This window comes from Methylobacterium bullatum, from assembly GCF_014845095.1.
Taxonomy (GTDB): domain Bacteria; phylum Pseudomonadota; class Alphaproteobacteria; order Rhizobiales; family Beijerinckiaceae; genus Methylobacterium; species Methylobacterium bullatum.
The window spans coordinates 1-43,578 of sequence record NZ_NKUG01000022.1 but is presented as its reverse complement, the minus strand read 5'-3'; the positions used below and the strand labels follow the sequence as shown (position 1 = coordinate 43,578).

The window sequence follows — 43,578 nt, the reverse complement described above, 5'->3', positions numbered from 1 at the left end:
TGTCCGTCGTCAGATGATTTGGGACATTCAGCGGTGTTCAGGAGCGGAGGCTCTGGTCCATCTGGGGTGAGAGGTTAGGCAGCCTGCGCGTGATGGCGCAAGCGGCGATCCATGAGGGTCTGGCGCTTGATGCGTTCCCGCTCGGCCAGGATCCCTTCGCCGCGTCCGAAGTAGACGTCGGCGGGCGTGAGGTTGCTCAGGCTCTCATGGGCTCGGGCATGGTTGTAGTGTTCGACGAAGTCGGCAACCTGCGTCTCCAACTCGCCGGGCAAGTAGGCGTGTTCGAGCAGGATGCGGTTCTTGAGCGTCTGATGCCAACGCTCGATCTTGCCCTGCGTTTGCGGATGGCATGGCGCACCGCGGATGTGGGTCATGCCCCGGCTGCCGAGCCAGTCAGCCAGGTCGCTGGCGACGTAGCTCGGCCCGTTGTCGGAGAGCAGGCGTGGCCGCGGCATCACCCGCGCCTGATCAAGGCCCGCCGCGTTCAACGCCAGATCGAGTGTAGCGGTGACGTCGCTGGCCTGCATCGTCGTGCACAGCTTCCAGGCGACGATGTAGCGTGAGAAGTCGTCTAGGACCGTCGACAGGTAGTACCAGCCCCAGCCAACGACCTTCAGGTAGGTGAAGTCCGTCTGCCAAAGCTGGTTGGGCGCGGTGGTCTTATCGCGGAACTCGTCGGCGGCCTTGATGACGATATAGGCCGGGCTGGTGATCAGGTCCTGAGACTTGAGCAACCGGTAGACGGTCGCTTCCGAGACGAAGTAGCGCCGCTCGTCGGTAAAGCGCACTGCCAGCTCACGCGGACTGAGTTCAGGCTGCTCCAGAGCCAAGGCAACGATCTGCTCGCGGATCTCCGCAGGTAGGCGGTTCCAGACCCGGCTTGGCTGCGAAGGATGGTCATTCAAGGCCTCGGGGCCGCCGCGCTGGTAGGCGTCGTACCAGCGGTAGAACGTCGAGCGGGTGATGCCGAGCTTGTCCAGGGTGGCACGCACCGGCAGGTGGGATTGCTCGACGAGCCGGATGATCTCCAGCTTCTCGGGGGCCGGGTACCTCATGCCTCGTCGCCCCCAGCCCCGCTCATGCTTTTTTTAAGCAGACGGTTCTCCAGGACGAGATCAGCTACGACCTCCTTCAGCGCCCCCGTCTCGCGACGGAGGTCCCGCACCTCATCCGTGGTGGCCGCGCGAGCCGTGTCGCCGGACAGGCGCTTCTTGCCAGCCTCCAGGAACTCCTTGGACCAGCCGTAGTACATCGAGGCGGCGATCCCCTCACGTCGGCAAAGCTCGGCGATGCTGTCCTCGCCACGCAAGCCTTCCAGCACCACGCGGATCTTCTCCTCGGACGAGAACTGCCGACGTGTGGCCCGACGGATGTCCTTGATCACCGCTTCTGCCGGCTTCTTGGCCGGTCCGGATGTCTGCTTCATCTTCGCTCCTCAGGGGCTACGATGAACCAGCCATCCTCCGTTCGTGAAGACCCTCAATCTGTCCCACAGGTGCTGACGTCGGACAATCGACAACTTCCGGGAAGGCATGGACGTGATCCTGAAGCCGCTCGAGGGCGTCCTCACCGGCATAGGCGGCTATTCCGGAACGGCCCTCCTCGGCGACGGCCGCGTCCTCCTGGTCCTCGACCTCAAGGAGCTCCTGTGATGCCGATCCGAATCGCGCGCAACGTCGTCCATCTCGAGGGCCATTGCACGGTGGAGGAAGCGCTCACGCTTCTGGAAGCCCTCCGCAAGCCGCGCCAGCCCAAGATCGTGCTCACCGCATGCCTGGGGATGCACACCGCCCTCCTCCAGGTCCTCGCCGCCGCGCCGCGCGTCACCATCGCGCCGCCCGCCGATCCGACGCTGGCCGGCATCGTCATGCCGTTCCTGCAGGCCTCCCGGGCGGCGTCCTGAAAACCACCCGCGCCCCGCGCGGGCATAGCCTTCACCGATCGGATCGCGGCGCCCCGGCGCCACGATCCGATCCCCCAACGCAAGCATTACACCGAGGAGACTAGGATGGCCGCGACGATCATGATTGTCGACGACTCGCCGACCATGCTGCTGAGCATCGAAGGTATTCTGACCAAGGCCGGCCTCACTGTGGTCAAGGCACCGAGCGGCGAGAAGGCCCTGGATACGTTGAAGTCGGGCACCAAGCCGAACCTGCTCATCACCGACCTCAACATGGGCGAGATGAACGGCATCGACCTGATCCGCAAGGTTCGCAAGCTGCCCGGATTCGCCTTCCTGCCGATCCTGATGTTGACCACCGAGTCGCAGCAGGACAAGCGCAACGAGGCGAAATCCGCGGGTGCCACGGGCTGGATCGTCAAGCCGGTGGATTCCGACGGATTGCTCGGCGTGATCCGCCAGCTCGTTCCCGGAGCGTGACCATGTCGCTTGCGGGTCGAACGCTTTCTCCCAGATGGATCGGCCCGCTCTGCGCAGGGCTCGCTGCCTTGTGCCTCTCCGCCATCGCCGCCGCGGCCTTCGGGCCGGTGCCCGGCGTAGCCCTGATCGCGGTGGCCGGCTTCGTCATGACCTGGAGTTCGACCGCGCTGATGCGCCTGTCGCTGGGTTCGCAACGGACCCCACCCGCGAAGGACGCCCCGGATGCCGGGGCGGCGCCGGAGGCCGACGCGCTGCCGGAACCCGAACCGGTGGTGTCGGAGCCCCGAATCGACCTGACGGGGGCCCTGGCGGACCATTTCACGGCCTATGACCGCCTCTTCGAGCGCGCGTCGCAGGACACCGCGTCGGTGACCGAGGAGACGGAGGCCGCCGCCTTCGACATCATGTCGAGCCTGAAGGCCGTGGACGGCGCGATGACCGATCTTCTGACCTTCCTCGACGTGTCGGGTTCCAACGTCCGGGTGATGGAGATCGTGGATCAGACCGATCAGCAGTTGATCGAGAACCGCCGCCTCATCACCGTATTCCTGGCGCAACGCGACTCCGATATCGAAGAATCCCAGCGGCGTCTCGAAATCCTCGACGACACCACCGAGGAGCTGACCCGCGCCATCGACGGGGTTCAGACGATCGCCCGTCAGACCAACCTGCTCGCCCTGAACGCGACGATCGAGGCGGCCCGCGCGGGCGAAGCCGGTCGCGGCTTCGCGGTAGTGGCCGCCGAGGTCAAGCAACTGTCCCACGCCTCGGCAGCCACCGCGACCCGGATCAGCCAGGGCCTCGCCAGTCTCCGCGAATCGATCCGGGACAACTTCGCCACACTGGTCAGCCAGCGCATCGAAGGGGAGCGGGGCGAGCTCACGAAGATCTCGACGGCCATCTCGGGCCTGACGGAGAACATGGAACGCCTGGTCTCTCACCAGAGGGACACGTTGGTGAAGGTCCAGGAAGAGAGCGCCCGCATCGCCGAACCCGTCGTGCAGCTCATCGGATCGATCCAGTTTCAAGACGTCACGCGACAGCGGCTGCAGCACCTCGAGGGAATCTTCGCGGCGGCCCGCAAGAATCTCGATGCGATGGATCTTTCCAATCCCCGCCCCGAGACATGGCCAGATGCTGTCGCCTTCGCCGAACTGGCCCTGGCGGAAGGCCCGTCTCCGCCCCGGTCGAGATTGAAACGCGGGAACGACATCGAGTTGTTCTGATCGGGTCCGGCAAAACCGGACGCCGGTTTTGTGTAACAAAACCTGCGTCATTTCAACGACCTAAGCGAGGTGAAGCGTTGGCTTGCCAATGCCGCCCCGCTTAGAATCCCGCCGCCCGGTCGCACGGGCAGACGGCGATGAGGTCCACTCATCGCCGTCTCATATCAGCGGATACATGCGGTGAGAGTATCGATCCATGGCCTCGATCCTACTGACCGACGACGTCGCCGTTGTCCGGATGACGATCCGGCGCTTTCTCGAACGGGGCGGTCACACGGTCAGGGACTGTGACTCCGCTGACGCGGCGGAACAGATCCTGTCCAGCCAGTCGTTCGACATCCTCGTCACCGACCTGTGGATGCCCGGCCGGGACGGCCTGACGCTGATCGCCTGGGTGAAAGCCCAGCACCGCGGCATGCCCATCATCGCGGTCACCGGGGGGGCTCCGCGGACGCCGCAGGTCTTCTCCATGGAAGAGGCTGCTCGGGCCGGCGCCGACCGCGTGCTCATGAAACCCGTCGGCATGCAGGAACTCCTGTCCGCCGTCACCGATCTCATCGGATCGCGCATCTGAACAGGTCAGCATTGGCGATGCCAACGCTTCACCTCACTTGGGCCTTTGAAGTGTAACGGGTTTTCAGACACGAAACCCGTGACCACTTTTGCTGAACCTGCTTAGGAAAGCGGAACGCATGCACAGTATCGGACAGATCATCCTCGACAATCGCGGGGCGGTCCTGGATGCATGGCTCGAACGCCTTCCCGGCGGCGCGGCCGGGGCGCGGCCGGCCACGTTCCAGTTGCTCAAGATCGAGCTGGGGATGCTGGTCGACAAGCTCGTCGCCTATTTTAACGCGGGCGACCACGATCTCGGCGGCCCCCTCTTCAAACCCGTCGAAGACCAGGCCGCCACGATCAGCGCCGCGTGTGCCCGCGACGGGCTGACCCCCCTGGAGACCGCGACCCTCATCATGTCGCTGAAGACCATCACGCGGGACCTTCTCGATCGGGAGGTCGGCGGCGACCGGGACGGGATGCGGATCGGGGTGGATGCGGTGGTCGACAGGCTGGCACTCGTCACCTTCGCGGCTTTCGTCGAAACGCGGGAGGACATCATCCAGCGTCAGGGCCGGGCGCTCCTGGACATGGCGACCCCGGCCCTTCCGATCTGGCGTCACATCATCCTGATGCCTTTGGTGGGAATCATTGACACCCAGAGGGCCAGACAGGTGATGGAGTGGCTGCTGGAGGCCCTCGCCCGGGAGGAAGCGCATATCGCGATCCTCGACGTCACGGGGGTGCCGTTGATCGACAGCCGCGTCGCCCTGCACCTGACCAAGACCGTCGAGGCGGCCCGCCTGCTCGGCTCCCAGGTGATCGTCACCGGCATCAGCCCGGACGCGGCGCAGACCCTGGTCAAGCTCGATGTCGATCTGTCCAGCATGATCACCAGGGGCACCCTGCAGGTGGGCCTGGCAGAAGCCTTCCGGCTCCTCGCCCAGCGGAACCAGGGCATGAGCGGGAGCCCCTTCTGATGCGCGTTCCCATTCTCCGGCTCGGTCGGGTCCTTCTGACCTCGCTGCCATCCGATCTCACGGATCAGCAGGTGATGGACCTCCAGATCGACGCCCTGGCGCTGATCCAGGCGGGCAAGGCCGACGGGCTCGTCATCGACATCACCGCGGCGGACGTCGTCGATTCGTACATGGCCCGAATGCTTTCCGAAACGGCGAAGATGGTGACGATCATGGGCGGCATCGCCGTCCTGGCCGGCATGCGGCCCGCCGTGGCTCTGACCCTAGTCGAGATGGGCCAGAACATGATCCACATGGAGACTGCCTTCGATCTCGAGGGCGGGGTCGCGAAAGTCGCCCGGCTGGTAGCGTCCCGCGGAGGTCGCCATGACGAAGTCCCCACGGTCTGACCCGCTCGATGCGGTGACGCGGGACGAAACTGTCTGCGTCATTCCGATCCGGGTCCAGGAAGACATCCTCCGCGCCCGGCAATCGAGCCGCGGCGCGGCTGCGGCGATCGGCTTCGGCACCGTCGACCAGACCCGCCTCGCCACCGTCGTCTCCGAACTGGCGCGCAACATCCTGACCTATGCCGGCACCGGCGAATGCCGCGTGGTGAGCCGCCTGACCCCCGTGGAGCGGAGCATTGTGATCGAGATGGAGGATAGCGGGCCGGGAATCGACGACATCGCCGATGCGATGATGCCCGGATACTCCACGGGAGGGGGACTCGGCCTCGGCCTCCCCGCCGTGCACAAGCTGATGGACCACATGTCGGTGGAGACGCGGCCGGGACGCACCCTGATCCAAGCCTCGATGGCGAGGCGCCGATGAAACCGGAGCCGGACAGGCTCGACGTCAGGGTGACGTCCGAGATGGATGTGGTCGAGGCGCGGCAGAAGGCGCGTCTCCTCGCCCTGCGTCACGGGTTCGGGACCGTGCGGGCGCACGGGATCGCGACTGCGGTCTCCGAGCTCGGCATGAACCTCGTGCTCCACACCGCGCGGGGCGGTCTGATCCACCTCACAGCACAGGGCGAGGCGGGAGCGGCCGTGGTCGAGGTGGTGGCCGAGGACGAGGGGCCGGGCATCCCCGATATCGCCCTCGCCATGCAGGACGGATACTCGACCCGCGGCGGACTGGGCTGCGGGCTGCCCGGGACCCGTCGCCTGATGGACGAGTTCGCGATCACCTCCGAGGTCGGGCGCGGGACGCGCATCGTCTGCGCGATGCGGCGGCCATGAGGCGGCTGTCATGAGGGAATGGCCGAGGATCGCGGCCGCCTCACGGGTCTATCCCGGGGAGACCGTCTGCGGCGATCAGGTCTCCTGGTGGCGCGAGGGGCCGGCGACCCTGGCCTGTATCGCCGATGGGCTCGGCCACGGACCGGACGCCCATCGTGCCGCCCAGACCCTGCTCGCCCTGCTGGAGGGCCAGCCGGAGATCGACCTGGCGCAGCGGCTCGTGACCGGCGACCGGGCCATGCGCCACACCCGCGGCGCCGCCGCGGCCCTCGTCCGGATCGATCCCGGCACGAGGATCGTCACGGTGGCCGCGGTGGGAAACATCCAGGGGGCTCTGTTCGGCGCGCGCACGCGCCGCTTCGACGGAACCCCGGGGATCGTGGGGGCGGGGCTGCGTCACCTCAAACCCCTCGACCTGCCCTTCGCGTGCGACGATCTCCTGATCCTGTGGACCGACGGACTCCGGCCCGTGGATCTCGGGACCGACCCGACGGTGCCGCACGAAGATCCGGAGCGGCTCGCCGCGCAGCTCATGGCCAGTCTCGGACGCCAGAGCGACGATTGCGCCGTCCTGTGCATCACCTTCGGCGAATGAAACGGCATGAAGGCGCTGCTCCAGCGATACACCACGGGCATGGCCAGCCATGTGGCGACCTGCGCCGAGGCATCGCTCCTCGACATCGAAGAGCTCGGTCGCCACGCGATCATGGAGGATTTCGCCCTCGACGAGATCGCCGGTCTGCACGAGGGCGCGGCCCTCGCCCTGGCCGACCAGGGGGTGCCGATCAACGAGCCGGAGATCATCCGGCGCATGTCGGCCTGCCTCAGCGCGCTGATGATCTCGTCGACCATCGCCTATCGCACCAAGATCGACCTGCTCGAGCGGCAGCGGCAGCAGGAGCGGGACAGGACCGAGCGGGACCGCCAGCGCCTCGAAACCCTCGGGCAGCTCATGGCCTCGGTGGCGCACGAGCTCAACAACCTGCTCCAGCCCGTCTGCGGCATGACCGAGATCATGCTCCTCGACCTCGCGAAGAAGCCGCCCGAACGGGCCGATATCGAGATCGTGGAATCCTGCGCCAAGCAGGCGGTCACCGTCATCCAGGGCATCCTCAGCTATGTCCGGCGCGAGACGATCGCGCCGCAGAGCCTGGCGTTCGGTGCCGCCGTGACGACGGCCTGCGACTTCCTACAGCCCGCCCTGCGTCAGCCGCTCGACGTGACGATCCGCGATCATGAATCCCGGGTTCTCGCTTTGCCGGGAGAATTGACCCAGATCCTGCTCAACCTCGTTCAAAATTCGCTGCAGGCCGGAGCGACGCGGATCTCGGTCGAAGTGGATCGCATCTACCGTGACCTGCCGGACGCCTCGGGTGTGCTCGGCGGACAGAGGCCGTGGATGCGGCTCGCGGTCATGGACAACGGCCACGGCATGTCGGCGGACGTGGTCGCACACGCGGCCGATCCGTACTTCACCACGAAAGCGAGCGGTAAAGGCACCGGCCTCGGGCTCGCGATCGTCAAGGGGATCATTCTGGATTGGTCGGCCACGATGCAGATCACTTCGGAACCGGGGCACGGCACGACCGTCTCGATCGAACTCCCGATCTCATCCGGCAGATCTTTTCCCGCAGCCGTGTGAAGCCGCAGGGCAATCGGGTGAGTTTTTCCATTGTGTGACGATGGCTCGGAGGAAGTCGTCGTCCCATGCGGCGACCCTGCGTCTGAGGCGGAGAGAATCCTTGCCTGGCGCGGTTGGCGTGTGAACCGCTCCGGCTTTCCCGGAAGCTCTGCCTCGTGAGAGGATGGAGCCATAACGAAGCGATCCCCGCCCTATTCTCTCGAAGTCCGCGAACGTGCCGTGCGGATGGTTTTCGACCACCAGGGCGAGCATGGCTCGCAATGGCTGGCGATGCAGTCGATCGCGGCCAAGATCGGCGGCTCGGGCGAGGCGTTGCGCAACTGGGCCGAGGGTCTGAACCGAACCAAGATATTGCTGCGGCTGCAGTTTTGTGATTCACGTCCGCGGCTTTCAGCATGGAGGCGATGATGGCGGACCTGTTCTGGCTTTCGGATGAGCCGTGGGCGGTGATCGGGCCGTTCATGCCGGTCAACCAACCCGGCCCCGAGCGCAAGGACGACCGGAAGATCATCTCGGGCATGCTGCATGTGCTCATCTCAGGCTGCCGCTGGCAGGATTGCCCGGCGGAGTACGGTCCGCGCACCACGGTCTACAAATCGCTTCAACCGGTGGTCTCGGCGTGGCTTCTGGCGGGCCTTGCTGGCCGCCATGGCCAAGGCTCGGTGGTTGGGCGAAGCGGCAGCCATCGACAGCACTTACGTCAAAGCGCATCGCTCCGCCCACGGCGGTAAAGGGGGGGGCAAAGCGCAGGCCATCGGCCCGTCGCGTGGGGGCCAGACGACCAAGATCCACGCCCTCACCGATGTCCTCGGACGCCCCGGCGTCCGAGGACATCCGGCAACGCCAGCGACGTCCGTACAGCCCCGGACGCGCTGGCCGAAGCCCCAGGCCGTATCCGCCGCCTGACCGCCGACAAGGGCTACGACGCAGACTGGCTGCGCGCCGATCTGCGGGAGAAGGGCATCACCCCCATCATTCCACGCAAATGCAAGATCCGCCACGACAAGCGCCGCTATCGCGAGCGCTGGCGCGTCGAGGCCACCTTCTGCCACCTCAAAGACTTCCGTCGTATCGCCACCCGATACGACAAGATGGCCCGCAACTATGCCTCCGCCGTCGCACTCGCCGCTGTCATCGCCTTCTGGTGCTGATTGAGTCCAGACCCTAGTATTTCGCCTTCGACACACCGAGCACGCGTGCCATGCCAGCGATCGGGCAGTCGGCCTGATTCGCGTTCATGAACCGGAAGACCCCGACGGCAGACCCCCGGTCTCCCGAGTAGACCAAGCCGTCGCGCGAGAGAGAATATTGTCTCGCAAGCCTTCGGTTCGCGCTCCAGCTTGAATTGTCGGTTCTCGCGCCGTGGCCGGACGAGTTCATCGCACTCGTCCGCTGTCAGGCTGGGGTCGGCAGACGGTGGCTTTGCATCACGCTGTCCTCCGCTGCGCTCAGCCTCGGCAACCCAGTTGCGGATGGCTCGAACTCGCGAGCCAGATCGTTCGGATCATGGCCGGCGCGGACCAACTCGACCATCTGTCGGCGAAACTCGGCGGGGTATGGAGGGCGGCCCTTGGGCCTTGGACAATCACCTCACGCGAAAGCGTTTTTGGTGTTCACAAAAACGGGGCAATCCCACGTCTCCTTTCCGCGAAGTACACGTGAGGGATTGGTTAACCCACTCCCGCTCATGATCCACTCGTCCCTGCAGGGTGGAGGTGGGAATGGATGTGATCTACCGCGGCCTCGAAACGTCTCTTCTCGGCTTGACCCTCGTCCTCGGCATCGCAGCCCTGGCCCTTCCCTCCCTGACGCCCCGGATCCTCGGCGCCCCGGAACTTGCCGTGACCCTGCCGCTGCTCAGTGTCACCGCTGCGCATTGAAGCCACACCACGGGATTTCGGGCGCGCCGTCGGCGGCGGCAGAGAGGCTTCTCGACGCGCAATCACGATCGTGACGGTGTGATGTCACACAAGCAGTGTGGCAAACCCAACTATTCGCGTGTGGCGCTTCATTGCGCCGCAACCGTTTCGCCCCCCCGCGATTTACAGACCAAGCGCTGCGGTAAGTGCAATGGCTTGGGTCTGGATGGTGCTTCGTAAAACGGAGCGCGGGCAGGGTTGCGATGACGAAACGGTTCAGGCTTTTCAGTGCGATGGGCATTGCGCTCGTCGTCGGCGTGTCCTCCTTTTCCGCTGAGGCAATGCCTGGCACTGAGGGATCCTCGACCGGCACTCCTCACCGGGATGCGGAGCTTGGCAAGGTAGCCCTGACGGTCGAGGCCGAGGACGATACTCTCGCTTGCACCAAATCGCGCAAGCGCTTGTTCGTCGATGGCGAGGGCTGGATCGTCCGCCGTGTCACCACTTGCCGCTGAGGCAATGCCTCCGCTTTCGGATGACGGCATGTGGGCGTCGACTTCGATGCCTTGCAGCTACTTAGGGACTGCCGCACCTTACCCCTCGCCCCTACTATCAGACTTCACCTTGGCACGATCATTCTCGTCGTGCCGGTCTATCGAGGTCCGTCTCGATACGACGAGGTTCGTATGTCGGCCACGCTGAGATGGATGATGCCGGGATGCACCCTGGCGCTTGCCCTCGTGGTGACACCAGTAGCTCATGCACAGGACGTGACAGCTTCGGGCTACGGCCATCCCGATACGTTCCGACCGCGGTTCGATGAGAGCTACGCCGGGCCTTATGTCGTCGCAGCCTCTCGTACTGGGTTGTTGCCGCCAATACCCCGCCCAACCGAGCTTGTCCCGAGCGCTTGGGGATATGGAACATACGATGTTCCCACCGCCACCGGCATCCGCCCCGCACCCGTCGGAACGCCCACCCTATACGTGATCGAAACGCCCACCGAGGCGAGACGCAAGGCCCGAAGCCAAGGTCCGAGGATACTGTCTCGGGGAAGACGGAATCCGGTTTCGACATCCATAAATCTGCCGATGCAGGACGGAGCGAGGATTGTGACGGTGGCTATCGGGCGACACGCCTCGCGCTGAGAGCGCGGTGTCAGTATTGCGCGCGCATGATCGATTCGGAGACGAGCTTGATGGGTTTTCCGCGCCCCATCATGATCGCCGCTCGTGATTGCTCCGGATCGGATTCGAACCGTGTCCGCAGCCATGAAACGAGGAACTTCAGGTATTCCGAGCCGATGAGCCTTGCCGTTCCAGGGTGCCGCCACCAGCGATCGGCGTCGAAGCCTTCCGCGATCACGGGGTGGGGCAGAACCCGGTCCTTGCCCATCAACGCGTGGTCGAGCTCCACCAAGGTCCGGGGCATGTGGTAGTTCGAGGTGACCACCGCGACGGTATTGAACCGGTGCTGGCGCATCCAGCGACGGGTTTCGATGGCGTTGCCGATCGTGTTGCGCGCCCGGTAATCGAGATCGACGCAGCACTCGATCCAGTGGCGCTGGGTCGGATTCAGGCGGGCGATCTCGTCGCGGCTCGTTCGCTCGTTGACGCCGGTGATCAGCAGGCGCCGGCCATAACCGCCGGCGAGAAGATCGATTGCGTCGCCGATACGCTGTGCGCCGCCCGTTAGGACCACGATCCCGTCCGCCCGGCCGTCGAGCGTGCGCTCGTCACGGGCGATGGATTCGGCGAAGATCAGGAACCCGGCAACCAGCGCCAGGGTGGCGATGGCACCGAGGCCGAGGGTGACATAGCCGATACGCTGCAGTGTTGGAGACATCACCCTTGCGATCCGTGCGGGAGGCGCCGACAATTCCGCCCGACCGCGTGGCCAGACCCAACCGAACGCCTCCAGCGGGCGAGTGGTGCCGAGTCCTGACATCCGCGTGGCCATTCTCCGAAGGTAGTGCCGAATGCGGCATCCGCGAGGCGATACTTCTGCCCCTAAGGGTTTACGAATAGTTAACGCGATTCCGGGAACTCGGAACCCTGTGCGATGTCATGCAGCAAGGGGGCGAAGAGCCCTGTCCCGCAGTCGAAAACCCAGCTTCAGCGCAGGAATCGTCTGACCGTGAGCCGCGAAACGATACCGGTCACCACGGAGGCGATCACGCCGATGAGCAGGACGGCGGCGTAGCCACGCCAACCGATATGGAAGGCGCCGAACAGCGCCTCGATCTCGTCTCCGGCCGGCCCCGATCGCCAGAGCCGGGCGAGCAGTCCCGCTAGCGCGAAGACCGCAAGTGCCAGGCACGAGCCGATGACGCCTCCGCGTAGGCCGAGGCCGAAGAAGCGGCGTTGGAATGCGCGGGCAATGAAATCGTCGTTCGCGCCGACGAAGTGCAGCACCTCCACCACTTCCCGATTGCCGGCCATGGCGCCGCGCGTGGCGAACACGACCGCGAGCCCGGTGGCGATCAGGACGAGGGCGACGATGCCGACGCCGACACCGACGAAGGTGTTGGCCATGGTCGAGAGCCGCTGAAGCCATAGGGCATGGTCGTCGAGGCTCGCCACCCCCGGCAGGGCTTCGCCGAGCGCGCCCCGGAGTCCTTTCAGATCCGGCGCGGGGGAATCCGCGAGTTTCAGGGTCACGAGCCGCGGAACCGGCAGGTCGGAAAGATCGAGGCCGCTGCCGAGCCAGGGCTCGAGCAGGCGTTCGGCTTCCGCCTTCGAAAAGATCCGCGTCGTGGCGATTCCGGGCGTCGCCTTTGCCAGCGCATCGGCCTTGGCCACATCGGCATCGATATCGCGACCGGCGCTTGGCCTCACCTGAATCGTCACCTCCTGCGCAACGCTGCCCTGCCACTGATCGGCGCTGGAGGCGACGATCTCGGCCGCCCCGGCGCAAAGAGCCGCCAGGAAAGTCAGGATCGCGATGACGGCCGCGAGCGCCCGGCTCGCGGCCGAGTCGGTGGGGACGAGGGGAGCGTTGCGTCGCAGGGTCGCCGGAAGGGCTTCCTGGTCGGTAGCGATGGGCATCGAGGGATGCGGCGGTGGGCTTGCCTGACGACCCATCAGTGTTCGATCTGCAGCCGGCCCTGACCCAGGACGAGCCGGGGGGCGTCGACGAGGTCCATCAGGGCGAAGTCGTGGGTGGCGATCAGGACGGAGGTTCCGAGCCGATTGAGTTCGATGAATAGCCGCAGCAGCCGCCGGCCGAGACCGGGATCGACGTTGCCGGTTGGTTCATCGGCGAGGAGAAGGTCCGGCCGCGCGATGAGCGCCCGGGCGATCGCCGCGCGCTGCTTTTCGCCGCCCGACAGAAGCGGCGGGAGGACGTGCATGCGCTCGCCGAGACCGACCCAACGCAGGAGTTCGACCACCTCGGCACGGTAGCTCGTCTCCGACCTGCCCTGGACGCGCAGCGGCAGGGCGACGTTCTCGTAAGTGGTGAGGTGGTCGAGCAGCCGGAAATCCTGGAATACGATGCCCATCCGCCGGCGCAAACCGGTGAGCGCCTCGTTGGAGATGTCGCTGACTTCCTCTCCGAACACCGAGACCAGCCCGCGCGTCGGCCGGACCGAGAGAAGGATCAGGCGCAGCAGGGTGGTCTTTCCCGCGCCGGAGGGACCGGTGAGAAACTGGAACGAACGCGGGGCGATCTGGAAGCTCACGTCGCTCAGCACTTCCGGCCCGAGGCCGTAGCGCATGCCGACATTTTCGAACTGGACCACGGGCTCCTCGACGCCCGACAGGAGGCTGTCAGCGGTCACGCGAGATGCCCGGATCCGTTGATGCCTGATTCTGCTGACAAGCCTGCGCTCCCATTCTGCCGCTTCACGGAGGATTAACCGCTCTTGGCGATGATGGTGTGAGTCTTTTTCACCGAACCGGCAACCGCCGATCGAGAATTCGAGGCGTCGATTCGCCATGCTGATCGTATGCCCGGCCTGCGCAAGCGAATACGACATCGCCACCGACAGGGTCGGCGTCGAAGGCCGCTCGGTGCGCTGCGCCGCCTGTCGCGAGACTTGGTTCATCTCACCCGATGAGGTCGCTGCTGCTCTCGCCGAGGAGATGGCCGAGATTCAGGCGGCGATGGGCTCGGTGGAGGGGCGCGGGGAAGCGCAGGCCGATCTCGATGCATGGGAAGCGGCACTGGCCGAGGAGGCCCAGGCCGCAGCGGTGGATCCGATGCCGGAGGAGAAGCCGGTCCGCAAGCCCCGCGGGCGCACGCCCCCTCCGAAACGATGGGGCGCTATGTCGCCGGTCGCCGCCTTCGGGCTCGCTTTGCTGGCGGGCATACCCTTGGCGCTACTTGCCCGCAGCACCGTGGTGCGGGCCATGCCCCAGAGCGCTGCACTTTATGCCGGGATCGGCATGCCCGTGAACCTGCGCGGCATCGAGATCCGCGATCTTTCGGCCTTCCAGACCCAGGGCGAGGGCGCCGCGTCCCAACTCGTCGTCGAGGGCGACGTGGTCGGCGTGGCGGGCAACCCCGTCCCGGTGCCGCCGATCGAAGTCGAGGTGCGCGATGCGCAGGACCAGACCATCTACCGCTGGACCGTGGCGCCGCCGCGCTCCAGCCTCGAGGATCGCGAGACGGCCCGGTTCAGGGCAAGCTTGTCGGCGCCGCCGGCGCAGGGGCGCACGATCAAGGTCGGGTTCGCACCGGAGCGCGGTGTGCCGGAGACGGATCTCGGTCATTGACACCGGACGTTGCCTCTCGCGCAGGGCAAAAAACGGTGCCACCCGCGCCCGCTCGTGGTAGAGAGATCGTATGACCAGCCCGACCCGACGCGTGCGCGTCCTCTTCGACGAAACCGCCATCGCGAACCGCAACGAGGAACTGGCCGCGGCCATCGTCGCGGCCAAGCCCGAGAACCTCCTCGTCGTGGCGGTTCTCAAGGGAAGCTTCATGTTCGCAGCCGACCTGCTGAGGGCGCTGCACCGGTCCGGCCTGTCACCGCAGGTGGAGTTCGTCCACCTGTCGAGCTATCGCAGCGGCACGGTTTCCTCGGGACAGGTAGAGATCCTGCGCGACGTCGAGAGTGAGGTTCGCGGCCGCGACGTCCTCCTGGTGGACGATATCCTGGAATCCGGACGCACCGTCGTCTTCGCCAAGGACCTGCTCATGGCGCGTGGCGCCAAGCGGGTCCTGACTGCCGTCCTGCTCGAGAAGCCGGGCAAGCGGGCGGTGACCATCGATGCCGATTTCGTCGGATTCACCTGCCCCGATGTGTTCGTGGTCGGCTACGGGATGGATGTCGCCCACGAATATCGTCAGCTCCCCTTCGTCGGCTTGGTCGACCACGTGAGCAGCGAGCCGGACCTGTTCGGCGGCACCTGAGCCCGTCCTGCAGGCACGCGAAGCTGACGATCAGGCACAGCCGTGGCTTTAGGGCGACAATTGCGCGCGGTCGGGTTACGCAGGACATTTGCATATCATTTGATGCAAAGCGGCCCTTGACATCGAAGCTGAGTAAAAGCGCAGTCTGGACGATCCAGCAGAGACAAAGAGTTGATGGCACGAATCCTCCTCGTTGACGATGAAGAGCCCGTGCGTGGCTTCCTGAAACGGGGCCTGGAAATCGACGGGCATTCCGTCGTGACGGCGTCGGATGGGAGCGACGGGCTCGATCGGCTGATGGAGGCCGATGGCGGGTTCGATCTGTTGCTCACCGATATCCGTATGCCGCTGATGGACGGGATCGCCCTCGCTCTCGCGGCCAAGCGCGATTTTCCCGACCTGACCATCCTCCTGATGACGGGGTTCGCAGACCAGCGCGAGCGGGCCCGTGGCCTCGACGCCATCGTCACCGATGTGCTGACGAAGCCCTTCTCCCTGGCCGACCTGCGCTCGACGGTGAAACGCGCGCTCGCCGCCTGAACGGGCCGCACGTCCGCGAAATTTCGATGAAGCTTGGCCGCCGGTCATTGCGTTGCCGAAGGGAGTGATTCCTCCTTTTCTCGCGACGAGTGCCCCATGACGTTATCGACGACGACCCGCGCCGCCCTGGCCGCGCTGCTTCTCTCCGGCACGATCGCCACCGGGGCCGCTGCGGCTGAAGCCCAGCCGGGTCCCGCCGCCGGCACACTCACCAAGGTCGCCAGCTTCGAGCATCAGGTCACCGGCGTCACCGTCTCCAAGGATGGTCGCGTGTTCGTCAACTTCCCACGCTGGACCGAAGACAGCGCCGTCTCCGTCGCCGAGGTAAAAGACGGCCGGATCACACCTTTTCCCGACGCCGAGTGGAACGCCTGGCGCAATGCGCGCAAGGACGATGTCTCGGCTGGGGACCATTGGATCTGCGTCCAGAGTGTGGTGGCGAGCCCTGACGGTAATCTCTGGGTGCTCGATCCGGCCGCGCCCGGCATGGCGGCGGTGGTGAAGAACGGGCCGAAGCTCGTGGAGATCGACCTCAAGACCAACAGGCCCGCCCGCACCATCGCCTTCGACGAGGCCGTGGCCCCTCAGGGTTCCTACCTCAACGACGTGCGCTTTTCGCCGGATGGAAAGACCGCCTACATCACCGATTCGGGCGCGAGTGGTGCCCTCGTCGTGGTCGATCTCGCCAGCGGCAAGGCCCGCCGCCTCCTCGACGGAGATCCGACGACCCAGCCCGACAAGACGGTGACCGTGACCTACGAGGGCAGGCCCCTTCGGCGGCCCGATGGACGCGGCGTGGAATTCGCCGCCGACGGCATCGCCCTCTCGCCCGATGGCGACACCCTGTACTGGCAGGCGATCAAGGGGCGGACCCTCTACAGCCTGCCGACCTCCTCGCTCACCGGCTGGATGACGTCGTCGCTCGTGCCGGAAGCACTCAGCGACAGGAGCCTGTCGGGCAAGGTGGAGACGGTGGGCGACAACGGCCCTGCGGACGGCCTCATCATCTCGCGCAAGGATGGGCGGATGTACGTCACCTCGCCCCAGGATGACTCGATCAAGGTCCGCGACCTGTCCGCCAAGGGTTCTGCCCTCACGACCCTGATCCAGGACAAGCGCCTGCGCTGGCCCGACACTTTCGCCGAGGGACCGGACGGCACCCTCTACGTGACGACCTCTCGCATCCAGGATTCGGCCTTCTACAAGCCCGATGCACCGGCGGCCCTGCCCACAGACCTGTGGAGCATCAAGCCCCCGGCGAGCGATGCCACCGGATCGACGACGATCCCATCCGCCCGCTGAGACCGAAGGCCCGGTCGGTCGGCGAGACCGGCCGGGCATTCCCGCCCTCCCCTGCGAGCTTTCCCATGCGCCGACGCGACATCCTCTGCGGCCTCGCCGCATCCGGTCTCTGGAGCGGTCACGCCTCGGCGGCTCCGATCCTCCGGTCAGACGATCCCCGGTTCGCCGAACTGGTCGATCCGTCCGCCCGGCCGATGCCCCTCTACCGCGAGGGTCGGTGGTGCGAAGGCTTGTGCTGGGCGCCGCATCTCGGGGGCCTCATCGTCAGCGACGTGCGGTCGAACCGCATGCTGGTGATCAGGGAAAACGGCGAGGTGAAGCCGTTTCGCGATCCCTCCAACAACGCCAACGGCAACATCCTCGATGCGAAGGGGCGCCTCGTCACTTGCGAGCACCGGACCCGTCGCGTCGTCCGCCGCGAACCCGTCGGGACGATGACCGTGCTGGCGGATTCCTACGACGGCAAGCCCCTGAACTCACCCAACGACGCGGCGCTCGCGCCCGACGGAGCGATCTGGTTCACCGATCCCGTCTTCGGCATCACCGTGCCGGATGAAGGCATTCAGGCGGTGCCGGCCCAATCCGCGAGGCGGGTCTACCGGATCGATCCGGCCGGTGAAGTCCAGGGCATGACAGATGCCGTCGGCCAGCCCAACGGCATCGCCTTCGCGCCGGACGGCCACACGCTCTACGTCACGGAGACCAGCGCCGCCCTCGACAATGCGGAGGGCGCGCGCGCCATCCTCGCCTTCCCGGTGAAGGACCGGCGCCTTGGTGAGCCACGGGTGGTCGCCGCGCTCGATGCCGGCGCCCCGGACGGTCTCGCTATCGACGAAGCCGGACGGATCTATGCGGCCTGTGCCGACGGTGTGCGCATCTACCTACCCGACGGGACGCTGCTCGGCCGGATCGCCACGGCGACGCCGGCCTCCAACGTCGAGTTCGGTGGGGCGGACGGGCATCGCCTCTTCATCTCGGCCGGCTCCGTGGTGGCCGCCATCGATCTCAAGGTCCGGGGCGCGGCGAAAGCCAGCTGACCAACGTCATTTCTTCAGGATTGCAGCATCAATGACTTTCGCACGACGTGACATGCTGGCGGCCGGCCTCGCCGGATTTGCCTGCCTGAGCAGCCAGGCCTCTGCAGCTGAGGGAGGCTCTCCCCCTACGGCATCCGGCAAGACGGTCGCCAGCGATCCAGGGGTGCCGGGACTCGAACTCGCCATGGCGGCGGATGCACCCTCGAACCCCACTGGCCTCACTCTGTCGCGGAGCGGCCGCATCTTCGTGATGATGCCGCGCTTCAACGCCAAGGTGCCCTTCACCCTCGGCGAAGTCATGCCGGATGGGAGCGTGACGCCCTATCCCGACGAGACCACCAACCAGCCCGATGCAAAGCACGCCCAGACCCGCCTGCTGCATGTCCCCAATGGGGTGATGGACCGGGACGACACGCTCTGGGTTCTCGATGCCGGGCTGCCGGACGGCGCGGGGCCGCCCATTCCGGGAGGGGCCAAGCTCGTTCAGTTCGATCTGGCGACCAACCGGATCGTTAGAATGGTCCCGCTGGAGGCCGGCGTCACCGCGACCTCCTCGCTCAACGACCTGCGGGTCGATATCCGCGACGGCCGGGCGGTGGCCTTCATCACCGACCAGGGCCAGGACGGGCACGGCGCGATCCTGGCGGTGGATCTCGCCAGCGGCCGCGTCGTCCGGCGCCTCGCCGAGCATGCCAGCACCGAATCCCAGAAGGGCATCGTCAAGATCGTCGAGAACCGCCAGATCCTGCAGCGCAAGGCGGAGGGACCGCCGCGCCCGGTGCAGGGTGGCGCCAACGGCATCGCCCTGAGCCCGGACGGCCGCCGCCTCTACTACGCGCCACTCATGGGCCGGCGGCTCTATGCGGTGGAGACCGCCTCGCTCCTCGACCCGGCGGTGTCCGATGCCGAGGTCGCCGCCGCCGTCGAGGATCTTGGCGAGAAGGGCATGACCGGCGGCCTCATCGCGGATTCCAAGGACCGCGTGTATCTCGCCCTGCAGGAGCACAATGCGGTCGGCCGGCGCGAAACGGACGGCACCGTCACCATCCTCGCCACCGATCCCCGGCTGATCTGGGCCGACACGTTCTGGATCACCCCCGACCGCTGGCTCTACATCACCGCCGCGCAGGTCAATCGGAGCCCGGACTACAACAACGGCCGCGACATGCGGCAGCCGCCCTACGCCATCCTCCGGATGCGTATCGACGCCGACCCGGCCTGATACGGCGCCCCCGCCCGGTCGTATGATCAGGCGAGCATGTGAGTGAGGAGGGCACGCAGCTGCGCCGGCTTGATCGGTTTGTGCATCAATTCGGCGCCGATCATCGCCACGTCCGCCTCGATCCCGGGCGAATGGTCGGCGGTGGTCACGATGACCGGCAGGGCCGAATGGGCCACGCCGCGCAGGTAGCTCGCGACATCGAGGCCGCAGGCGCCGTGATCGAGGTGATAATCCAGGATCAGTACGTCCGGCAGGGGCTGCCCGGCGGCGACGCGCTCCGCCACACCCGCAAGGTCGCGATGGACACTGACCTCCGCGTCCCAGTTCTGCAGCAGACGCCTCAGCGCATCGGCGGTGGCCGGGTCGTTCTCGACAATGAGGACGCGTGCCCCGGTCAACCGCGTGGCGATGGGCGCGGGGCCGGCCATGGTCTCGGTCGGGGAGGCGCCGATGGGGACGGACAGGCTGACCCGGGTGCCGTGGCGGAGCCGCGAATCGAGGACGAGGGCATGGTCGAGGGCCGTGGCCATGCGCTGGACGATGGAGAGTCCGAGGCCAAGTCCCGGCTCGCCCTCGTCACCCGCCCCGCCGCCCCGGTAGAATTCCTCGAAGACGAGATGGCGCTCGCTCTCCGCGATGCCGCAGCCGGTATCGATCACCTCGATGCGGCACAGCCGACCACGCCGGCGCGCGGCGATCAGTACGCCGCCCCGGCCAGTATATCGGATCGCGTTGGAAACGAGGTTCTGCAGGATGCGCCGAAGGAGGACCGGGTCGCTGTCCACCCGAATCTCCGGGTAGCGGACCGCGAGACGCAGGCCCTTGCGCTCGGCCATCGGCATGAAGCTCGCCGCGATCCCGTCGAGCAGATCGCCGAGAGCCACCGGCCGGATGACCGGGCGGACGATGCCGGCATCGAGCTTGGAGATGTCGAGAAGAGTCTTGATCAGGTCCTCGATGGTCTGCAGCCCCCGTTCGACCTGCGCCGACATCGCCAGGGCTTCCGAGCCGAGTGGCATGTCCGATAGGGCGGAGGCCGAGAGGCGCGCTGCGTTCAGCGGCTGCAGCAGGTCGTGCCCGGCGGCGGCGAGGAAACGGGTCTTCGAGCGGTTGGCGGTCTCGGCCTCCTCCTTGGCCGCGACCAACGCGGCGTTGGAGCGCTCCAGGCTGTGCATCAGGCCAGTGAGTTCCTCGGTGCGGGAGCGGACGCGGCCCTCAAGCATGATCGCGGTCTGGAACAGCGAATAGGCGCCCCCCTGCTGGTCCATGGTGCGCTCCACATGCGCCATGAGCGCCGCGTTGATACGCTCCAGCTTGGCGATACGGCGGCTGGCCTCTTCGTCGCCGACGCTGGGAGAGCCGGCTGTCATGAAGCGGCCAGCCGGCCGATGGCGATGCCGGTAAAGGTCTGGTTGAGGTGCATCGCCCGGTACTGCTCGCCATAGGTCTCGAACCCCACCACGTCATAGCGGCGATAGAGGTCGCAGATGCCCTGGCGGACCTGCCGGCTCTCCGCATCGAGACGGCGCAGGATGCAATCGAAGCCGATGATGAGATCGATCCCCCCGAGTGCCGCTTCGAGACGGGTCAGTTCGCTCCGGGTGGTCTCCACGATGTCGCGCGGCTGGGCCAGTGTGAGGACGACGCCCTCGTCGATGGCGCAGAAGAAGCTCAGGGAGCCATCGGCGTTCATGCGCCGGATCGAGCGGCAGAAGTACTCGCCCCCGACCTTCACCGCGAGGGGATAGGCGGCGAAACTCATCGGCGTCAGCGCCTCCGGGTCGAGCCCCACCGCCATGGCGTATTCGCGGGCGGCAGGCTCGGCATTCAACTCGTGGACGATGCGCTGCTCGTCGTCGGAGGCCGTGACCACGAACTTCGTGGTCGTCGGCTCGAAATGATCGCTCTTGAAGATCTGGAACGGATAATCCGTCTCCACCAGGACCACCACCGCCGCCCGGCGATGGATCGAGCCTTGGTGGAGCAGCACCGTCTCGCGGAAATTCAGGTCGTCGCCGGCGGATCCGCCGACCAGGGGGATGCCATCGAGCGCCCATGCGATGGCCGAGACCACCGTCTCCTCCGCATTGGCGAGGCCATCGATGAAGGACAGGGCGAAGCGCCGGTTCGGTGCGGCATCGGGGGATTCCGTCTCCAGGATCCGCCGCAGGGCACGGACGGACGAGGCGGTGCGCGCCACGTCGAGATGGTCGATGGCATCGAGGATCGCGGAGACGACGCGAAAACCCTTTTCGGGGAAAGCGACTACCACGAGGCCGCGCTCCAGCCCGCCCGCCGGGCAGATGCCGCCCGACATGGTGCATCCGGTGATGGGTGTGCCGGGGAAAGCGCCTGCCAGGGCGGTGTTCAGGTCATCGACGACGTAATCGGGGGAGAAGAAGGCCAGCAGATGCGAGAGACGGGATGGACCGATGCCGGCGGCGACGTCCGCCACCGCCTCGGCCGCCGTCGCGGCGACCGTCCAGGCGGTCCTGATCCCGCACAGATGCCCACGCATCCGCGTGCCTTCCTTCACCGTCCCGTCCCCTCGGCGTCATGCGTCGGCTTTGCGCCTCGACGTCATGTCGGAGGAGTATGTCGGTGCGTCAGGCCGGGCGCAATGGCGGCGCTCGCAAGCGCCGCCTTTTGGGCTCAATCCACCGTCTTGAGGTCTTTCACCGACACGTCGCCCTGGCGGGACGAGAAGGTCGGCGCGGAGCCGTTGCTCTGGGAGACGCCGCTGATCTGGTGATCGCCGGTATCGTAGGTCGTGCGCTTGCCGTCCGTGTCGATGACGAGCCGGCGCGAGTCGGGGAAGAAGGCGTAGCGCATCCCGTTCTGGCCACCGCTGGTGGAAGGCTGGCCCAGCTCCTGGGGCCACCAGGCCTCGCCGCCGGACATGGGCTTCATCGGCTCCATGGGCTTCATGGGTTCCATAGGCTTCATCGGTTCCATCGTCGTCGTCCTCGAACGTGGTGAGTCAGACACGGCTACGCCCGAGAGCGGACAAGGTTGCATGGACCGGGCGCCTGCCCCCGGCGGCGGCATGACGGACCCGGCTTCTACTTGCCGATATTGAATTTCCGCACCGCAAGGGTCATATCGCGCACCGTTCGATCCCCGGAGGCAAACCCTTGAGCGATACCCTGGAACGGCACGAATTCGGTGCCGAGGTCGGCCGGCTGTTGGACCTCGTGGTTCACGCCCTCTATTCCGACCGCGAAATCTTTCTGCGCGAATTGGTGGCCAACGCCGCCGATGCCATGGACCGGCGCCGCTTCGAGGCGCTGACGCAATCGGTCTCTGCCCCGCCGGCCGACGCGAAGGTCACGATCACCCCCGACAAGACCGCACGCACGCTGACGATCTCCGATCCCGGCATCGGCATGACCAAGGCCGAACTGGCGCAGAACCTCGGCACCATCGCCCGCTCCGGCACCCGCGCCTTCAGCCAGTCGCTCGGAGACGCGAAGGCCGAGGACAAACCCAGCCTGATCGGCCAGTTCGGCGTCGGCTTCTACTCCGCCTTCATGGTGGCGGACCGTGTCACCGTCACCTCGCGCCGCGCCGGCTCCGATGAATCCTGGACCTGGGCTTCGGACGGACAGGGCAGCTACACCCTGGAACAGGCGACCCGCGACGAGCCGGGCACCGACATCGTCCTCCATCTCAAGGAGGACGCCGACGAGTATCTGGAGAGCTACCGGCTCGACCACGTCGTGCGCAAATGGGCCGACCACATTACCGTGCCGGTGGCCATCGTCGCCGAGGGCAAGACCGAGACCGCGAACCAGGGCACGGCCCTGTGGCGCAAGTCGAAATCCGAGGTCACCCCGGAGCAGTACACCGAGTTCTACCGCCATGTCGGCATGAACTTCGACGAGCCCTGGGCGACCCTGCATTGGCGCGCGGAAGGGGCGCTCGAATTCTCGGCCCTGCTGTTCATTCCTGGCATGAAGCCGTTCCAGGCGGTGGAGGGCGAACGCGCGAGCAAGGTCCGGCTCCACGTCCGGCGCATGTTCATCACCGATGAGGCCGAGTTGCTGCCGACCTGGCTGCGCTTCGTCCAGGGCGTCGTCGACACCGAGGACCTGCCCCTCAACGTGTCTCGCGAGATGCTGCAGGCGACGCCGGTTCTCACCAAGATCCGCCGCGCGGTCACCGGCCGTGTCCTCTCCGAACTCGGCAACCGCGCCAAGGATGCGGAGGGCTACCAGTCCTTCTGGGAGAATTTCGGCCCCGTCCTCAAAGAGGGCATCTACGAGGATTACGAGCGCCGGGGCGAGATCGCTCCGCTCCTACGCTTCCGCTCCTCGGCGGTGGAAGGCTGGACCTCCCTGCCCGATTACGTCTCGCGCATGAAGGACGGCCAGGAGGCGATCTATTACCTCGTGGCCGACGATGCCGACGCCCTGGCCTCCTCGCCGCAGCTCGAGGGTTTCCGCGCCCGCGGCGTCGAGGTGCTGTTGCTCTCCGACCATGTCGACGCGTTCTGGCCGGAGCAGCTCGGCCGGTTCGAGGAGAAGCCCCTGCGTTCGGTGACACAGGGCGGCCTCGACCTCTCGAAAATCGCCGCCACCGAGGAAACCGGCGAGGCACCCGCCTCCGTCGAGTCCCTCGTCACCGCCCTCAAGGCGGCACTGGCCACGGATGTGGCCGACGTGCGCGCCACCGACCGGCTGGTGGAGAGTGCCGTGGTGCTCTCGGCCTCGGGCAGCGGGCCCGACCTGCAGATGCAGCGCCTGTTGCGCCGGGCCGGGCGAGGAGCCGGCGGATTGCCGATCCTCGAGATCAATCCGCGCCACCCGCTGATCGCTTCCCTCGCGGCGAAGGCCGAGGCCGGGGAGGACGTGACGGAGCCCGCCGGCACCCTCGTCGACCTCGCCCGCATTCAGGACGGCGACACTCCACGCGACCCCGTCGCCTTCGCCCGCAAGGTCGCCGCGGCCCTGGCCTCCGGCGGCTGACCCCGCGACGTTCGACGGGAGCGCATTCTTTGTGCGCTCTCGACTTGTGATGTCGACCGAACTCGTGTTAACGAGCCTCCGTCTCATCGAGGCGCCCCGCGGAGAGGTGGCAGAGCGGTTGATTGTACCGCACTCGAAATGCGGCATGGGTGCAAGCCCATCGGGGGTTCGAATCCCCCCCTCTCCGCCATTTGACTAAGACAAACCATTGCAGTTGTTGTTGAATTTGGCCTGACGGCCGGCGACCACCGCCAATTTACCCCACATTTTGTATCGGCTTGTGTCGGCTAAAGCTGGATCGCGCTGGACTTCGTCTCGCGCGCGCGAGGCCGATCGCTTGGGGTGCATGGCGGCCTTTCGATCAACGCGACTTTTTTGCCCAGAGGCACTGATTTCCGGCCAGGAGGTCTCGTTTGAATAGCGGGCAACCGCTCAAGGCACGCGCCTACAACGGATTACTGCCTGTACGAACTCCCTGCAGTCCGGTTTCGAGATAATGGGTGCGTGGCAGCCTAACGAAGCGGCTCGGGGATGGAAGGCGATGCGCGGATGGCGATCAGCAGGATAGACCTCGGGGGAGCGGGCACACCTGAGGCGCTCGTCAAACGCATTCTACAGGCAGAGCCGAACCTTCCGGTGCCCGTGCCGATCCAGGAGCTGTGCGCACGCCTCGGGATCCTCAGGATCGAGGACCTGGACACTGACGGGTTCGAGGGCGGCCTCGTAACCGACGCCATGCGGTCCGAAGGAACCATCCTTGCCAAGCGCGGGGGCGAACCGCGTCGTCGCTTCACCATCTTGCACGAACTCGGCCACTTCCTGATGCCGCATCACTTCCCGGATCAGCCCGGCCGGTTCCTCTGCAAGAGCTCCGACCTATTGCGCGTGTAAGCGAAGGAGGGCGATCAGCGGCAGCGTAGGGAGGTCGAGGCCAACCGCTTCGCCTGCCTCGTGCTGATGCCCCCTCATCTGCTGCGGGGAGCCATGGCGGCCTTTGCCGAACCGAATCTGCAGCACGTTCTCAGGCTCGCACGCGACGTCGCGGTCCGTAGGGAGACGGCGGCTCGGGCCTACGTGCAATACCACCCCGAGCGGATCGCCATCGTCGTGGCGGGCAACGGTCGGGTGCAGCGGTGCTATCGCAGCCTCTCCTTTCCGGCCATCGTCCGCGCGGTGGGCAGCCCGGTCCCAGTGCACTCGCTCTACCATAGCAGTCCGCATCTGCCGAACATCGCGGGCGACATGCAGGGCTCCGAACTCGGGTTAACGGCGGTTTACGGCTTGCGGGAATGCTGACTCTGTGAGGAGAGCGCCGATTGGGAGCCCCCTGATGAGTGTCGTGCCCCTGGACATCCTGCCGCCGTCGCGCCTGAAGGCGCTTCTCGATCATTTTGGGGAGATCGACGACCCGCGGGTCCCCTGGCAGGTGGCGCATCCCCTGCCGGAGGTGCTGCTCTTGGTGGTCTGCGGCACGATCTGCGACTGCGAGGACTACGACCTGATCGCGGAGTGGGGCGAGGCCCACCTGCCGATCCTGCGACGCTATCTGCCCTACCATCACGGCGTGCCGGGCGGTCGCTGGCTGACCATCCTGATGAACCGGATCGATCCGCACCTGTTCGCGTCCGCCTTCACGGCCCGGGTCCGGGCCACCTGGCCGCAGCGGCCCGACTTCGTGGCCATCGACGGCAAGACTTCGCGCCGCAGCCACGACCGCGCCACCGGCAGGCCGCCGCTGCATCTGGTCTCCGCCTTCGCCACCACGGCCCGCCTCATGCTCGGCTAAGAGGCGGTACCCGACAAAGCGAGCGAGACCACTGCCATCCCGATCCTGATCGAGCGGCTGGCCGACAACGACGGCCTCAAGGGCGCCCTCGTCTCCATCGACGCCGTCGCCACCAATCCGGGCATCGCCGCCGCCATCACGGCAGCGGGCGCCGACCACCTGCTCGCCGTCAAAGCCAACCAGCCCACCCTGCGCGCCGAGGTCGAGAGCCTGTTCGAGACCAGCGCCGAAGGAGACACCGAGACCGTCATCGAGCACGACAAGGGACACGGCCGCATCGAAGAGAGGCGCGTCAGCGTCGTGCGGCAGGTCGACTGGCTCGACGGTCCCCGCCACTTCCCCGGTGAGACACGCCTGCCGGGCGTCGCCTGCCTCGTGCGGGTCCGGGCCCGTACCGACCTCAAGGACCGCTGCCGCACCGAGACCCGCGACTACGTCTCCTCGGCAGCCCTCACGGCACAACGCGCCGCAGACGCCGTGCGCGGACACTGGGCCATCGAGAACAGCCTGCACTGGGTCCTCGACGTCGTCTTCGCCGACGACCAATCCCGCCTGCGAAAAGGCCACGGCGCCCGCAACATGGCCGTCGTCCGGCACTTCGCCCTTACCTCGTCCGGGCCGTCTCCGACAAACGTTCGATCAAGCTCAGACGAAAGCGCGCCGGATGGGACCCAACCTACCTCGCAGAAATCCTGGGCGAACTCGCCCGTTAATCCGGATCCGAAGCCCTGGGCTGCACTCGTCGTTGGGCTACGCTACCCCGGCAGCGTTCGCTGCCGAGCTCGAACAGCAACGAGTGGGGTCAACCACGCCCGTTGCTTCACCTGCGCTCAAGCCCGACAACACTGACCCTGACCCACCAAACTGGTCCGCGCTGAGCGCAAGTTTTTCGGGCATCCTGAACCCTGAAGGAGGGTGGATGCCAGGCCTCGCAAACGCTTCACGAACGAACAGATCGCCTTCGCCCTGCGGCAGGCGGAGAGCGGCGCGACGGTGGACGAGGTCTGCCGGAAGATGGGCGTATCCGAGCCGACCTTTTATCGCTTGAAGAAGCAGTTCGTCGGCATGAGCGCACGCTACCTTGCGACGATCACTACGAGCGAAGGATCGGCCGCGCTGACGCGATGCTCGGTGCCTTTCGGGATAACGGAGCAGTCGCCGGGTTGGAGGTTTTTGCAGGACCCATCTACCTGAACCACGATGGCTCCAGAGAGCACGACAACCAGTTCGTCGGTCTCGGCCACATGGGCCGCAAGCTCCCCATGCAAAGTGCCACGCACAATCGTCATCGTTCCAACGGTGCCTATGACAGTGCCGCGGAAGCCGGGTACGTCGATCACACCGGACATATAGCCTCCGGACGTCGCGCTGCAGGATGCTTGGCCTTTTCGAAGATCTGGAGATACCCGCTCTTCGGCACCGGTTCGATCCGGATCGTTCGCAAGCCGGCCTCCGCTGCCCAGCCGGACAGGGTCTCCGGCTCATGGCAGCGCATCCGCCTGACCAGGGGACGGACGAGCCAGTTCGCATCGCTCGCCCATTGCTTCGCCGTCGTCAGGATGGCGACGGAGCCTCCCGCCCGGGTCACCCGCGCCATCTCGGCGATCGCGGCCGCGGGCTCGGAAAAAAAGAAGAAAGCATTCAAACAGAAGACCTTGTCGAAGCTGGCCTCTTGGAACGGCAAGGCACCGGCATCGCCTTCGGCGAGAGTGAGTCGCTCCTCGCGAATCGCCGCAGCGTTCACGCTCGCGGCTGTTGCGAGCATATCCGGACTGTGATCAAGGCCTGTCGCCGTACAGCCCGTTCGAAGCGCTTCGCGTAGGAAAACGCCGCCGCCGCAGCCGACATCCAAGACGACATCGGAGGCGCTTGTGGGCGCAAGCTTCAGGGCGAGCTCGAAGCCGGTGAGATGTGCGAAAGGGTATCGGAACAGTAGCTTGCCGAGAAGGCCCGAAGGTTTGCGGGCGATGGCGTCCGTAATGCGGTCGCCATGGGAACGTGATCGTACGGTCATCGTATCATTTCGCTCCCTCAAGCACCACAGACGGTACCGACTCCCTGCACCACAGCACGATCGCAAAAACCACAGCGGTCGCGGCCGTAGCTCCGATAAGGGCGTTCGCGTAGCCCATGGACGAGGCCAGCCACATCGCGGTGCTCGCGATCATCATCTCGCCGAGCACATTGGCGCTCTGCAGCACTGCGACATCCGTTCCGGCTTGATTACCCTGTGCGCCAAAGCGCATGGCGAGGGTCGACGCGGCGACGGAGATCAGACCCGCGGCGGTTCCGAGCAGAACCGTGGCCGCACCCGCCAGAACCCACGATGGCGAGGCAGGGCCGGAGGCCGCCCACCACCATGCGATCAACGGAGCGAGAGCGACGAAAAGGCCGGCCAGCATGGTGTGCCAGAGCCCGAACCGCCTGATCGCGAAGGCAGCGAGGGGCGACCCGATCAACATCACCGTGGCGCTCGACAGAACGGCGATGGCCCCGATCTGCGAGACCATCCACCCTTTCTCGAGGAGGACCAACTTCGAAAGCCCGAAGCCGCCTGCATTTGCCACGCCGTAGCAGAGCGACAGCAACAAGATGGGCCCGAACCCTCTGCGCCGGATGATCGTTGGGAGGCGCGCCTTCCGCCGTGTACGGTCCGCCGGCCGGATGGATTCTCGCCAGGATAGTACAGGCAGGAGGCTCAGGAGGGCCACGGCCGCGAGCACGAGGAGTGCGGCCTGTACGCCCCATAAATCATGCAAAATGAGCGAGCCCCCTCCGCCGAGCATGGCGCCTGCCACGATCCCTCCGATCTGCAGCGCGTTCGCCACCCCAAGCGCTTCGTGCGGTAGAGCCTCCGCCGCAAAACCATCGGTCACGATGTTCTGGGTCGCGCCAGCGCAAGATCCGAGCAGCAGAAGGGCAGCGGTGATCGGCATGTTGCTGATGCCGAGCGGGACGAAGGCGAGCCCGACAAGCGAGATGACGAGCACCGCTTGCGTGGGGATCATCCAGCTCCTTCTGCGTCCAAGCCGCTTCGTCCACGTATTATCGACCAACGGACTCCATAGGAACTTGAGAATCCAAGGCAACGCCACGATCGGCGTGAGCGCAATGGTATCGAGTCCGATTCCTGCCTGACGCAGGAGTATCGGCAGAGCTTCGAAGGCGAACCCGATCGGTAAGCCCTGGGAGACGTAGAGCCCGGCGATCATGAGAAACGCCGAGCGGGATGCTTTATTCGCCATCGCCGGGGGGCCATCGGTCGCGCCGGATCGCATCATCGAAGGAGTGCCTACCATCGAGCCGCTACGATCAAGCCGAGCGTACGTCCCTGCGCGGCGACGCCGATGTTGGTTCCGCTGTAGTTAAAGTATTGCCGGAGGTAACGCTGGTCGAGCAGGTTCTTCGTCCAAAGCGTGGCGCTCCAGGTCCGGCCTTCGACGCCAAGCCGCGCATCGACGATGTGGGTGTCGGGTTGGCGGTAGCCGTTTTCAGGGGTGAATGAGTAAGTTGTCCGGTAGGCATACTTTACGGTGCCGACAAAATTCATGTCGTCCGTGATGGCGCTGACCCATCTCAAGCCGCCCTCGATGCTGGTTCGTGGCGCATAGGGGAGGGGGTTGCCGGAGTAAGTCTTGCCGAGCACCGTATCCACGAACGTGTCGTATCGCGCGTCGAGGTAGCCGTAACCCGCCGTCACCGTGAGATTGTCGGTCAGGCGCACCCCTCCTTCGACCTCGACGCCTTTGGAGGTCGCCGCCGCCGCGTTGCGGATCACACGCGTGAAGGGGGTCGTGTATAGGGAAGTCTGTAGGTCACTCCAGTCGATGTAGAAGAGTGAGCCGTTCAGGGTATAGCGACCGCCGTGCCACGAGTTCTTGGTGCCGATCTCGTACGAGGTCGTCGTCTCGGGCTGGTAGCGATTGGCGGTGCCGTCGGCCTCGATGTAAGGGCTGACTCCGCCTGCCTTGAAGCCGCGGCTGACCTTGGCGAAGACCTGCTTGTCCTCGGAGAGATGGTAGACCGCCGTCGCTTCCGGCGAGAGGTTGTCGAAGGCACTGTCGGCCGCGATCCGTCCAGGGGAGCCGAACGCGAAGGTTCCGCTCGGGCTCGAGATCTCGGATGTCGTGCTCTTCGTTTCGTGGGTATAGCGCAGGCCTCCGATCAGTTCGAAGCCATTGTCGAAGCGGTAAGCAATCTCTCCGAAGGCGGAGTAGGTATCGGTGTCCTGCTTGAAGACATCGCGGCTCCACAGTTCGCGCGGTACTGTTGCCATGTCGAAGAACTGTGCGGCGTTGAACCGCTCATGCATGTAGAACAGGCCGCCGGTCCAACGGAAGGGACCGGGCAGCGTGGAGGTGAAGCGAAGATCCTGGCTGAATTGCCTCTGCTCCTCCGTCTGTGCCTGCCCGTATAGCGGGGCTGCAGTAAAGTCACCGTCGAGCATCGTGTTGAGGCTGTGCCCACGAAGAGCCGTGATCGACGTGATCCGGAACGCGTCGAAGTCGTGGTCGACGCGGGCGGTGATGCCTCCGATATCGAGTTTGTTGTCGGGTTTGAAGTCGTGCATCGCCTTGAAGCGTTGGGCGAGAGGCAGCGGGGCGTACCAAAGTCCGCCATCGTCACGATTGCGGGAATAATCGAAAGACAGCCTGAGTTTCGTTGCCTCGCCAAGCGGCCCGGCGATGACGAACCGTGTCGCGAGGGCGTTGACGTCGCTGACATCCTCGCCGTTCGTCAGGTTCCGGATGTACCCATTCTGGCCGGTCCACGCTACGAAACCACGCGCGTTGAAGGCAGACGATCCCACATGCGTATCGAAGCCGGCCTGGAGCCGGCCGCTCGGGTAGCTACCGATCCCCGCCTCTGCCTCGACCCCTGGAACGGTTCCCGGATCCCGTAGGATGATGTTGACGGCACCTCCGATCGTATTCTTGCCGAAGAGTGTCGCCTGAGATCCGCGGATAACCTCGACGTTGCTGACGTCCGTGAGGAACGTCGGGTATCCAAACGGCCGCGCGATGTAGACATTATCTAGAAAGACGCCGACCGAAGGCTGTCTGTCGACACCAGCGTCCAGTCCCGGGGATCCGATGCCGCGGATCGTGAACGGACCGCCCTGTGAACTGAAGATGGCGTTGACGCTACGTTGCGCAACATCGTCCAGGGTATTGACTTTGCCGTATCCAAGATCGCGACTCGCTATGACGGTCGTCGCCGCAGGGAGCTTCTCGATTGCATCCGTCCGCTGATCCGAGGTGACCGTAATCGGATCCAGCGCGACCGAGGCTGTGTCATTTATTCTTGCGTTTTGAGCCGTCGCGTCTTGAGCGGCACAGATGCCAAGAGATACACTGCCGAACATTATAATACTTTTAAGATCGGTTCGCATCTTATGCTCCAGCTTGTCTTTTGCTCCTAGATTGCGTGGCTGGCCTCGACAAGGCTGCGGATGTTCGGGCTTCGGAGTCCTTTGTTCGGGAACCGGATCATTCGCGCGCGATGGGCAAACGGTGAGTGCGGCGCGTCGGTAGGCGCATTGCCTCAGTGCATATCGAACCTGAACGTTCGTCCAGGCTGCGGTGCCGCCGTGACGCGCGTTGGAATGCTGAATGGCCGGTAACGGAGGAGGGATCAGCCAACCCCGGAATCGTGGCGACGATGGAGGCCCCTCATTGACGCCAGAGAAGTAGAACAAGTTCGCCTGCACTGAAGGATGGGGCTCCCTCGTAATTGGTTTGCCGGGATGCTGCTGCCATTGGGGAAATGCACAATTCCTGATAGCATAAATCTCGTATCGGTTAGATTTTATCAAATCTAATTATAATTTTTTGACCGCGAGGAGCCTATAATTGAGGTCGTATCTGCCGGCGGCATCGAGGTGTTTCTTGGTGATCTGAGCGTTTCACGAGATGCGATCTGGGAAAGCGATCTCGGTCGAGGTTACTGGCTCGGCTCCATCCTCGATGGCACGGTGTCGGTCGAGCAGACCCGTTTCGGTCGTACATGCTGGGAGCCGGGTAGCGCCGTGGCCTTCTACACGAGCGAGGCGATCCAGGTGCAGCACCGTGCCTTGAAGGATGGAAATCTCTCGGCCGTTTTCGTGCGGATCCCGGATGCCAGCATCGATGACCTTCTCGGCGAGGACGGTCGTCGCCTCCTTGAGAGTGATCATTCCTGCCGCTCGGATCCGTGCCCGGGTGTCATCAGTGCCATCGCCTGGCAGATGCGCGCCTCCACCCTTACAGGAATAGCACGTCGCTGTTTTCTCGTGGCCAAGGCCCTGGAATGCGTCTCGCAGTCGATCCAGCAAACGCAGAACCGCTGTCCGCTCCGCTCCATCGCCCCACGGGCCTACGCTTGGTCAGCGCGCGACATCGAGCGGTTCTACGAAGCGCGGGCCATCCTGCTCGATGCGCTCGCCTCGCCACCGCCCGTCGCCGAACTGGCTCGCAGTGTCGGTGTGAATGCGCGGAAGCTGTCGGACGGGTTCCGCGATCTCTTCGGGGAGCCGATCTACGCCTTCGTCAAAAACCGCCGCTTCGAAGAGGCGAAACGTATGATCGAGGCCGGCGAGCATTCCATCGGCCATGTCGCGCGAACCATGGGGTATCAGCAGCAACATTTCTCCACTGAGTTCCGGCACCGCTATGGCGTCGCTCCCAAGTCGTTGCGCGCCAAGCAGTCACGCCACACCGAAGATTGATCTTAAACGCAAACAACCGATACCCGATCGCGAACATCCAGGTCGTTGAGGTAAGCAATTTTAGAATATAGTTAGTTCTTATGAAGGCTTCGAAAAAAAGCAAAATTTTTATCTGAGAGGTAAATACAATTCTCATATGATAGTTATATTTTAAAGTATAACCATAACAGTTAAGATTAGCTTCGGCAAATCGGATCTTCAAGCGAGTTGCAAGTGCAGACTGCTGGACACGCATGACCAGCCAACGGTGATCGCCCAGCGGCTACCCGCCCGATGACCACCAAGTCATGGAAATCGACATGATATGATGATCGCTTCCGAGCAGACTTTCCTTCAACCGCCAGAGGTTGTGGAGGCCTACCAGCGACGCGGCTATTGGCAGAAGGAGACGCTGGGCGAATCCCTGCGTCGCTGGTCCGAGGCTTATAAAGACCACGTTGCCTTGACAGATCACCGGGGCGAAATGAGCTTTGCCGCGCTTGATCGGCGCGCTGATCGCCTTGCCGGCGGCCTGCACGAACTCGGCATCACGGCGGGAGACCGCGTGTTGCTTCAACTGCCGAACGGAGCAAACTTCGTCGCGCTCAGCTTCGCTCTGTTCCGGCTCGGCGCACTTCTAATCTTCGTGCTGCCGGCCCAACGCATCAATGATCTCGACGGCTTGCGCCGGAACGCGCAGCCGGTCGCCTATGTCTGCAAGGACCGGTTCCTCGGCTTCGACTACTGCGCGATGGGGGTGGAGTTGGTGGCGCGTCACGCCTGTCTGCGTAACATCATCGTTGACGGCGAAGCTCGCCAGTGTTGCAATCTCGATGGACTCGACGGCGATCCCCCGACGGGTGTTGCTCCGCGTCCCACCGAAATCGCCTGCCTACTGCTGTCCGGCGGCACCACGGGGACACCCAAGCTGATCCCGCGCAGCCATGCCGACTACGCCTACAACGCCCGCGCCTCGGTAGAGCTCTGCGGCTTCTCGTCTGACACAGTCTATCTCACGGCGCTGCCGGCGGCACACAACTTCACCCTGGCATGCCCTGGCATCCTCGGCACGCTGTCCTGCGGCGGCCGGATCGTGATGGCGCGGACTCCGGGCGGGGATGAAACCTTCCCGGTGATCGCTCGGCAGAAGGTAACGGTGACCTCCCTCGTCGCAGCCTTGGTCTCGTTGTGGCTGCAGCAGCGCGAATGGGACGACAGCGATCTATCGAGCCTGCGGCTTCTTCAAGTCGGCGGCGCGCGCCTTTCCCCGGAGGTCGCCCGGCAGATCGGCCCGGCATTAGCACTACTTTGGCAGAGTGACGGAACGATGTAGGATTCTTGCGGATTCGCATGCCACGACGATGTTCGCGGGTGATCGCGATGTCCGGTGCTGGCGGGTGGCGTGACGATCTGGAGCGGTGGCTGCAGCCGTTCCTGGCGGGACTGTCGCATCCGGCACGCCGGGCGATGTGCCCGCTCTACGTGGCCGGGCTGATCGGCTTGGGCGACCGCAAGAGCGTCCAGCCGATGGCGGCGCGGGCTGATGGGGTTCCCTACGATCGGTTGCACCACTTCATCGCGGCCGGGATCTGGGATGAAGCGCCGCTGCAGCAGGCGCTTCTCTGCGAGGCCGATCGCCTGGCCGGCGGTTCGGATGCGATCCTCGTCGTCGACGACACCGCCTTGCCGATGAAGGGGAATCGCTCTGTCGGGGTTGCGCCGCAATACGCCACGACGCTGGGCAAGACCGCCAACTGCCAGACGCTGGTCTCGCTTACGCTGGCGCGTGGCGAGGTGCCCGTGGCTGTGGGACTGCGACTGTTCCTGCCCGAGATCTGGACGGGGGACCCGGACCGGATGGCCCGGGCCGGCGTGCCCGAGGACCAGCGCGCGGCCCGCAGCAAGCTGGAGATCGCGGTTGCGGAGATCGACCGGGTCCGAGCGGGTGGCGTGCGCTTCGGCTGCGTGCTGGCGGATGCGGGTTACGGCTGCTCCGCCCCGTTCCGGCAAGCCCTGAGCGAGTGTGGCTTGAGATGGGCCGTCGGGATCACGGGACGCAACAAGGTCTACCCGGCCGACGTGGCGATGATTTTCCCCGTCGCAGGGCGGGGGCGACCCCGCCAGCGTCACGTGCCGGATCAGGTCTCGGTCTCGGCCAAGACGATCCTGGGGGACATGACCGGCCGATCCGTGACGTGGCGAGACGGCACCAAAGGGCGGCTGCGAGCTCGCTTCTGTGGGCTGCGCGTCCGGATGGCCGATGGTCCGACGCAGCGGATCGGCACAAACGGCAACCAGCACCTGCCCGGGGAGGCTGTCTGGCTGGTGCGTGAGAAGCGTGGCTCGGGCGAGCGCAAGTTCTACCTCTCGAACCTGCCGGCCGATGCGACCCTCAAGCAGCTCGCCGCTACGATCAAGGCGCGCTGGATCTGCGAGCAGGCGCATCAGCAGATGAAGGACGAGCTCGGCCTCGACCACTTCGAGGGCGGCTCGTGGACCGGGCTGCATCGACACGCCCTGATGACGATGATCGCCTACGCCTTCCTTCAGTCCCTACGTCTCGCAGCGGCGGGGCGGAAAAGAGAATCGCCCGCCCACCACCCCAGCCCTCGATGCCGGCGACCCGACAGGCCATCCTGGATCACCTCAGCCGGCCACCACCGCGGCGATGCCCGCACTGTGATGCCGTACTCCACCGGCCTCCCTGAAATCAGTCTGCCAAAGTAGTGCTAGTCAAGGGATACGCCGATTCGCGTATCTTGCTTCCGCATCGCTTCCACAGACCCACAAGGGCCTCGGTAAAAGTCAGCTAAGTCATTGAATTTATTGGCGCACCCGACACGATTCGAACGTGTGACCTTTGCCTTCGGAGGGCAACGCTCTATCCAGCTGAGCTACGGGTGCTGACCGTGGACGACACCTAACCCAAGCCGTGGCTGCGCGCAACAATGTCGTTGGCCATGGGACATTCGAAGCGATGCCCGGGCGGCCAGGGGATGTCGCCAAGCTGCCGATGTTCGGCAACGATACGGGGCTCGGCGGCAATCAATACCGGCATGAGCAGGCTTCCCCTCCTGTCCGGCCATCCCGTCGACGCGGTCATCGCGGGCGGGCGTGGCCGGGCGCATCGGCTGGCGCAGACTCGCCTGCCGGGACGACGCGGCAGGCCGCCATCGCCCGCACGCACAGGCAGCCATTCCCGCCTTATCCTCTTTGAGCGAGGGCATCCGGCCCTCCGTCGTCTCGACGATCAAGAGCCGGATCACTCTGGTCTTCGTGGAGCAGTACCGCAAATCTGCGCTCCGGCTCGCCGATTGCTTCGTCGTGCTCTCACGCGGCTTGGTCGAACGGGGCATGCGGGAGAGCTTGGACCACGCCGCCCTCGCCCGGCACATCGCCGTCTGACCATCAGATCTCCGAAAGGCTCCCTCATGCCGACGCATTACGAGATTCCCGCGACACCCGACACGATGGTGCTCGGCTATTTCGACGCCGCTCTGCCGCCGGTCCTGGAGATCGAGTCCGGCGATACCGTCACGCTCCACTCGTTTCCGGCCGGCGGCAAGGAATCGCTCCATCCCGATCCGGCCAGGGTGCCGGCCGATTATCTCGCGGCCCTCGACACGCTGGCCTCCGGCCCCGGACCGCATTTCGTGACCGGCCCGGTCCATGTCCGCGGGGCCGAACCCGGCGACGTGCTCCAGGTCGACATCCTCGATCTGAAATTCCGCATGGATTGGGGCTTCGTGGCGATCCTGCCTCTGCTCGGCACCCTGCCGGACGAGTTCACCGACTACGAGACGATCCATCCCGACATCGACGTCGCCCGCGGCGTCGCGATCCTGCCCTGGGGCGCCGAGCTGCCCCTCGATCCGTTCTTCGGGATCATGGGCACGGCGCCTCCCGCCGCCTGGGGGAGGGTCGGCTCTCCGGTCCCTCGCGCCTTCGGCGGAAACATGGACAACAAGGAGCTCAAGGTCGGCACGTCGCTCTATCTGCCCGTCTTCAATCCCGGCGCCGGATTCTATGCCGGGGACGGCCACGGCGTGCAGGGCGACGGCGAGGTCTGCATCACCGCCCTCGAGACGGGGCTTTCGGGCACCTTCCGGCTCACCGTGCGCAAGGATCTCGGCTATGCGTGGCCCTTCGCCGAGACGCCCACCGATCTCATGACGATCGGCCTGCATGAGAGCCTCGACGAAGCCATGCGCCAGGCGGTGCGCGAGATGGTCCGTCACGTCTGCGCACGCAGCGGACTGACCCGCAATCAGGCCTACATGCTGTGCTCGTTGGCCGGCAATCTGCGCATCACGCAGACGGTCGACGGCAACAAGGGCGTCCACATGCTGCTGCCGAAAAGCGCCTTGTCCGCGCCGGGCTGAGCCGCAGATGAGCGCGCCCCTCGAGGTCGGTTCACCGGTCGGGATGTCGCCGCCGGCGCGCTCCCGTCGCAGAGCCGACGGGAGGAGCCGCGCGCCTACCCCTTCCCCTCCACCACGTCCGATTTGTGCGGGCGCAGTTCCGGCGCGCCCTGGTCGATCTCGGCCTCCACGGGGGCCGAGCGGCTTTCCACGCGGGTGCTGTCGACGAAGATGCGCGCTTCGCCCTCCTTCAGCCCAAGGCTGCGCAGGGCGTAGAGCGTCATCCCGTAGGCGAGTTCGCGCTCGGCCATGAGGACGAGGCCGACGCGCTGCTCCTCGAAATAGTGGCGCTCGCCATCGTTGTGGGTGCGCACCAGCGTGTCGATGCCGGGATTGGCCTCGCGGGCGAGTTCGACGAGGCGCCGCGCCGTATGCGGTTCGGGCGACGCGATCACGATGAGCTTCGCCTGTCCGATATCGGCGGCTTCGAGGATGCCGGGCGCGGTGGCGTCCCCGAACACCGCCTCGACGCCGTCCTTGCGCAGGTCGAGGACGCGGCGGCGGTCGCGGTCGATCACGAGGTAGGGCATGTCCCAGGTGGCGAAGGCGTTGGCGATGGTGCTGCCGACACGGCCGTAGCCGATGACGATGGCGTGGCCGCGATGGGGTTTGGCCTCCTCGGTGACGGCCATCGCCGCAGCACCTCGCCGCTCGAACCGGGCCGCGAGGTCCGGCCGCTCGGCGAAGAAGCGCGTCGCCCGGTCGGCCAGCACGAAGAACAGCGGGTTGAGGGTGATGGAGAGGATGGCGCCGCCGAGAATGAGATCGCGCCCCTCGGTAGGGAGCAGCTTCAGCGAGAGCCCGAGGCTGACGAGGATGAACGAGAACTCGCCGATCTGCGCCAGACTTGCCGCGATGGTGAGGGCCGTGCCGATGGGATGCTTGAAGGCCAGCACGATGGCCACGGCGGCAAGCGATTTGCCGAGGAGGATGATGCCGAGGACGGCGAGGACCGAGAGCGGTTCGCGCAGGAGGATGCCGGGGTCGAACAGCATGCCCACGGAGACGAAGAACAGAACCGCGAAGGCATCCTGCAGCGGCAGGGAATCGGCGGCCGCCTGATGGCTGAGGTCGGATTCGGCCAGCACCATGCCGGCGAAGAAGGCGCCCAGCGCGAAGGAGACCCCGAAGAGCTCGGCCGATCCGAAGGCGATGCCCAGCGCCAAGGCGAGGACCGCCAGGGTGAAGAGCTCACGCGAGCCGGTGCGGGCCGCCTGATCGAGGAGCCAGGGCACCACGCGGCGCCCGCCCACCAGCATCACCAGGGCGAACACCGCGACCTTGGCCAGCGTCAGCGCCAGGGTGAGCCAGATGTTGCCGTCGGCGACATGGTGGGCCGCGCCGTCGCCGGTTCCCCCGAGGGACGGCGCGAGGGCGGGGAGCAGAACCAAGGCGAGGACCATGGCGAGATCCTCGACGATGAGCCACCCCACCGCGATGCGGCCCTTGTCGCTGTCGAGGAGCCGACGCTCCTCCAGCGCCCGCAGCAGCACCACGGTACTCGCCACCGACAAGGCGAGGCCGAAGACGAGGCCGGCACCGATCCCCCAGCCCCAGAGATGCGCCAGCAGGCCGCCCATGGCGGTAGCGGCCACTATCTGCACGATGGCCCCCGGCAGGGCGATGGTGCGCACCGCCATCAGGTCCTTGATCGAGAAGTGCAGGCCAACGCCGAACATCAGCAGGATCACGCCGATCTCCGCGAGCTGGCTCGCGAGTTGGCTGTTGCCGACGAAGCCGGGCGTGTACGGCCCCACGAGCACGCCCGCGAGGAGATAACCGACCAGGGGAGGCAGCCGCAGGCGTTGGGCCAACATCCCGCAGGCGAAGGCCAACACGAGACCGAGGGCGATGATGGCAATCAGCTCTGTCGCGTGCGGCACGGGGCGGTCGTGTCCTCGTTTGGGAAATTTCGCGAAAACGGTGAGGGCAACGGCGGCCGAGGGCAAGCGCCGAATGGCGGCTCGTAACCGCAGACGGGTTGACAGTCCGTGCCCGGGAGCACGCACCGTGCCGAACGGCGCCCCGGCGGTTCCCCCGCGGTCTTCTCTGTACACTGCAAGACCGTTCTATGCCCTGACGGACCGTCGGGGGCGCTGCATGAAACCCTCCGCCTGCCGGAAGGTTGTCGAAGCGAATTGTATTCACTTTCCGCTCCACAGGACGAACCGCCGATGGCCGAACCACATCACGAACCGGCGGGAGCGGCGGGCTCTGCACAAGCGGGCTCCACCCTATGGACGCTGGGGCTCGTGACCGCGCTCGTCGGTCTCGTCGTCCTGCCGAAGAAGGGCACACGGCCATCCTCGTCCGGGTCATTGTCGGACCCGTCTCCATCCGCCCCGCGCACGAGCGAGCCCTCCCCCTCCCATGAGGGGAGGGACGCCAAGCATGTCGCCAGGACCGAGACCGAACGGGGGCGGCAGGCATCCAAGCCCTCGGAAATCCCGGCCAAGGGCTGGAAGGACATCGGCCTGCGGGTCTTCCACGATGTCGGCGAGAACAACCTCGTCTCCGTGGCCGCCGGTGTGACCTTCTACGTTCTGCTAGCGATCTTCCCGGCCATTGCGGCCCTGGTCGCCTGCTACGGGCTGGTGGCGGATGTCGCGACCATCAACGACCACCTCCAGAACCTCCAGGGAGTCATCCCGTCCGGTGCTCTCGACATCGTCGGCGAACAGGTGAAGCGCATTGCGGAGAAGGGTGACACTACCCTGGGCCTGACGTTCTTCACCGGTCTGGCCTTGTCGATCTGGAGCGCCAATGGCGGGATGAAGGCGGTCTTCCAGGCCCTCAACATCGTCTACGAGGAGCGCGAGACCCGGAACTTCTTCTGGCTCAACCTGCGCTCCCTCACCTTCACGGCGGGCGCCCTGCTGTTCATCGTGCTGGCCCTGGTGGGCATCGTCGTGGTGCCGGCGGTGATCAACGTCGTCGGCCTTAGCGCGGAGGCCTGGTACATCTCGCTCCTGCGCTGGCCGGTGCTGCTGATGGCGGTGCTCGCCGGTCTCGCCCTGCTCTACCGCTACGGTCCGAGCCGGGATGCGCCGCGCTGGCGCTGGGTCACCTGGGGCAGCGCCATCGCCGGCGTGCTCTGGCTCGTGGGCTCGCTGGGCTTCTCATGGTACGTCTCCAATTTCGGCAAGTACAACGAGACCTATGGCTCCCTCGGTGCCGTCGTCGGCTTCATGACCTGGATCTGGATCTCGACCACGATCGTGCTGCTCGGCGCCGAGATCAACGCCGAGATGGAGCACCAGACCGAGATCGACACCACGGTGGGACGCGAACAGCCGCTCGGAACGCGCGACGCCCGCATGGCCGACACGGTGGGCGCCGCGCGCTGAGCGGCACCACCGTGTCCCCTCGCCCGGATCAGCCCTTGTAGCTGATCCGGTAGACGATCCCGTGCTGGTCGTCGCCAAGGAAAAGGCTTCCATCCTTGGCCACCGCCAGACCGAACGGCCGGGCGAAGCGCGACCAGCCGCTCGGGCCGCCCTCGGTGAGGAAGCCCGACACGAACGGGGTGATCGACGTCGGACGCCCCTTCTCGAAATGCACGCGCAGAACCTCGTAGCCGCTCGGCGGCTTGCGGTTCCAAGAGCCGTGCATGGTGACGAAGGCGTCGCCCTTGTATTCGGCCGGGAACTGCGCGCCGTCGTAGAAGGCGAACTGCATCGAGGAGGCGTGCGCCGTCCAGGTGAGCACCGGCCGTTCGCTGTCCTTGTCCCACTGCTCAAGGGAGCTTTTGGGGACCTCGCGATAGAGGTTCTTGATGCCGGCGCCGAAGATGTAGGGCCAGCCGTATTTCTTGCCCGGCTCGATCCGGTTCAGCTCCTCCGGCGTCTCGTCGTCGCCGAGCCAGTCGACGCCGTCGTCCCAGCCGTAGAGGGCCTTCGTCCCGGGCTCCCAGGCAAAACCGATGGTGTTGCGGAGTCCCGAGGCGACGATTTCCCGGCCCGACCCGTCCGGCTTCATCCGCACCATCGTGGCGTTCTCGGGGTTGCGCTCCTCGCATTCGTTGCAGGTGGAACCGAGGCTGGCATAGAGCCAGCCGTCCGGCCCGAAGCCGATGGTGCGGTTCGGGTGCTGGCCGGCATCGGGCAAGTCGGAGACGAGCCTCGTCTCGGGGCCCAGGCTGCCGTCCGCCTTCATCGGCGCGGAGAAGATCTCCTTCACCGTCACGTAGAACAGGGTGCCGTCATGGATGGCGAGGCCGTGCACGTCCGGCTTCTTCAGGACGACCTGCCGCTTTGACGCGTCTGCCGCATCGATCCGGGTGACCGTGCCGGCATCGCGGTCGCTGACGTAGAGCGCCCCGTCGGGGGACACGACGATGACGCGCGGCGCGCCGAGATCGCGGGCGAAGGCCTCGATTCTGAACCCTGCGGGGAGCTTCAGGCCCGCGATCCGTTCCGGTGTCGCCTCGAGCGGCGCGGCCTTCACCACATGGGCCTCGATCGTCGCGGTGCCGGGATTCTGGAGCGCCTGAGCGAGGACCGGCAGAGGGGCGGCGGAGAGGGCGAGGGTCAGGGCGAGATGCGCCGGGCGGCGGATCTGAATCATGTGGGACACTATCCGGGGCTAGGAGGGATGCATCGGGAACGCGGACCCGGAATCGGCTGTTCCGGCACGCGACACTTGCACTCGTTCTCTCGCGCGACCGCTCGCAGCCTCTTCAGCAAAGCCCGGTCTTGCGCTATCGTCGCCGCATGGATTCTAGGACGGCCATCGATATCCTTCGTGCACATGAAGGCGAGTTGCAGCGGCGCGGCGTTCGTCACGCCGCTCTATTCGGCTCTGTCGCGCGCGGCGAGAGCCATGCCGGAAGCGATATCGATGTGATGATCGAAATCGACGAGACGACGATCCGCAGCGTTTACGATTATGTCGGCGTGATCGACTTCATCGGCGAGCTTTTCCCGATCTCCGTCGACGTGTCCAACAAGGACATGCTCAAGCCGCATGTTCGCCCTGCGGCGGAACGCGACGCCATCCATGCTTTCTGAGCGCGGCCGACGCGCGCTTCTCGGGATCGTGGAGAACATCGAGGCGGCACAGGATTTCGTCGTCGGATTACGCCTCGATGAGTTTTCGACCGACCGGCGTAATCTTTATGCCGTCTCGCGCTGTCTGGAGATCGTCTCCGAGGCGAGCCGCCGCGTCGATGCGGGGACGCGAGAACGGCATCCGCACATCGCTTGGCGGCAGATCGCCAACGCAGGCAATGTTTATCGCCACGAATACGATATCGTATCGCCCGGCATGATCTGGCGGACCGTCCAGGAGGACCTTCCGGACCTCCTGATCGTCTGCAGGGCCGAGCTGACGCGATCGCCCGGCAGGTGATGACGGGTCCGGCGACCACCTTCCCTTTCTCCGACACGATTGCGCAATGACCAGCACGCCGACTTCTCCCTCCGCCCCCGTCGGCCCCGGCGATCAGATCATCCTGGTGGACGGGTCGTCCTTCATCTTCCGGGCCTACTTCCAGTCGATCAACCAGGACCAGAAGTACAACACCCGCCCCTCGGACGGGCTGCCCACGGGGGCGGTCCGGCTGTTCTGCACCAAGATCGCCCAGTTCGTTCAGGACGGGGCGGCGGGGATCAAGCCGACGCATCTGGCCATCGTGTTCGACAAGTCCGAGGGCTCGTTCCGCAAGGAGCTCTTCCCCGACTACAAGGGCCACCGCCCCGACGCGCCCGACGACCTCAAGCGCCAGATGCCGCTGATGCGCGAGGCGGTGCGCGCCTTCGGCCTTCAACCCATCGAGTTGGAGCGCTACGAGGCCGACGACCTCATCGCCACCTATTCGCGCCAGGCCGAAGCGCGGGGCGCCGGCGTCATCATCGTGTCCTCCGACAAGGACCTGATGCAGCTCGTCGGGCCGCTGGTGCGGTTCTACGATTTCGAATCCGGCGTGAAGGGCAAGCCCGGCCACCGGCCCGAGCGCAACCTCGACCTCGACGCCATCATCGCCAAGTGGGAAGGCCTGCAGCCGAACCAGATCGGCGACGCCCTGGCACTCATCGGCGACACGTCCGACAACGTGCCCGGCGTGCCCGGCATCGGACTCAAGACGGCCGCCGCGCTCATCAAAGAATACGGCAGCCTCGACGCGCTGCTGGAACGGGCGGGCGAGATCAAGCAGCCCAAGCGCCGCGAGACGCTTCTGGCCAGTATCGACCAGGCGAAGCTCTCGCGCCGGCTGGTGGCGCTGGAAGAGAACGTACCTCTCCCCATCGCCCTCGACGACCTGCGCCTGCCGGCCCCCGACCCGCAAAAGCTCGTCGGCTTCCTCAAGGCGATGGAGTTCAACCCCCTCCCCCGCCGCATCGCCTCGATGCTGCATGTGGACCCCGAGAAGGTGAAGCCCGACCCCGCCCTGC

The 43,578-nt window shown here is 65.7% G+C and carries 42 protein-coding genes, 2 tRNA genes and 5 pseudogenes; 35 read left to right on the top strand and 14 right to left on the bottom strand.

The window, feature by feature from the left end:
• Window positions 1-74: 74 nt before the first annotated feature.
• A protein-coding gene (locus MBTS_RS03140) for an IS3 family transposase (protein ID WP_192215063.1) occupies window positions 75-1,426 on the bottom strand; the annotation gives its coding sequence in 2 pieces (ribosomal slippage) (window positions 75-1,090 and window positions 1,090-1,426; 1,353 coding nt in all).
• A 225-nt stretch (window positions 1,427-1,651) separates the two neighbouring features.
• On the opposite strand from MBTS_RS03140, the gene MBTS_RS03135 reads away from it, so the two are divergent.
• The 14 genes and pseudogenes from MBTS_RS03135 to MBTS_RS03070 all read left to right on the top strand — a co-directional run bounded on the left by MBTS_RS03135 (window position 1,652) and on the right by MBTS_RS03070 (window position 10,383).
• The gene (locus MBTS_RS03135; protein WP_192215062.1) at window positions 1,652-1,903 is read left to right on the top strand and encodes a hypothetical protein; all 252 of its coding nucleotides are present in this window, start codon (window positions 1,652-1,654) and stop codon (window positions 1,901-1,903) included.
• A gap of 105 nt (window positions 1,904-2,008) precedes the next feature.
• On the top strand, window positions 2,009-2,383 hold the full coding sequence (locus MBTS_RS03130; RefSeq protein WP_056140921.1) for a response regulator: 375 nt from the start codon (window positions 2,009-2,011) through the stop codon (window positions 2,381-2,383).
• A gap of 2 nt (window positions 2,384-2,385) precedes the next feature.
• Window positions 2,386-3,609 (top strand): methyl-accepting chemotaxis protein, encoded by a 1,224-nt coding sequence (locus MBTS_RS03125; RefSeq protein ID WP_192215061.1) that lies wholly within the window; start codon window positions 2,386-2,388, stop codon window positions 3,607-3,609.
• Between the two features lie 196 nt (window positions 3,610-3,805).
• Window positions 3,806-4,183 (top strand): response regulator, encoded by a 378-nt coding sequence (locus MBTS_RS03120; RefSeq protein ID WP_056140927.1) that lies wholly within the window; start codon window positions 3,806-3,808, stop codon window positions 4,181-4,183.
• Between the two features lie 118 nt (window positions 4,184-4,301).
• Window positions 4,302-5,144 carry an STAS domain-containing protein gene (locus MBTS_RS03115; protein ID WP_056140930.1) on the top strand — a complete coding sequence of 281 codons (843 nt, stop codon included), beginning with the start codon at window positions 4,302-4,304 and terminating at the stop codon, window positions 5,142-5,144.
• Complete coding sequence (locus tag MBTS_RS03110) at window positions 5,144-5,533, top strand: STAS domain-containing protein (protein ID WP_056140934.1); 390 nt, start codon at window positions 5,144-5,146, stop codon at window positions 5,531-5,533. Before MBTS_RS03115 ends, MBTS_RS03110 begins: the two co-directional genes overlap by 1 nt.
• Window positions 5,511-5,957, top strand: a complete 447-nt coding sequence (locus MBTS_RS03105; protein ID WP_056140938.1) for an ATP-binding protein — start codon at window positions 5,511-5,513, stop codon at window positions 5,955-5,957. The genes MBTS_RS03110 and MBTS_RS03105 overlap by 23 nt, the downstream gene beginning before the upstream one ends.
• Window positions 5,954-6,367, top strand: a complete 414-nt coding sequence (locus tag MBTS_RS03100; protein ID WP_056140941.1) for an ATP-binding protein — start codon at window positions 5,954-5,956, stop codon at window positions 6,365-6,367. Before MBTS_RS03105 ends, MBTS_RS03100 begins: the two co-directional genes overlap by 4 nt.
• 10 nt (window positions 6,368-6,377) lie before the next feature.
• Complete coding sequence (locus MBTS_RS03095; RefSeq protein ID WP_192215060.1) at window positions 6,378-6,962, top strand: SpoIIE family protein phosphatase; 585 nt, start codon at window positions 6,378-6,380, stop codon at window positions 6,960-6,962.
• A 6-nt stretch (window positions 6,963-6,968) separates the two neighbouring features.
• Window positions 6,969-8,009: a sensor histidine kinase gene (locus tag MBTS_RS03090; protein ID WP_056140946.1), complete on the top strand. Its 1,041-nt coding sequence runs from the start codon at window positions 6,969-6,971 to the stop codon at window positions 8,007-8,009.
• Between the two features lie 171 nt (window positions 8,010-8,180).
• Window positions 8,181-8,316 (top strand): annotated as a pseudogene (locus MBTS_RS03085) (IS3 family transposase); the annotation flags it as partial.
• A gap of 100 nt (window positions 8,317-8,416) precedes the next feature.
• Window positions 8,417-9,160: pseudogene (locus MBTS_RS03080) on the top strand (IS5 family transposase).
• Window positions 9,161-9,730: 570 nt separating this feature from the next.
• Window positions 9,731-9,889, top strand: a complete 159-nt coding sequence (locus MBTS_RS03075) for a hypothetical protein (RefSeq protein WP_018045471.1) — start codon at window positions 9,731-9,733, stop codon at window positions 9,887-9,889.
• A 242-nt stretch (window positions 9,890-10,131) separates the two neighbouring features.
• Window positions 10,132-10,383 (top strand): hypothetical protein, encoded by a 252-nt coding sequence (locus MBTS_RS03070; RefSeq protein ID WP_056140953.1) that lies wholly within the window; start codon window positions 10,132-10,134, stop codon window positions 10,381-10,383.
• Between the two features lie 643 nt (window positions 10,384-11,026).
• Here MBTS_RS03070 and MBTS_RS03065 read toward each other — a convergent pair.
• From MBTS_RS03065 to ftsE, 3 genes are all read right to left on the bottom strand, one after another.
• Window positions 11,027-11,713: a YdcF family protein gene (locus tag MBTS_RS03065; protein WP_056140955.1), complete on the bottom strand. Its 687-nt coding sequence runs from the start codon at window positions 11,711-11,713 to the stop codon at window positions 11,027-11,029.
• Window positions 11,714-11,982: 269 nt separating this feature from the next.
• Window positions 11,983-12,915, bottom strand: a complete 933-nt coding sequence (locus tag MBTS_RS03060; RefSeq protein WP_056140957.1) for a cell division protein FtsX — start codon at window positions 12,913-12,915, stop codon at window positions 11,983-11,985.
• Window positions 12,916-12,950: 35 nt separating this feature from the next.
• On the bottom strand, window positions 12,951-13,649 hold the full coding sequence (gene ftsE, locus MBTS_RS03055; protein ID WP_018045475.1) for a cell division ATP-binding protein FtsE: 699 nt from the start codon (window positions 13,647-13,649) through the stop codon (window positions 12,951-12,953).
• A 157-nt stretch (window positions 13,650-13,806) separates the two neighbouring features.
• On the opposite strand from ftsE, the gene MBTS_RS03050 reads away from it, so the two are divergent.
• The 6 genes from MBTS_RS03050 to MBTS_RS03025 all read left to right on the top strand — a co-directional run bounded on the left by MBTS_RS03050 (window position 13,807) and on the right by MBTS_RS03025 (window position 19,327).
• Window positions 13,807-14,586 (top strand): zinc-ribbon domain-containing protein, encoded by a 780-nt coding sequence (locus MBTS_RS03050; protein WP_056161300.1) that lies wholly within the window; start codon window positions 13,807-13,809, stop codon window positions 14,584-14,586.
• 70 nt (window positions 14,587-14,656) lie between these two features.
• Window positions 14,657-15,226, top strand: coding sequence for a hypoxanthine phosphoribosyltransferase (gene hpt, locus MBTS_RS03045; protein WP_056140962.1), 570 nt, complete (start codon window positions 14,657-14,659; stop codon window positions 15,224-15,226).
• Window positions 15,227-15,400: 174 nt separating this feature from the next.
• A complete protein-coding gene (locus tag MBTS_RS03040) occupies window positions 15,401-15,766 on the top strand; it encodes a response regulator (RefSeq protein ID WP_056140965.1) in 366 nt (121 codons plus the stop codon).
• A 96-nt stretch (window positions 15,767-15,862) separates the two neighbouring features.
• The gene (locus MBTS_RS03035; RefSeq protein ID WP_192215059.1) at window positions 15,863-17,068 is read left to right on the top strand and encodes an SMP-30/gluconolactonase/LRE family protein; all 1,206 of its coding nucleotides are present in this window, start codon (window positions 15,863-15,865) and stop codon (window positions 17,066-17,068) included.
• A gap of 65 nt (window positions 17,069-17,133) precedes the next feature.
• A complete protein-coding gene (locus MBTS_RS03030; RefSeq protein ID WP_192215058.1) occupies window positions 17,134-18,105 on the top strand; it encodes an SMP-30/gluconolactonase/LRE family protein in 972 nt (323 codons plus the stop codon).
• A 31-nt stretch (window positions 18,106-18,136) separates the two neighbouring features.
• Window positions 18,137-19,327 carry an L-dopachrome tautomerase-related protein gene (locus tag MBTS_RS03025; RefSeq protein ID WP_192215057.1) on the top strand — a complete coding sequence of 397 codons (1,191 nt, stop codon included), beginning with the start codon at window positions 18,137-18,139 and terminating at the stop codon, window positions 19,325-19,327.
• A gap of 26 nt (window positions 19,328-19,353) precedes the next feature.
• On the opposite strand, the gene MBTS_RS03020 is transcribed toward MBTS_RS03025, so the two are convergent.
• From MBTS_RS03020 to MBTS_RS03010, 3 genes are all read right to left on the bottom strand, one after another.
• Window positions 19,354-20,697, bottom strand: coding sequence for an ATP-binding response regulator (locus tag MBTS_RS03020; RefSeq protein ID WP_147830714.1), 1,344 nt, complete (start codon window positions 20,695-20,697; stop codon window positions 19,354-19,356).
• Entirely contained in the window at window positions 20,694-21,845 is a 1,152-nt protein-coding gene (locus tag MBTS_RS03015) for an FIST N-terminal domain-containing protein (RefSeq protein WP_192215056.1), read from the bottom strand. Before MBTS_RS03015 ends, MBTS_RS03020 begins: the two co-directional genes overlap by 4 nt.
• A 134-nt stretch (window positions 21,846-21,979) precedes the next feature.
• Window positions 21,980-22,273, bottom strand: coding sequence for a hypothetical protein (locus MBTS_RS03010; protein ID WP_238253847.1), 294 nt, complete (start codon window positions 22,271-22,273; stop codon window positions 21,980-21,982).
• Window positions 22,274-22,461: 188 nt separating this feature from the next.
• Here MBTS_RS03010 and htpG point away from each other — a divergent pair, with 188 nt between their 5' ends.
• The 6 genes and pseudogenes from htpG to MBTS_RS02985 form a co-directional block, all read left to right on the top strand.
• Complete coding sequence (gene htpG / locus MBTS_RS03005; protein ID WP_192215055.1) at window positions 22,462-24,294, top strand: molecular chaperone HtpG; 1,833 nt, start codon at window positions 22,462-22,464, stop codon at window positions 24,292-24,294.
• A 100-nt stretch (window positions 24,295-24,394) separates the two neighbouring features.
• Window positions 24,395-24,484, top strand: a tRNA-Ser gene (locus MBTS_RS03000).
• A gap of 341 nt (window positions 24,485-24,825) precedes the next feature.
• Window positions 24,826-25,185: an ImmA/IrrE family metallo-endopeptidase gene (locus MBTS_RS23615; protein WP_238253846.1), complete on the top strand. Its 360-nt coding sequence runs from the start codon at window positions 24,826-24,828 to the stop codon at window positions 25,183-25,185.
• A 60-nt stretch (window positions 25,186-25,245) separates the two neighbouring features.
• Window positions 25,246-25,590, top strand: coding sequence for a hypothetical protein (locus MBTS_RS23610; protein ID WP_238253845.1), 345 nt, complete (start codon window positions 25,246-25,248; stop codon window positions 25,588-25,590).
• Window positions 25,591-25,624: 34 nt separating this feature from the next.
• Window positions 25,625-26,793 (top strand): annotated as a pseudogene (locus MBTS_RS02990) (ISAs1 family transposase).
• A gap of 202 nt (window positions 26,794-26,995) precedes the next feature.
• Window positions 26,996-27,148, top strand: a pseudogene (locus MBTS_RS02985) (transposase); the annotation flags it as partial.
• Between the two features lie 8 nt (window positions 27,149-27,156).
• On the opposite strand, the gene MBTS_RS02980 reads toward MBTS_RS02985, so the two are convergent.
• The 4 genes from MBTS_RS02980 to MBTS_RS02965 form a co-directional block, all read right to left on the bottom strand.
• Window positions 27,157-27,429, bottom strand: a complete 273-nt coding sequence (locus tag MBTS_RS02980) for a cupin domain-containing protein (RefSeq protein ID WP_192215054.1) — start codon at window positions 27,427-27,429, stop codon at window positions 27,157-27,159.
• A complete protein-coding gene (locus MBTS_RS02975; RefSeq protein WP_192215053.1) occupies window positions 27,417-28,094 on the bottom strand; it encodes a class I SAM-dependent methyltransferase in 678 nt (225 codons plus the stop codon). The genes MBTS_RS02980 and MBTS_RS02975 overlap by 13 nt, the downstream gene beginning before the upstream one ends.
• 4 nt (window positions 28,095-28,098) lie before the next feature.
• The gene (locus tag MBTS_RS02970) at window positions 28,099-29,292 is read right to left on the bottom strand and encodes an MFS transporter (protein ID WP_192215052.1); all 1,194 of its coding nucleotides are present in this window, start codon (window positions 29,290-29,292) and stop codon (window positions 28,099-28,101) included.
• Window positions 29,293-29,372: 80 nt separating this feature from the next.
• Window positions 29,373-31,472 (bottom strand): TonB-dependent receptor, encoded by a 2,100-nt coding sequence (locus MBTS_RS02965; RefSeq protein ID WP_192215051.1) that lies wholly within the window; start codon window positions 31,470-31,472, stop codon window positions 29,373-29,375.
• 636 nt (window positions 31,473-32,108) lie between these two features.
• Here MBTS_RS02965 and MBTS_RS02960 point away from each other — a divergent pair.
• The 3 genes and pseudogenes from MBTS_RS02960 to MBTS_RS02950 all read left to right on the top strand — a co-directional run bounded on the left by MBTS_RS02960 (window position 32,109) and on the right by MBTS_RS02950 (window position 35,448).
• Window positions 32,109-32,786: a helix-turn-helix domain-containing protein gene (locus MBTS_RS02960; protein WP_192215050.1), complete on the top strand. Its 678-nt coding sequence runs from the start codon at window positions 32,109-32,111 to the stop codon at window positions 32,784-32,786.
• A gap of 304 nt (window positions 32,787-33,090) precedes the next feature.
• Window positions 33,091-34,098, top strand: coding sequence for an AMP-binding protein (locus tag MBTS_RS02955; protein ID WP_147830698.1), 1,008 nt, complete (start codon window positions 33,091-33,093; stop codon window positions 34,096-34,098).
• A 47-nt stretch (window positions 34,099-34,145) separates the two neighbouring features.
• Window positions 34,146-35,448, top strand: a pseudogene (locus MBTS_RS02950) (IS701 family transposase).
• Between the two features lie 144 nt (window positions 35,449-35,592).
• Here MBTS_RS02950 and MBTS_RS02945 read toward each other — a convergent pair.
• Window positions 35,593-35,669, bottom strand: a tRNA-Arg gene (locus MBTS_RS02945).
• 210 nt (window positions 35,670-35,879) lie between these two features.
• Between MBTS_RS02945 and MBTS_RS02940 the strand changes: the two genes are divergently transcribed.
• The gene (locus MBTS_RS02940; RefSeq protein ID WP_192215049.1) at window positions 35,880-36,170 is read left to right on the top strand and encodes a hypothetical protein; all 291 of its coding nucleotides are present in this window, start codon (window positions 35,880-35,882) and stop codon (window positions 36,168-36,170) included.
• 26 nt (window positions 36,171-36,196) lie between these two features.
• Complete coding sequence (locus tag MBTS_RS02935) at window positions 36,197-37,147, top strand: acetamidase/formamidase family protein (protein WP_192215048.1); 951 nt, start codon at window positions 36,197-36,199, stop codon at window positions 37,145-37,147.
• Window positions 37,148-37,242: 95 nt separating this feature from the next.
• On the opposite strand, the gene MBTS_RS02930 is transcribed toward MBTS_RS02935, so the two are convergent.
• Window positions 37,243-39,069: a monovalent cation:proton antiporter-2 (CPA2) family protein gene (locus tag MBTS_RS02930; RefSeq protein ID WP_056141015.1), complete on the bottom strand. Its 1,827-nt coding sequence runs from the start codon at window positions 39,067-39,069 to the stop codon at window positions 37,243-37,245.
• A gap of 291 nt (window positions 39,070-39,360) precedes the next feature.
• Here MBTS_RS02930 and MBTS_RS02925 point away from each other — a divergent pair, with 291 nt between their 5' ends.
• Window positions 39,361-40,533 carry a YihY/virulence factor BrkB family protein gene (locus MBTS_RS02925; protein ID WP_192215047.1) on the top strand — a complete coding sequence of 391 codons (1,173 nt, stop codon included), beginning with the start codon at window positions 39,361-39,363 and terminating at the stop codon, window positions 40,531-40,533.
• Window positions 40,534-40,561: 28 nt separating this feature from the next.
• On the opposite strand, the gene MBTS_RS02920 is transcribed toward MBTS_RS02925, so the two are convergent.
• Window positions 40,562-41,752, bottom strand: a complete 1,191-nt coding sequence (locus MBTS_RS02920; RefSeq protein ID WP_192215046.1) for a PQQ-dependent sugar dehydrogenase — start codon at window positions 41,750-41,752, stop codon at window positions 40,562-40,564.
• Between the two features lie 128 nt (window positions 41,753-41,880).
• On the opposite strand from MBTS_RS02920, the gene MBTS_RS02915 reads away from it, so the two are divergent.
• From MBTS_RS02915 to MBTS_RS02905, 3 genes are all read left to right on the top strand, one after another.
• On the top strand, window positions 41,881-42,195 hold the full coding sequence (locus MBTS_RS02915; RefSeq protein WP_238253842.1) for a nucleotidyltransferase family protein: 315 nt from the start codon (window positions 41,881-41,883) through the stop codon (window positions 42,193-42,195).
• The gene (locus MBTS_RS02910) at window positions 42,185-42,535 is read left to right on the top strand and encodes a HepT-like ribonuclease domain-containing protein (RefSeq protein ID WP_192215045.1); all 351 of its coding nucleotides are present in this window, start codon (window positions 42,185-42,187) and stop codon (window positions 42,533-42,535) included. The genes MBTS_RS02915 and MBTS_RS02910 overlap by 11 nt, the downstream gene beginning before the upstream one ends.
• A gap of 46 nt (window positions 42,536-42,581) precedes the next feature.
• On the top strand, window positions 42,582-43,578 hold a 997-nt coding region (locus MBTS_RS02905; RefSeq protein ID WP_280529907.1), incomplete at its 3' end, for a 5'-3' exonuclease.

What these genes read in the sequence shown, in the direction of transcription:
- MBTS_RS03135 (WP_192215062.1), top strand. Translation starts at nt 1,652, where the DNA reads ATGCCGATCCGAATCGCGCGCAACGTCGTCCATCTCGAGGGCCATTGC.
- MBTS_RS03130 (WP_056140921.1), top strand. Translation starts at nt 2,009, where the DNA reads ATGGCCGCGACGATCATGATTGTCGACGACTCGCCGACCATGCTGCTG.
- MBTS_RS03125 (WP_192215061.1), top strand. Translation starts at nt 2,386, where the DNA reads ATGTCGCTTGCGGGTCGAACGCTTTCTCCCAGATGGATCGGCCCGCTC.
- MBTS_RS03120 (WP_056140927.1), top strand. Translation starts at nt 3,806, where the DNA reads ATGGCCTCGATCCTACTGACCGACGACGTCGCCGTTGTCCGGATGACG.
- MBTS_RS03115 (WP_056140930.1), top strand. Translation starts at nt 4,302, where the DNA reads ATGCACAGTATCGGACAGATCATCCTCGACAATCGCGGGGCGGTCCTG.
- MBTS_RS03110 (WP_056140934.1), top strand. Translation starts at nt 5,144, where the DNA reads ATGCGCGTTCCCATTCTCCGGCTCGGTCGGGTCCTTCTGACCTCGCTG.
- MBTS_RS03105 (WP_056140938.1), top strand. Translation starts at nt 5,511, where the DNA reads ATGACGAAGTCCCCACGGTCTGACCCGCTCGATGCGGTGACGCGGGAC.
- MBTS_RS03100 (WP_056140941.1), top strand. Translation starts at nt 5,954, where the DNA reads ATGAAACCGGAGCCGGACAGGCTCGACGTCAGGGTGACGTCCGAGATG.
- MBTS_RS03095 (WP_192215060.1), top strand. Translation starts at nt 6,378, where the DNA reads ATGAGGGAATGGCCGAGGATCGCGGCCGCCTCACGGGTCTATCCCGGG.
- MBTS_RS03090 (WP_056140946.1), top strand. Translation starts at nt 6,969, where the DNA reads ATGAAGGCGCTGCTCCAGCGATACACCACGGGCATGGCCAGCCATGTG.
- MBTS_RS03075 (WP_018045471.1), top strand. Translation starts at nt 9,731, where the DNA reads ATGGATGTGATCTACCGCGGCCTCGAAACGTCTCTTCTCGGCTTGACC.
- MBTS_RS03070 (WP_056140953.1), top strand. Translation starts at nt 10,132, where the DNA reads ATGACGAAACGGTTCAGGCTTTTCAGTGCGATGGGCATTGCGCTCGTC.
- MBTS_RS03065 (WP_056140955.1), bottom strand. Translation starts at nt 11,713, where the DNA reads ATGTCTCCAACACTGCAGCGTATCGGCTATGTCACCCTCGGCCTCGGT.
- MBTS_RS03060 (WP_056140957.1), bottom strand. Translation starts at nt 12,915, where the DNA reads ATGCCCATCGCTACCGACCAGGAAGCCCTTCCGGCGACCCTGCGACGC.
- MBTS_RS03050 (WP_056161300.1), top strand. Translation starts at nt 13,807, where the DNA reads ATGCTGATCGTATGCCCGGCCTGCGCAAGCGAATACGACATCGCCACC.
- hpt (WP_056140962.1), top strand. Translation starts at nt 14,657, where the DNA reads ATGACCAGCCCGACCCGACGCGTGCGCGTCCTCTTCGACGAAACCGCC.
- MBTS_RS03040 (WP_056140965.1), top strand. Translation starts at nt 15,401, where the DNA reads ATGGCACGAATCCTCCTCGTTGACGATGAAGAGCCCGTGCGTGGCTTC.
- MBTS_RS03035 (WP_192215059.1), top strand. Translation starts at nt 15,863, where the DNA reads ATGACGTTATCGACGACGACCCGCGCCGCCCTGGCCGCGCTGCTTCTC.
- MBTS_RS03030 (WP_192215058.1), top strand. Translation starts at nt 17,134, where the DNA reads ATGCGCCGACGCGACATCCTCTGCGGCCTCGCCGCATCCGGTCTCTGG.
- MBTS_RS03025 (WP_192215057.1), top strand. Translation starts at nt 18,137, where the DNA reads ATGACTTTCGCACGACGTGACATGCTGGCGGCCGGCCTCGCCGGATTT.
- MBTS_RS03020 (WP_147830714.1), bottom strand. Translation starts at nt 20,697, where the DNA reads ATGACAGCCGGCTCTCCCAGCGTCGGCGACGAAGAGGCCAGCCGCCGT.
- MBTS_RS03015 (WP_192215056.1), bottom strand. Translation starts at nt 21,845, where the DNA reads ATGCGTGGGCATCTGTGCGGGATCAGGACCGCCTGGACGGTCGCCGCG.
- MBTS_RS03010 (WP_238253847.1), bottom strand. Translation starts at nt 22,273, where the DNA reads ATGAAGCCTATGGAACCCATGAAGCCCATGGAGCCGATGAAGCCCATG.
- MBTS_RS23615 (WP_238253846.1), top strand. Translation starts at nt 24,826, where the DNA reads ATGGAAGGCGATGCGCGGATGGCGATCAGCAGGATAGACCTCGGGGGA.
- MBTS_RS02980 (WP_192215054.1), bottom strand. Translation starts at nt 27,429, where the DNA reads ATGTCCGGTGTGATCGACGTACCCGGCTTCCGCGGCACTGTCATAGGC.
- MBTS_RS02975 (WP_192215053.1), bottom strand. Translation starts at nt 28,094, where the DNA reads ATGACCGTACGATCACGTTCCCATGGCGACCGCATTACGGACGCCATC.
- MBTS_RS02970 (WP_192215052.1), bottom strand. Translation starts at nt 29,292, where the DNA reads ATGATCGCCGGGCTCTACGTCTCCCAGGGCTTACCGATCGGGTTCGCC.
- MBTS_RS02965 (WP_192215051.1), bottom strand. Translation starts at nt 31,472, where the DNA reads ATGCGAACCGATCTTAAAAGTATTATAATGTTCGGCAGTGTATCTCTT.
- MBTS_RS02955 (WP_147830698.1), top strand. Translation starts at nt 33,091, where the DNA reads ATGATGATCGCTTCCGAGCAGACTTTCCTTCAACCGCCAGAGGTTGTG.
- MBTS_RS02935 (WP_192215048.1), top strand. Translation starts at nt 36,197, where the DNA reads ATGCCGACGCATTACGAGATTCCCGCGACACCCGACACGATGGTGCTC.
- MBTS_RS02925 (WP_192215047.1), top strand. Translation starts at nt 39,361, where the DNA reads ATGGCCGAACCACATCACGAACCGGCGGGAGCGGCGGGCTCTGCACAA.
- MBTS_RS02920 (WP_192215046.1), bottom strand. Translation starts at nt 41,752, where the DNA reads ATGATTCAGATCCGCCGCCCGGCGCATCTCGCCCTGACCCTCGCCCTC.
- MBTS_RS02910 (WP_192215045.1), top strand. Translation starts at nt 42,185, where the DNA reads ATGCTTTCTGAGCGCGGCCGACGCGCGCTTCTCGGGATCGTGGAGAAC.